Annotated in this window: 47 protein-coding genes and 2 tRNA genes (2 of these 49 running past the window's edge); 38 read left to right on the top strand and 11 right to left on the bottom strand. The window is 74.6% G+C overall.

Translation table 11 applies throughout. From position 1 onward, the window contains the following. From KUM42_RS05535 to mnmA, 9 genes are all read left to right on the top strand, one after another. On the top strand, positions 1-661 hold the 3' portion of the coding sequence (locus tag KUM42_RS05535; protein WP_237495670.1) for an ABC transporter ATP-binding protein. It extends 98 nt beyond the left edge of the window; the window shows 661 of its 759 coding nt (coding positions 99-759); the start codon falls outside the window, past its left edge; it ends in the stop codon at positions 659-661. Further along, entirely contained in the window at positions 624-2,336 is a 1,713-nt protein-coding gene (locus KUM42_RS05530) for a hypothetical protein (protein WP_237495669.1), read from the top strand. Before KUM42_RS05535 ends, KUM42_RS05530 begins: the two co-directional genes overlap by 38 nt. 212 nt (positions 2,337-2,548) lie before the next feature. After that, positions 2,549-4,099 (top strand): glycosyltransferase family 39 protein, encoded by a 1,551-nt coding sequence (locus tag KUM42_RS05525; protein WP_237495668.1) that lies wholly within the window; start codon positions 2,549-2,551, stop codon positions 4,097-4,099. A gap of 39 nt (positions 4,100-4,138) precedes the next feature. Beyond that, a complete protein-coding gene (locus tag KUM42_RS05520; RefSeq protein ID WP_237495667.1) occupies positions 4,139-4,924 on the top strand; it encodes an enoyl-CoA hydratase/isomerase family protein in 786 nt (261 codons plus the stop codon). 23 nt (positions 4,925-4,947) lie between these two features. Continuing rightward, positions 4,948-6,066, top strand: coding sequence for a PLP-dependent cysteine synthase family protein (locus tag KUM42_RS05515; RefSeq protein ID WP_237495666.1), 1,119 nt, complete (start codon positions 4,948-4,950; stop codon positions 6,064-6,066). Positions 6,067-6,135: 69 nt separating this feature from the next. Continuing rightward, complete coding sequence (locus tag KUM42_RS05510; protein WP_237495664.1) at positions 6,136-6,891, top strand: electron transfer flavoprotein subunit beta/FixA family protein; 756 nt, start codon at positions 6,136-6,138, stop codon at positions 6,889-6,891. A 1-nt stretch (position 6,892) separates the two neighbouring features. Beyond that, positions 6,893-7,855: an electron transfer flavoprotein subunit alpha/FixB family protein gene (locus KUM42_RS05505; protein ID WP_237495662.1), complete on the top strand. Its 963-nt coding sequence runs from the start codon at positions 6,893-6,895 to the stop codon at positions 7,853-7,855. Positions 7,856-7,914: 59 nt separating this feature from the next. Further along, entirely contained in the window at positions 7,915-9,099 is a 1,185-nt protein-coding gene (locus KUM42_RS05500; protein WP_237495660.1) for a cysteine desulfurase family protein, read from the top strand. After that, on the top strand, positions 9,096-10,169 hold the full coding sequence (mnmA, locus tag KUM42_RS05495; protein WP_237495657.1) for a tRNA 2-thiouridine(34) synthase MnmA: 1,074 nt from the start codon (positions 9,096-9,098) through the stop codon (positions 10,167-10,169). The genes KUM42_RS05500 and mnmA overlap by 4 nt, the downstream gene beginning before the upstream one ends. 6 nt (positions 10,170-10,175) lie before the next feature. Here mnmA and KUM42_RS05490 read toward each other — a convergent pair whose 3' ends face one another. Continuing rightward, positions 10,176-10,655, bottom strand: a complete 480-nt coding sequence (locus KUM42_RS05490; protein WP_237495655.1) for an ANTAR domain-containing response regulator — start codon at positions 10,653-10,655, stop codon at positions 10,176-10,178. 454 nt (positions 10,656-11,109) lie between these two features. On the opposite strand from KUM42_RS05490, the gene glmS reads away from it, so the two are divergent. The 3 genes from glmS (at position 11,110) to KUM42_RS05475 (ending at position 16,694) form a co-directional block, all read left to right on the top strand. Next, positions 11,110-12,909, top strand: coding sequence for a glutamine--fructose-6-phosphate transaminase (isomerizing) (gene glmS, locus KUM42_RS05485; RefSeq protein ID WP_237495653.1), 1,800 nt, complete (start codon positions 11,110-11,112; stop codon positions 12,907-12,909). A gap of 319 nt (positions 12,910-13,228) precedes the next feature. Further along, entirely contained in the window at positions 13,229-15,664 is a 2,436-nt protein-coding gene (locus KUM42_RS05480) for a bifunctional metallophosphatase/5'-nucleotidase (protein ID WP_237495652.1), read from the top strand. Beyond that, positions 15,648-16,694 (top strand): methionine synthase, encoded by a 1,047-nt coding sequence (locus KUM42_RS05475; protein WP_237495651.1) that lies wholly within the window; start codon positions 15,648-15,650, stop codon positions 16,692-16,694. The genes KUM42_RS05480 and KUM42_RS05475 overlap by 17 nt, the downstream gene beginning before the upstream one ends. Before the next feature lie 3 nt (positions 16,695-16,697). Here KUM42_RS05475 and KUM42_RS05470 read toward each other — a convergent pair whose 3' ends face one another. After that, positions 16,698-17,078 carry a hypothetical protein gene (locus KUM42_RS05470; RefSeq protein WP_237495649.1) on the bottom strand — a complete coding sequence of 127 codons (381 nt, stop codon included), beginning with the start codon at positions 17,076-17,078 and terminating at the stop codon, positions 16,698-16,700. 146 nt (positions 17,079-17,224) lie between these two features. On the opposite strand from KUM42_RS05470, the gene KUM42_RS05465 reads away from it, so the two are divergent. Beyond that, positions 17,225-18,436, top strand: a complete 1,212-nt coding sequence (locus tag KUM42_RS05465) for an HNH endonuclease signature motif containing protein (protein ID WP_237495647.1) — start codon at positions 17,225-17,227, stop codon at positions 18,434-18,436. 3 nt (positions 18,437-18,439) lie between these two features. Here KUM42_RS05465 and KUM42_RS05460 read toward each other — a convergent pair whose 3' ends face one another. After that, the gene (locus tag KUM42_RS05460) at positions 18,440-18,661 is read right to left on the bottom strand and encodes a hypothetical protein (RefSeq protein WP_237495645.1); all 222 of its coding nucleotides are present in this window, start codon (positions 18,659-18,661) and stop codon (positions 18,440-18,442) included. Next, positions 18,661-18,795 (bottom strand): hypothetical protein, encoded by a 135-nt coding sequence (locus tag KUM42_RS20110; RefSeq protein WP_255557552.1) that lies wholly within the window; start codon positions 18,793-18,795, stop codon positions 18,661-18,663. The genes KUM42_RS05460 and KUM42_RS20110 overlap by 1 nt, the downstream gene beginning before the upstream one ends. Before the next feature lie 127 nt (positions 18,796-18,922). Between KUM42_RS20110 and ligA the strand changes: the two genes are divergently transcribed. Beyond that, positions 18,923-21,343, top strand: coding sequence for an NAD-dependent DNA ligase LigA (gene ligA, locus KUM42_RS05455; RefSeq protein ID WP_237495643.1), 2,421 nt, complete (start codon positions 18,923-18,925; stop codon positions 21,341-21,343). A gap of 75 nt (positions 21,344-21,418) precedes the next feature. Here ligA and KUM42_RS05450 read toward each other — a convergent pair whose 3' ends face one another. Next, positions 21,419-22,081, bottom strand: coding sequence for an ACT domain-containing protein (locus tag KUM42_RS05450; protein ID WP_237495640.1), 663 nt, complete (start codon positions 22,079-22,081; stop codon positions 21,419-21,421). 194 nt (positions 22,082-22,275) lie between these two features. Here KUM42_RS05450 and gatC point away from each other — a divergent pair, with 194 nt between their 5' ends. Genes gatC through KUM42_RS05425 form a run of 5 tightly spaced genes read left to right on the top strand, consistent with a single transcriptional unit; the run spans position 22,276 to position 26,376 of the window. Further along, the gene (gatC, locus tag KUM42_RS05445) at positions 22,276-22,575 is read left to right on the top strand and encodes an Asp-tRNA(Asn)/Glu-tRNA(Gln) amidotransferase subunit GatC (protein WP_237495638.1); all 300 of its coding nucleotides are present in this window, start codon (positions 22,276-22,278) and stop codon (positions 22,573-22,575) included. Then, a complete protein-coding gene (gene gatA / locus KUM42_RS05440) occupies positions 22,572-24,089 on the top strand; it encodes an Asp-tRNA(Asn)/Glu-tRNA(Gln) amidotransferase subunit GatA (RefSeq protein WP_237495636.1) in 1,518 nt (505 codons plus the stop codon). The genes gatC and gatA overlap by 4 nt, the downstream gene beginning before the upstream one ends. Further along, positions 24,086-24,277, top strand: coding sequence for a hypothetical protein (locus KUM42_RS05435; RefSeq protein ID WP_237495633.1), 192 nt, complete (start codon positions 24,086-24,088; stop codon positions 24,275-24,277). The genes gatA and KUM42_RS05435 overlap by 4 nt, the downstream gene beginning before the upstream one ends. Next, positions 24,274-25,779 (top strand): Asp-tRNA(Asn)/Glu-tRNA(Gln) amidotransferase subunit GatB, encoded by a 1,506-nt coding sequence (gene gatB / locus KUM42_RS05430; protein WP_237495631.1) that lies wholly within the window; start codon positions 24,274-24,276, stop codon positions 25,777-25,779. The genes KUM42_RS05435 and gatB overlap by 4 nt, the downstream gene beginning before the upstream one ends. Before the next feature lie 9 nt (positions 25,780-25,788). Next, entirely contained in the window at positions 25,789-26,376 is a 588-nt protein-coding gene (locus tag KUM42_RS05425) for a GNAT family N-acetyltransferase (RefSeq protein ID WP_237495629.1), read from the top strand. A 30-nt stretch (positions 26,377-26,406) separates the two neighbouring features. On the opposite strand, the gene KUM42_RS05420 is transcribed toward KUM42_RS05425, so the two are convergent. Further along, the gene (locus KUM42_RS05420; RefSeq protein ID WP_237495628.1) at positions 26,407-27,540 is read right to left on the bottom strand and encodes a sorbosone dehydrogenase family protein; all 1,134 of its coding nucleotides are present in this window, start codon (positions 27,538-27,540) and stop codon (positions 26,407-26,409) included. A gap of 82 nt (positions 27,541-27,622) precedes the next feature. On the opposite strand from KUM42_RS05420, the gene KUM42_RS05415 reads away from it, so the two are divergent. Continuing rightward, positions 27,623-28,573 (top strand): 2-hydroxyacid dehydrogenase, encoded by a 951-nt coding sequence (locus tag KUM42_RS05415; protein ID WP_237495625.1) that lies wholly within the window; start codon positions 27,623-27,625, stop codon positions 28,571-28,573. Between the two features lie 115 nt (positions 28,574-28,688). Here the strand turns inward: KUM42_RS05415 and KUM42_RS05410 are convergent, their stop codons facing one another. Further along, positions 28,689-29,069 carry a PH domain-containing protein gene (locus KUM42_RS05410; protein ID WP_237495623.1) on the bottom strand — a complete coding sequence of 127 codons (381 nt, stop codon included), beginning with the start codon at positions 29,067-29,069 and terminating at the stop codon, positions 28,689-28,691. Positions 29,070-29,148: 79 nt separating this feature from the next. Between KUM42_RS05410 and ilvD the strand changes: the two genes are divergently transcribed. From ilvD to ilvC, 6 genes are all read left to right on the top strand, one after another. Beyond that, positions 29,149-30,870, top strand: a complete 1,722-nt coding sequence (gene ilvD, locus KUM42_RS05405) for a dihydroxy-acid dehydratase (protein WP_237495621.1) — start codon at positions 29,149-29,151, stop codon at positions 30,868-30,870. Positions 30,871-30,947: 77 nt separating this feature from the next. Beyond that, a complete protein-coding gene (locus tag KUM42_RS05400) occupies positions 30,948-32,867 on the top strand; it encodes a bifunctional diguanylate cyclase/phosphodiesterase (protein WP_237495619.1) in 1,920 nt (639 codons plus the stop codon). Beyond that, positions 32,864-34,471 carry a bifunctional diguanylate cyclase/phosphodiesterase gene (locus KUM42_RS05395; RefSeq protein ID WP_237495618.1) on the top strand — a complete coding sequence of 536 codons (1,608 nt, stop codon included), beginning with the start codon at positions 32,864-32,866 and terminating at the stop codon, positions 34,469-34,471. The genes KUM42_RS05400 and KUM42_RS05395 overlap by 4 nt, the downstream gene beginning before the upstream one ends. Positions 34,472-34,706: 235 nt before the next feature. Continuing rightward, the gene (locus tag KUM42_RS05390) at positions 34,707-36,656 is read left to right on the top strand and encodes an acetolactate synthase large subunit (RefSeq protein WP_237495616.1); all 1,950 of its coding nucleotides are present in this window, start codon (positions 34,707-34,709) and stop codon (positions 36,654-36,656) included. Then, on the top strand, positions 36,656-37,186 hold the full coding sequence (gene ilvN / locus KUM42_RS05385; RefSeq protein WP_237495614.1) for an acetolactate synthase small subunit: 531 nt from the start codon (positions 36,656-36,658) through the stop codon (positions 37,184-37,186). The genes KUM42_RS05390 and ilvN overlap by 1 nt, the downstream gene beginning before the upstream one ends. Before the next feature lie 67 nt (positions 37,187-37,253). After that, complete coding sequence (gene ilvC, locus KUM42_RS05380) at positions 37,254-38,279, top strand: ketol-acid reductoisomerase (RefSeq protein WP_237495611.1); 1,026 nt, start codon at positions 37,254-37,256, stop codon at positions 38,277-38,279. Positions 38,280-38,383: 104 nt separating this feature from the next. On the opposite strand, the gene KUM42_RS05375 is transcribed toward ilvC, so the two are convergent. Continuing rightward, positions 38,384-39,424, bottom strand: a complete 1,041-nt coding sequence (locus KUM42_RS05375; protein ID WP_237495610.1) for a hypothetical protein — start codon at positions 39,422-39,424, stop codon at positions 38,384-38,386. Positions 39,425-39,604: 180 nt separating this feature from the next. Between KUM42_RS05375 and serA the strand changes: the two genes are divergently transcribed. The 4 genes from serA (at position 39,605) to cimA (ending at position 48,070) form a co-directional block, all read left to right on the top strand. Then, positions 39,605-41,218 (top strand): phosphoglycerate dehydrogenase, encoded by a 1,614-nt coding sequence (gene serA / locus KUM42_RS05370; RefSeq protein WP_237495607.1) that lies wholly within the window; start codon positions 39,605-39,607, stop codon positions 41,216-41,218. A gap of 386 nt (positions 41,219-41,604) precedes the next feature. Continuing rightward, on the top strand, positions 41,605-45,015 hold the full coding sequence (locus tag KUM42_RS05365) for a S8 family serine peptidase (protein WP_237495605.1): 3,411 nt from the start codon (positions 41,605-41,607) through the stop codon (positions 45,013-45,015). A 175-nt stretch (positions 45,016-45,190) separates the two neighbouring features. Then, positions 45,191-46,210: a 3-isopropylmalate dehydrogenase gene (locus KUM42_RS05360; protein ID WP_237495603.1), complete on the top strand. Its 1,020-nt coding sequence runs from the start codon at positions 45,191-45,193 to the stop codon at positions 46,208-46,210. Positions 46,211-46,459: 249 nt separating this feature from the next. Then, positions 46,460-48,070, top strand: a complete 1,611-nt coding sequence (cimA, locus tag KUM42_RS05355; protein ID WP_237495600.1) for a citramalate synthase — start codon at positions 46,460-46,462, stop codon at positions 48,068-48,070. Here the strand turns inward: cimA and KUM42_RS05350 are convergent. Then, a complete protein-coding gene (locus KUM42_RS05350) occupies positions 48,045-48,458 on the bottom strand; it encodes a VOC family protein (protein ID WP_237495599.1) in 414 nt (137 codons plus the stop codon). The genes cimA and KUM42_RS05350 overlap by 26 nt on opposite strands. 85 nt (positions 48,459-48,543) lie before the next feature. Here KUM42_RS05350 and KUM42_RS05345 point away from each other — a divergent pair, with 85 nt between their 5' ends. The 7 genes from KUM42_RS05345 (at position 48,544) to KUM42_RS05310 (ending at position 55,054) form a co-directional block, all read left to right on the top strand. Next, positions 48,544-49,353 carry a fumarylacetoacetate hydrolase family protein gene (locus tag KUM42_RS05345; RefSeq protein WP_237495597.1) on the top strand — a complete coding sequence of 270 codons (810 nt, stop codon included), beginning with the start codon at positions 48,544-48,546 and terminating at the stop codon, positions 49,351-49,353. Further along, complete coding sequence (gltX, locus tag KUM42_RS05340; protein WP_237495595.1) at positions 49,350-50,825, top strand: glutamate--tRNA ligase; 1,476 nt, start codon at positions 49,350-49,352, stop codon at positions 50,823-50,825. Before KUM42_RS05345 ends, gltX begins: the two co-directional genes overlap by 4 nt. Positions 50,826-50,977: 152 nt before the next feature. Beyond that, a complete protein-coding gene (locus KUM42_RS20245; protein WP_304610748.1) occupies positions 50,978-52,327 on the top strand; it encodes a CPBP family intramembrane glutamic endopeptidase in 1,350 nt (449 codons plus the stop codon). Between the two features lie 83 nt (positions 52,328-52,410). Then, a tRNA-Gln gene (locus tag KUM42_RS05325) sits at positions 52,411-52,482 on the top strand. Between the two features lie 88 nt (positions 52,483-52,570). Beyond that, positions 52,571-52,643: transfer RNA gene (locus KUM42_RS05320), tRNA-Glu, on the top strand. 328 nt (positions 52,644-52,971) lie between these two features. Continuing rightward, positions 52,972-54,672, top strand: coding sequence for a sodium:solute symporter family protein (locus KUM42_RS05315; protein ID WP_237495592.1), 1,701 nt, complete (start codon positions 52,972-52,974; stop codon positions 54,670-54,672). Positions 54,673-54,703: 31 nt separating this feature from the next. Next, positions 54,704-55,054, top strand: a complete 351-nt coding sequence (locus tag KUM42_RS05310) for a hypothetical protein (protein ID WP_237495590.1) — start codon at positions 54,704-54,706, stop codon at positions 55,052-55,054. A gap of 103 nt (positions 55,055-55,157) precedes the next feature. Here the strand turns inward: KUM42_RS05310 and KUM42_RS05305 are convergent, their stop codons facing one another. Together KUM42_RS05305 and KUM42_RS05300 are read right to left on the bottom strand one after the other, a co-directional pair. Beyond that, positions 55,158-56,270 carry a sulfite oxidase gene (locus tag KUM42_RS05305; RefSeq protein WP_237495588.1) on the bottom strand — a complete coding sequence of 371 codons (1,113 nt, stop codon included), beginning with the start codon at positions 56,268-56,270 and terminating at the stop codon, positions 55,158-55,160. A 103-nt stretch (positions 56,271-56,373) separates the two neighbouring features. Then, the gene (locus tag KUM42_RS05300) at positions 56,374-57,075 is read right to left on the bottom strand and encodes an IclR family transcriptional regulator (protein ID WP_237495586.1); all 702 of its coding nucleotides are present in this window, start codon (positions 57,073-57,075) and stop codon (positions 56,374-56,376) included. A gap of 29 nt (positions 57,076-57,104) precedes the next feature. Here KUM42_RS05300 and leuC point away from each other — a divergent pair, with 29 nt between their 5' ends. Continuing rightward, on the top strand, positions 57,105-57,671 hold the beginning of the coding sequence (gene leuC, locus KUM42_RS05295; RefSeq protein WP_370629339.1) for a 3-isopropylmalate dehydratase large subunit. 891 nt of this gene lie beyond the right edge of the window; the window shows 567 of its 1,458 coding nt (coding positions 1-567); its start codon is at positions 57,105-57,107; its stop codon lies off the right edge, out of view.

Here is a 57,671-nt window from a genome sequence, read left to right as displayed (position 1 = left end):
GAAGACGACGCTGCTCCAGCTGGCCGGTGCGCAGCTGCACCCCAGCGCCGGGGAGGTGACGATCCTGGGGGAGACCCTGGGCGCGGTCGACGTCTTCGAGCTGCGGCCGCGGATCGGGCTGACCAGCGCCGCGCTCGCCCAGCGGATCGACCCCGCCGAGCGGGTCGGTGACGTCGTCGTCAGCGCCGGGTACGCGGTCGTGGGCCGGTGGCGGGAGCGCTACGACGTGCACGACCTCACCCGGGCCGCGCTGCTGATGCAGCAGTGGGGCGTGGCGCGGATGGCGCACCGGCCCTTCGGCACGCTGTCGGAGGGGGAGCGCAAGCGGGCCCAGATCGCCCGGGCGCTGATGACCGACCCGGAGCTGTTGCTGCTCGACGAGCCGGGCGCCGGCCTGGACCTGGGCGGCCGGGAGGACCTCGTCGCCCGGCTGTCGGACCTGGCCCGGGACACCCTCGCCCCGGCCCAGGTGCTGGTCACCCACCACGTGGAGGAGATCCCGCCGGGCTACACCCACGGGCTGCTGCTCAAGGGCGGTGAGGTGGTGTCGGCCGGTCCGATCGAGGAGGTGCTGACCGCGCCCCTGCTGTCGGACGCCTTCGGCATCCGGCTGGAGGTCCAGCGTGAGCGTGGCCGCTACAGCGCCCGGCGCGCTGCCTGACCCGGTCGGGCCCGCACCGGCACCCGGACGCCGGCCCGGCTGGGCCGCCGTCCTGCTCCTCCTCGGCCTGGCCGTGCAGCTGGCGCCGCTGCTGCTGCTCGGCCACGTGCTCACCCAGGACGGCCCGGCGCACGTCGACAGCGCGTGGGTCCTCCTGCACCACGGCGACCCCGGCGTCGTGGGCGACGCGCTGCGGGAGAACTATCTCCTCGACCTGAGCCCGGTGCCCAACCTGCTCACCACCGGCATGCTGGCCGCGCTGCTGCCGCTGCTGGGCCCGGACTGGGCCGAGAAGGTCGTGGTCGCCGGCTTCGTGCTGGCCCTGGCCGGTGGGCTGCGGTACGCGCTGCGCGGGGTGGACCGGCGGGCCGGCTGGCTCGCCGTCGCCGCGCTGCCGTTCGCCGGCAGCCACCTGGTCGTCTACGGCTTCTACAACTTCCTCTGGGGCGTGGCCCTGGCGCTGGTGGCGATGGGGGTGGCGTTGCGGGCGCGCGGCGGGTGGACGCCGGTGCGCACCGCCGCGCTGGCGCTGCTGCTGCTGGTCACCTGGTCGGCGCACCTGCTGCCGGAGGTCGCCGCGGTCGGGGTGGTCGGTGCGCTGGCCGTCGGCCGCTCGCTGGCCGCCCGCGCGGGCGCGGGCTGGGGTCCGGCGCTGCGCCGGCACGCCGTGGGCCCGGCGCTGGCGATCGCCCCGACCGTGCTGCTCACCGGCTGGTACGCCCTGACCGGCGGCGGGGAGCACGGCCAGGTGGTCGGCGGCCCGTCGCTGGTGCGGCTGGGCTGGCTGGTGTCGATGTACCGCCCGCTCGTGGCCGGCAGCTGGTGGGAGCTGCCCTCGGCGCTGCTCGTCGCCGGCACGCTGATCGCGCTCCTCGTCGTCGCCCTCCGCCGGGGCGGTGCAGCTCCCGCCGACGGCGCCGACGGCGCCGACGGGCTCGCCCGGGCCGACCGCACCGTGCTGGGGCTGGCCACGGTGCTGGCCGCGCTGGCGGTGCTCGTCGTCCCGTCCCGGCTCGGCCAGGAGTACGGCTTCCTGCCCGACCGGCTGGCCTGGTTCCCACCGCTGGTGCTGCTGCTGTTCTGCGCCACCCGGCTGCCCCGCCGGACGACGACGCACCGGCTGGTGGCCGGGGTGCTGGTGCTGGCCGCCACCGCCGCCGCGCTCGTCCGGCTGCCCACCCAGCTGCGTGACGAGCGCACCGCCGACGAGCTGCTCGCGGTGGCCGCCGACATCCCGGCCGGCTCGACCTTCCTGGTGCTGCACTTCGACCCGTACTCACCCGCGCTCGCGCCGCTGCCGCGCGCCCCCGACCCGCTGCGGCACGTCTCCAGCCGGCTGGCGATCGAGGCCGGTGCGGTCGACGTCGGCCACTACGAGGCGGCCTTCCCCTACTTCCAGGTGCGCTTCACCGCCGAGCCCGGCATCCGCGCCGCGATCGACCCCGAGCGCGAGGGCGTCGAGCGCGTGCCGCCGACGGTCGACCTCCCGGCCGCCGGGCGGGACCTGGACTACGTCGTCGTGGCTGGCCTGGACGACGCCCCCGACTGGGTACGATCGGACGGCCGGACGTCGCAGGTCCTCGACGACCTCCGGTCCGGTTACGAGGAAGTGGCCGTCTCCGGGCCGTCGGGGTACGCATCGGTGTGGCGCTTGCGTGGCACAACGGTCGGGTAGCGCTGCACCGCAGCCAGCCCGGGGCCCGGACCGAGGTCGATGGCCCGGACCGCCGCCGTCCGGGCAGCCGGACCCGAGGTCCGCCCCGCTCCACCGCCTGCTCCGACCCGGGGCCGGCACGTCTGCCTGGAGGAACCCTGTCCGAGTCGCCGAGCACCCATCCGGACGCCGTGACCGGCTCCTCCCGGGCGTTCGGTGCACCGGACCGCCAGGTGACCGACGCGGACCGGGCTCCGGACGCCGGGACGACCGGTGGCCCGGCCTGGAACGGCCGGGGGGTGGTCGTGGCCGCTGCGCTGGCGGTGCTGGTCGGTGTGGTGCTGCGGTTCGTCTCCCCGCCGGCGCTGTGGCTGGACGAGGCGCAGAGCGTGGCCATCGCCCGCTCCGACTGGCACGGCCTCTACACCGGGCTGCGGCAGGACGGCGCCCCGCCGCTGTACTACGCGCTGCTGCACGGGTGGATCGGCGTCTTCGGTGACGGCGCCGGCGCGGTGCGCGCGCTGTCAGGGGTCTTCGGGGTCCTGGCGCTGCCGCTGGCCTGGGTGCTGGGCCGCCGGCTCGGCGGCCCCCGCGTCGGGCTGGCCCTCACCCTGCTGCTCGCCAGCTCGCCGTTTGCCATCCGCTACTCCAGCGAGACGCGGATGTACTCGCTGCTCGTGCTGCTGGTCCTGGTCGGGGCCGCGGCGGTCTCGTGGGCGGTCCGCCGGCCCGGCCCCCTGCCGGTGGTCGCGGTCGGGCTGTCCACCGCTGCACTGCTGCTGACCCACTACTGGTCGGTGTACCTGCTCGTCGCCGTCGGGCTGCTCGCCCTGGCGGGCCTGCGCCTCGACCGGGCCGCCGCGGTCCGGGTGCTGGCCGGGCTGGTCGTCGGCGGCGTGCTCTTCCTGCCCTGGGTCCCCACGCTGCGCTTCCAGCTGGCGCACACCGGCACGCCCTGGGCCGCCGTCGGCGGGCTGGGCTCCATCTCCACCGCGCTGGACGCCTGGCGCGGGGGGTCGGCCGTGCTGCCCCAGCTGCTGGGCCTGACCCTCGTCGTCCTCGCGGTGCTCGCGGTGGTCACCCGGCCCTTCGCCGGGGGCGCCCGGCTGGCCCTGTCGCACAGCCGCGGCCGGTGGGTCCTGGTCGCACTCTCCCTGGGCACCCTCGTGGTCGCAGGCATCGCCAGCCTGCTCACTTCCAGCGCGGTGTCGGGCCGGTACACCAGCGTCGCGCTGCCGGCGTTCCTCGCGCTGGTCGCCGTCGGCCTCACCAGCCTGCCCAGCCGCCGCACGGGTGCGGTGCTGCTGGCCTGCTGCGTGCTCGTCGGGCTCGGGCTGGCGACCTCCTCGGCCCGGCTGTGGCGCACCCAGGCCGACCAGGTCGCCCAGCAGCTGCAGGCCGCCGCGCCGGGCGACACCGTCGTCTTCTGCCCCGACCAGCTGGGGCCCTCGGTCAGCCGGCTCGCCCCCGCCGGGCTGGACCTGGTCGTCTACCCCGACCTGCGGCCGGCCGACCGCGTCGACTGGACCGACTACTCCCCGCGCAACGAGTCCGCCGACCCCGTCTCGGTGGCCGCACAGGTCTCCGCGCGCGCCGGCGACGGTGCGGTCTGGCTGGTCACCAGCGAGGGGTACCGGGTGCCCTCCGACGCGGCCTGCACGCAGGTCGGCGACTCCCTCGCCCAGCTGCGCGGCGACCCCGAGCTGCTGCTGCAGCCCCGCCGCGGCGCGGGCGAGGTCATGCGCCTGCAGCGCTTCGGCGCCCCGGTGTCCGCGGCCCCCTGACCGGCCCGGCCGGCGGCGAGGGGACCTAGGGTGCCCGGCATGGGAGCACCCGAGTTCGTCACCCTGTCGGTCACCGACGGCGTCGGCACGATCCGGCTGGACCGGCCGAAGGTCAACGCCATCGACGAGCAGCTGCACCTCGAGCTGCGTGCCGCCGCGGAGGAGGCCGGTGAGCGGTCCGACGTGCGGGCCGTCGTCCTCTACGGCGGGGAGCGGGTGTTCGCCGCCGGCGCCGACATCGCGGCGATGTCCCGCCTGGACGCCGGGGGGGTCGCCGCGTGGGGCCGGGAGCTCACCACCTCCTTCACCACCGTCGCCCGGCTGCCCAAGCCGGTGATCGCCGCGATCACCGGCTACGCCCTGGGCGGCGGCTACGAGCTGGCGCTGTGCGCGGACTTCCGGGTGCTGGGTGCCGGGGCCCGGGTGGGTCAGCCCGAGATCCTGCTGGGGGTCGTCCCCGGCGCCGGCGGCACCCAGCGGCTGGCCCGGCTGGTCGGCCCGGCGCGGGCCAAGGACCTGGTGTTCACCGGCCGGCAGGTCGGCGCGGACGAGGCGCTGGAGATGGGCCTGGTCGACGCCGTCGTCCCGGACGCCGACGTGTACCCGGCCGCCGTGGCCATGGCGCGCAAGTTCGCCGCCGGCCCGCCGCTGGCGCTGGCCGCCGCCAAGCGGGCGATCGACGAGGGGCTCGACGGCGACCTGGACACCGGGCTGGCGCTGGAGGGCGAGCTGTTCGCCGGGCTGTTCGGCACCGAGGACCAGCGCACCGGCATGGCCTCCTTCCTCACCGAGGGCCCCGGCCGGGCCACCTTCACCGGCCGCTGAGCCCGCTGGGGGACCATGCCGGGGTGACTGCCGCCCCGCCGAACGCCTCCGACGTCGACCGCTCCGACCCCGGCGGCCGGGCCTGGGTCGAGCGGGCCGTGTCGCTGGTCGAGGCCGACGCGCACCGCTCGGCCGACACCCACCTGCTGGTGCACCCGCTGCCCCCCGAGTGGGGGATCGACCTGTACCTCAAGGACGAGTCCACCCACCCGACCGGCAGCCTCAAGCACCGGCTGGCCCGCTCGCTGTTCCTCTACGCGCTGTGCTCGGGCCAGCTGCACGCCGGCAGCACCGTGGTGGAGGCCTCCAGCGGCTCGACCGCGGTCAGCGAGGCGTACTTCGCCCGGATGCTGGGGCTGCCCTTCGTCGCGGTCATGCCGGCGACCACCAGCCCGGAGAAGATCGCGCTGATCGAGTTCCACGGCGGCCGCTGCCACCTGGTGCGCGACGCCGGCACCGTCTACGACGAGGCCCGCCGGATCGCCGCCGACACCGGCGGGCACTACCTCGACCAGTTCACCAACGCCGAGCGGGCCACCGACTGGCGGGGCAACAACAACATCGCCGAGTCGGTCTTCGAGCAGATGGGCCGGGAGCGCCACCCGGTGCCCGAGTGGGTCGTCGTCGGCGCGGGCACCGGCGGCACCAGTGCCACGATCGGCCGGTACGTGCGCTACCGGCGGCTGCCCACCCGGCTGGCCGTCGTCGACCCGGAGGCCTCGGCCTTCTTCCCCGGCTGGCGCGACGCCGACCCGGCCACCACCGGCTCCGGGTCGCGGATCGAGGGCATCGGCCGGCCGCGGGTCGAGCCGTCGTTCGTCCCCACGATCGTCGACCGGATGATCTGCGTGCCCGACGCCGCCTCGCTCGCGGCGATGCGTCAGCTGGAGCGGGTCACCGGGCGGCGGGCCGGCGCCTCGACCGGCACCAACCTGTGGGGCGCGTTCCGCCTGGTCGCCGAGATGCTCGCGGCCGGCCGCACCGGCAGCGTGGTCACGCTCCTCTGCGACGGCGGGGAGCGCTACGCCCGCACCTACTACGACGACGCCTGGGTGGCCGGCCAGGGGCTGGACCTGGCGCCGCACACCGCCGTCCTCGAGCACTTCGCCCGCACCGGGGAGTGGACCGCCGACGAGGTGTGACCCACGTCGCTCCGGGTGCGTAGCCTCGGGTCGGAGCGCCCGTCCGACGAGCGCCCGAGGAGGACGACGATGCGGCTGGTCGTGCTGGTCAAGGGGGTCCCCGAGCCCACCGGTGACCTCCGGCTGGACCTGGCCGACCACACCCTCGTCCGCGCCGACTCCGGGGTCGACCCGCTCGGCCTCCACGCACTGGAGGCGGCGCTGCGGCTGCGCGAGGCCGGCGGGGGCACGGTCACCGCGCTGACCGCCGGCCCCGCCCCCGCCGCGTCGGTGCTGCGGCACGCGCTGGCCATGGGCACCGACCGGGCCGTGCACGTCAGCGACCCGGCGCTGCACGGGGCCTGCGCCCCGCAGACCAGCGCCGTCCTCGCCGCCGCGCTGCGCCGGGTGGGCTTCGACCTGGTGCTCTGCGGAGCGGCCTCGGCCGACGGGCAGCTCGGGGTGATGGCCGCGCTGCTGGGCGAGCGGCTGGGCGTGCCGCACCTGTCCGGGCTGCGCACGCTCGCCGTGGCCGGGACGACGGTGACGGGGGAGCGGCAGACGGAGGAGGGCCGGTGGGACCTGGCGGCCGACCTGCCGGCGGTCGTCTCCACCTGGGTGCTGCCCGACCGGCCCCGCCGCCGCACGGTCGCCGGGATCCGCTCCGCCGCGGCCACACCGATCACCACGTGGACGCTGGCCGACCTGGGCGTCGACCCGTCGACCGTCGGCCTGGCCGCCGCGACCAGCCGGGTCCTCTCCGCCGGCCGGCCGGTCCGCACGACGGGGCGCACCGGCGACCCGGCGGAGCTGGTGCGCTTCCTGGCCGACCGGGCGCTGGTCTGAGGTGGCCGAGGTCCTGGTCCTGGCCGAGCTCACCGGGGACGGCGAGCCGACCCGCGGCACGCTGGAGGCGCTGACCGCCGCACGGGTGCTCGGCGAGCCGGTCGCGGTCCTCCTGGGTGCGGCACACCCCGCCGCCGACCGGCTGGCCCGGTACGGCGCGGCGCGGGTGCTCGTCGCGGGGTCCGCCGACCCCGCCGTCGACCTGGCCGCCCACCTGGTCGGCCCGGCCGTCGACGTGCTGGCCCGGCTGGTCGCCGACCGTGCCCCGGCCGCGGTCGTCGTCCCGGGCTCGGCCGCGGGCCGGGAGGTGGCCGGCCGGCTGGCCGTGCGCACCGGCAGCGGCTTCCTCACCGACGTGGTCGGGTTCGCCCCCGACGGCACCGCCACCCAGCTGGCCCCCGGCGGGACGACGGTCGTGCAGGCCCGGGTCACCTGCGGCACCCCGGTGCACGCCTGGCGGGCGGCCTCGCTGACCCCGGTGCCCGCACCCGTCGCCACCGTGGTCGAGCAGGTGCTGGTCGAGCCGTCACCGGCGCGGGAGGCCCGGGTGCTGGCGCGGGTCGTCGAGCGCAGCGCCGGGCGGCCGGCCCTGGCGGACGCCGCCGTGGTGGTCGCGGTGGGCCGCGGGGTCACCGGCGCGGCGGAGTTCGCGCTCGTCGAGCAGCTGGCCGACGCGCTCGGTGCGGCCATCGGTGCCTCGCGGGCCGCCGTGGACGCCGGGTTCTGCCCGCCCTCGTGCCTGGTGGGGCAGTCCGGCACCCGGGTGGCGCCGCGGCTCTACGTCGCCGTCGGCATCTCCGGGGCCGCGCAGCACTGGTCGGGGGTGCGGTCGGCGCAGACCGTCGTGGCGGTGAACTCCGATCCCGACGCCCCGGTGTTCGCCCTCGCCGACTTCGGCGTCGTCGGCGACCTGGCCACCGTCGTCCCGGAGCTCACGGCGCAGGTCACCGCCCGGCGGGGGTGAGGCGGGGCACCCTTCCCAGGGGTGGCCGGAACGGCGTGCGCGCCTACGCTGGTCGGGCCATGACCTACCTCGACCACGCGGCCACCACGCCGATGCTGCCCGTCGCACTGGCGGCGATGACCGAGCAGCTGGCCCGGGTGGGCAACGCCTCCTCGCTGCACGCCAGCGGCCGCCAGGCCCGGCGGGTCGCCGAGCAGTCCCGCGAGCAGCTGGCCGCCGCCCTGGGCGCCCGGCCGTCGGAGGTGCTGTTCACCGCCGGCGGCACCGAGGGCGACAACCTGGCCGTCAAGGGCCTGTACTGGGCCCGCCGCGGCGCCGACGACCGGCGCCGCCGGATCGTGGCCAGCCCCGCCGAGCACCACGCCGTCCTGGACAGCGTCGAGTGGCTGGAGGCGCACGCCGGCGCCGAGGTCACCTGGCTGCCGGTCGACCCCACCGGCCGGGTCACGCCGGCGGCCCTCGCCGACGCCCTCGGCGACGGCGCGGACGTCGCCGTGGCCAGCGTGATGTGGGCCAACAACGAGATCGGCGCGGTCAGCGACGTCGCCGCGCTCGCCGCGGTCGCCCACGCCGTCAGCGTCCCGCTGCACACCGACGCCGTGCAGGCCGTCGGCCAGCTGGAGGTGGACTTCGCCGCCAGCGGCGTCGACGCGCTCACCCTCACCGGGCACAAGCTCGGCGGCCCGATGGGCGCCGGCGCGCTGCTGCTGCGCCGGGACGTCGAGTGCACGCCGCTGCTGCACGGCGGCGGTCAGGAGCGCGACGTCCGCTCCGGCACGCTGGACGTCGCCGCGATCGTCGGCCTGGCCGCGGCCGCCCGGGCGGCGGTCGGCGACCGGGTCGAGCGGACGGCGCGGATCGCGGAGCTGCGCGACCGGCTGGTCGCCGGCGTCCTGGCCGAGGTGCCCGACGCCCAGCTCAACGGCCCGGCCCTGGACGACGTCGTGGCCGGTGGGCCCGGCCGGCTGCCGGGCAACGCGCACCTGTCCTTCCCCGGTGCGGAGGGCGACGCGCTGCTGATGCTGCTCGACGCCCGCGGCATCGAGTGCTCCACCGGCTCGGCGTGCAGCGCCGGGGTCGCCCGGCCCAGCCACGTGCTGCTGGCCACCGGCGCCGACCCGGCCCGGGCGCGCAGCTCCCTGCGGATGAGCCTGGGCCACACCTCCACCGACGCCGACGTCGACGCGGTGCTCGCCGTGATCGCCCCCGTGGTCGAGCGCGCCCGCCGGGCGGGTGCCCGGTGAGGGTCGTCGCCGCGATGAGCGGGGGCGTGGACTCCGCGGTCGCCGCCGCGCTGGCCGTCGAGGCCGGGCACGACGTCACCGGGGTGCACCTGGCGCTGTCCCCGGACCGTCAGCAGCTGCGCAGCGGGTCGCGGGGGTGCTGCAGCGTCGAGGACTCCCACGACGCCCGCCGGGTCGCCGACGAGCTGGGCATCCCGTTCTACGTCTGGGACCTCGCCGACCGGTTCCGCGAGGACGTGGTGGACGACTTCGTGGCCGAGTACGCCGCCGGCCGCACGCCCAACCCGTGCCTGCGCTGCAACGAGAAGATCAAGTTCTCCGCGGTGCTGGACCGGGCCCGGGCGCTGGGCTTCGACGCGGTCGTCACCGGCCACCACGCCCGCCTCGTCGACGGCGAGCTGCGCCGCTCGGTCGACGCGGCCAAGGACCAGTCCTACGTGCTCGGCGTGCTCACGGCCGGGCAGCTGGCGCACGCGGTCTTCCCGCTGGGGGAGATGACCAAGGACCGGGTGCGGGAGATCGCCGCCGAGCGCGGCTACGCGGTGGCCTCCAAGCCCGACTCGCACGACATCTGCTTCATCTCCGACGGCGACACCCGCGGCTTCCTCACCCGGCGGCTGGGCGAGCAGCCCGGGCCGGTGGTCGACGCCGCGACCGGGGCGACCGTGGGCACGCACGCCGGGGCCTACGGCTTCACGATCGGCCAGCGCCGCGGGCTGGGCGTCACCGCCGGCGACCAGCGGCCGCGGTTCGTCCTGGGCATCGAGCCGGTCAGCCGCACGGTGACGATCGGCACCGCCGAGCAGGCGGAGGTCTCCGAGGTGCTCACCGCGGCGCCCACCTGGACCGGCACGGTGCCCGGGCTGCCCTTCCGCGGGCAGGTGCAGGTGCGGGCGCACGGTGCGGCGGTGCCCTGCGAGGTGTCCGCGGCCGAGGGTGGCGGCCTGCGGGTCGTGCTGGGGGAGCGGCAGCGCGGGGTGGCCCCGGGTCAGTCCGCGGTGTTCTACGCACCGGACGCGCTGCGGGGCGACCGGGTGCTCGGCCAGGCGGCGGTCAGCGCCACCGCCTGAGGTGGTTCACGGCGGGTCCACCGCGGTGGCCAGGGCCCGGACCGCGGCGTCCCCGCCGGTGCCGTCCGGCGGCCGGTCGGTCGGCACGCCGGTCGGGCGACGCGCCGCGACCGGCAGGCCCGGGGCGCCGTCGAGCAGGTCGGCGGCGACGTCGCGGACCTTGCGGTGGGTGCGCTGCGACAGCTCGGTGAGCAGCGTGAACGACTCGGCCTCGGTGACCCCGTGCCCGTGCATGAGGACGCCCTTCGCCCGTTCGATCACCGCGCGGGAGGCCAGGCCCTCGCGCAGCTGCGCCACCTCGCGCCGCAGCTCGGCGATCTCGGCGTCGCGGGGGTGCGCCTCCTCCTCGCGGCGCGCCGGGCCCAGCTCGTGGTGCACCTCGGTGAGCACGCGCTGGAGCGAGGACACGATGTCCGTGGCGACGGTGAGCAGGGAGTCGACGAGCCGGAGCCGCTCGGCGAGGTCGGTGCGGTCGGGGTCACCCATGGCGGCACTGTGCCGCACTGTCACGCAGAGTCGTGGGCTCCGGATCCGGCTCCTCGGCCGAGCCGCGTTCCCTCACGACGCGTGAGCGGTCCGCTACTTCTCGGCTGGGTCGGCGGGGACCTGTTGCACGTGTCACGGCGGTGCTACGTTGCCGTCGGTCGAGGAACGCCGCCACTGGTGGGCAGGTTCCCCGGTGGACGCTCGAGCAGCCGAGCAGCAGCGCAGACCCGCGCACGCCCCACCGGAGGTCACCCGCTGTGACGGTCGCCCGAGCGGTTCCCCGTCCTGCTCCCGCACGCTGCGTCGCCGTCGCCGGCTGACGCCCCTCCCGCCGTCCGTGGCGCGAGGAGTCGTGCGGTGCCCCCGCACGGCGCCCGAGCGCCGTGCAGCCACGCCCCGGCGCGGTGCGTCCCCGTGACGTGCCGCGCTGCCGGGCCGACCGCCGGAGGTAGAAGTGTGTGGGATCGTCGCGTGCCGCGGCCGGGAACGAGCCGCTGAGTTCCTGGCCGGGGCGCTGTCCCGGCTGGAGTACCGCGGGTACGACTCGGCCGGCATCGCCGTCACCGGGACCGGCCCCGAGGGCCTGACCGTCGTCCGGGCCGTGGGCCGGGTCGCCTCGCTGCACGAACGGCTCGCCGCCGCACCACCGCCCGCCGGGTCGTGCCTGGGCATCGGGCACACGCGCTGGGCGACCCACGGCGGTGTCTCGGAGTCCAACGCCCACCCGCACCGGGACTGCGCCGGCGCGATCGCGGTGGTCCACAACGGGATCATCGACAACGCCGACGAGCTGGTGGCCGAGCTGCGGGGGCGCGGCCACCTCTTCACCTCCGACGTCGACAGCGAGGTGGTCGCCCACCTGGTGGAGGAGCTCTACGCCGGCTCCGGCTCGCTGGCGGCCGCCACCCTCGCCGCGGCCCGCCGGCTGCGGGGCACGTGGGCGCTGGCGGTCACCGCCGCCACCTCCCGGGACGTCGTCCTCGCCTCGCACCGCTCGCCGCTCGTGGTCGGCTCCGGCCCCGAGGGGCACGTGGCCGCCAGCGACGTCACCGCGCTGCTCGGCACGGTCGGTGCGGTGAGCGTCCTGCAGGACGGCGACGTCGTCGTCCTGGGCGACGAGGTCACCTGGCTCGACGCCACCGGAGCGGAGGTCCCCCCGCGGGAGAGCGTCCGGCTGTCCTGGGCGGCCGACGACGTCGAGCGCGGCGCCTACGACGACTTCATGGAGAAGGAGATCGCCGAGCAGCCCGCGGTGGTGGGCCGGCTGCTGGAGCGGCTGCTGCCCCAGGTCGCCGACGGCCGGCTGTGGTCGGGGACCGGGCTCGCCGCCCCGCAGCGGCTGCGGTTCCTGGCCTGCGGCAGCTCCCGGCACGCCGCCGAGGCGGTGGCCCGCGCCTTCGGCGTGCTCGGCGGGGTGCCGGCCGACGTCGTCGTCGCCTCCGAGCACGACGAGCTGGTCGTCCCCGGGCCCACCGACGGCGTGCTCACGGTCGCGATCTCCCAGTCCGGGGAGACATCCGACGTGCTGCACGCCCTGGAGGACGTCCGCGGGCCGGTGCTGGCGATCACCAACCGGCCGCAGTCCTCCCTCGCCCGCCGCAGCGACGCGGTGCTGGAGACCAGCGCCGGTCCCGAGATCGGGGTGGCGGCGACCAAGACGTTCACCACCCAGGTGGTCGCCGGGGCCGCGCTGGCCATCTCCCACGCCGCGGCGACCGGGTCGCTGGACCGCCGGTCCGTGGCCCAGCACGGGTTGCGGCTGGGGTCGCTGCCCGGCCGGCTGGCGGCCGCGCACACGACGTCCTTCCCCGTCGCGGTCGCCCTGGCCGAGGAGCTGGCCGACGCCCGGTCGTTCTTCTTCGTCTCCCGCGGCGCCGGGCTGCCCTACGCCGCGGAGGGGGCGCTGAAGCTCAAGGAGATCACCTACCGCAACGCCGAGTCGCTGCCCGCCGGGGAGTTCAAGCACGGCCCCATCGCGCTGATCGAGCAGGGCACCCCGGTGCTGCTGCTGGAGAGCGGGGACCCGGCCCGGCTGGCCAGCGCGGCCGCCGAGCTCGCCGCGCGCGGTGCCCGGGTGATCCGGGTGGGCTCAGGGCACACCGACACGTTCCCGGTGCTGTCCGGGCCGGCACCGGCCTGGGGACCGCTGGAGAGCGTCGTCGCCCTCCAGCACCTGGCCCGCTGCGTCGCCGTCGTGCTGGGCCGGGACGCCGACAAGCCGCGCAACCTCGCCAAGTCGGTGACCGTGCTGTGAGGCGCCGTGGCCGGGGGCGGGGCCGATGCCCGCGGGAGGAGCTCCCGGCCACGGGGCGGACGGCAGGGACGCCTCGCCCGGACCGGGTGCGGACACGGCAGGCCAGCTGCCGGGGAGCGTCGCGGGGTCCGTGGCGGGCAGGTTAACGACTGCGGTCCATTCACAGCTGCCCCTTGGCTCACTCGTAGCGGACCGTTAGCGTGCTGTGACGGATCGGTCCCGACCGGTCCATGCGTGCCTGGCTCCTCGGCCTGGCTCGTCAGCTCTGCGCAGCGGACCGTCCCGGCGGCCCGCTGACGCCTGTCCTGGAGGAACCTCCGTGCGCAGAACGCGCCTGTCCCTCGCAGTCCTGGTGATGGCGTCCTCCGCCGTCCTGGCGCTGCCCGCCACGGCGTCGGCCGAGGTCGACACCGCGGCCGTCGCCGCGGACGTCCCGGTCCAGCTGATGACGTTCAACGACTTCCACGGGCGGATCAACCAGCCCTCCGGCAACGACGGGAAGGCGACGCTGCCGGGTGCGGACGGCGCCTACGGCACCGCCGACGACGAGTCCGTCGCGGTCGGTGGTGCGGCGAGCCTGGCCGCCACCGTGGGCCGGACCCGCGAGCAGTTCCTCGCCGACGGCGGCAGTGCCGACGGCTCCCTGCTCGTTGGGCTCGGCGACCTGGTCGGCGCCTCGCCGTTCGAGTCCGCGGCCGTCCGCGACGAGTCGACCCTGGAGGTCATGAACGCACTCGGCGTGAGCGTCTCCGTCGTCGGCAACCACGAGTTCGACCGCGGCACCGACGAGCTGCGCCGCATCTCCGGGGCCACCGACGCCACGGCGACCGACGACGTCGCCGCCTGCGAGGGCGTCGAGGTGGGGGTCACCGGCTGCTTCACCGACAGCACCGGCCAGCCCTTCGCCGGCACCGACTTCCCCTACCTGGCGGCCAACGTCGTCGACAAGGGCACCCGCGAGCCGATGCTGCCGCCGTACGCGGTCGTCGAGGCCGGCGGCGGCAAGTCGATCGGCTTCATCGGCGTCGTCACCGACACCACCCCGACGATCGTCTCCCCGACGGGCATCTCCGACGTCGAGTTCCTCGACGAGGCGGAGTCGATCAACCGCTACGTGCCCGAGCTGCAGGCGCAGGGCGTCGAGGCGATCGTGGCGCTGGTCCACGAGGGCGGGGACAACACCGGCACGAACGGCGCGGACCCCAACGGCTGCGACCAGCTCACCGGCTCGATCGTGGACGTCAACGCCGCGACCGACCCCGCCGTCGACCTGATCGTCAGCGCCCACAGCCACCAGGGCTACAACTGCATGCTCACCGACCCGGCGGGCCAGCCGCGGCTGGTCACCCAGGCCGAGTACTACGGCCGCATGCTCACCGACATCCGGCTCGTGCTCGACGGCGAGACCGGTGACGTGGACCGGCTCTGCGCCGACTACCGGGCCGAGAGCAGCTACAACGTCCGGGACGACGAGGACGCCGAGATCGCCGGCATCGTCGACTACTGGACCGACCTGGCCGCCGAGAAGGGCGACCGCAGGGTCGGTGACGCCACCGAGACCATCGCGCGGCCCGGCGGTCTCGTCGACACCGACAACGACCCGGCGACCCCGCCGGTCTTCCGGGACGACCGCACGGCCGAGTCCGGCCTGGGCAACCTGGTCGCCCAGGCGCAGTTGGAGTCGGTGCAGGCCGATCCCGCCTTCGGCGACCCGGTGATCGCGTTCATGAACCCCGGCGGGCTGCGGGCCGACATCGAGGCCGGCGAGGTCACCTACGCCGACCTGTTCAACGTCCAGCCGTTCAGCAACACGGTCAACACGACCACGCTGACCGGTGCCGACGTGCGGGGCGTGCTGGAGCAGCAGTTCCAGCAGGTCTCCCCGGGCACGACGACGGGGAACGGCCCGCGCAACAGCACGCTGCGGCTGGGCACGTCCGAGGGGCTCAGCTACCGCTACGACCTGAGCAAGCCCTACGGGCAGCGGATCGACCCCACGTCGATCACCGTCCTGGGCGAGCCCCTCGACCTGACCGCCGAGTACCGCGTGGCGGCCAACTCCTTCCTCATCGCCGGCGGTGACGGCTTCACCTCCTTCACCAACGGCGACGAGCGCGGCATCGGGCCGGTCGCCGGTCCGGTGGACGTCGACAGCGCCGTCACCTACTTCGAGACCAACTCCCCGGTGTCGGCGCCGGCCGCTGACCACGGTCAGGCCGCCACCTTCGCCACGCCGGAGCCGGCGGCGGGCCTGGACGCGGGCACCGGACCGGTGCCCCCGGTCGGTTCCGTCCCCGGGACCAGCGGCGCGCTCGGTGTCGAGGGCGCCGGCTTCGAGTGCCCGGCGACCGGTGAGCCCGGCAAGCCGGGTGAGCCCGGCAAGCCGGGTGAGCCCGGCAAGCCCGGTCAGCCGGGTCAGCCGGGTCAGCCCGGTCAGCCCGGGCAGCCCGGTCAGCCGGGCCACCCTGGTCAGCCCGGTGAGCCCGGCAAGCCGGGTCAGCCCGGCCCGGTGGGTCCTGCCGGTCCGGCCGCCCCGGTCGGTGGGCCGAAGGGCGTCGTCCCGGTGACGTCTGCTCCCGCCACGCACGGGTCCGTCGTCGCCGGCGGTGGCAGCGGGTCGGGCACGGGCGGTGCCGAGCTGGCCTACACCGGGGCCCCGGTCGGGTCGATGCTCGGCGTCGGTGGCGCCCTGCTGGCGGGCGGGGTCGCCCTGACGGCGGCGGGCTACCGTCGTCGGCGTGGCCTCGCCGACTGATCACCCGCACGACAGCAGCGAGCCCGACAGCACCGACGACCTGAGGCCGGTCCCCACACCGTGGGGGCCGGCCTCCGGCGTCGGGTCCCTGCCCGGCACCGACCCGGTCGAGGCGGTGCGCCTGGTCGTCGGCGAGCTGCCGGACCTCCCGCACCTGCCCGAGCTGCCCGGACGCGGCGCCGGCGCGGACCTGCTCGGCCGGACCGCGGCGCTGCTGGTCGACATCGCCGTCGACCTCACCCCGGCCGGCTGGCGGCTCGTCCCGCGCGCGGGCAACGACCTGCGCCGGGCCCAGGAGATGCTCGACCGCGACATGGACGCGCTCTTCGACGTCGCCGAGCGCTACGTCGGCCCGTTCAAGGTCCAGGTCGCCGGGCCGTGGACGCTGGCCGCCGGGCTCGAGCGCACCCGCGGTGACCGCGCCGTGGTCGACCCGGGCGCTCGCCGCGACCTGGCCCAGTCGCTGGCCGAGGGCATCGCCGCGCACGTGGCCGCCGTCTCCGCCCGGGTGCCCGGCGCCCGCGTCGTCGTCCAGCTCGACGAGCCGTCGGTCCCCGCCGTCCTGCAGGGCGGGCTCCCGACGATCAGCGGGTTCGGCAAGCTCTCCGCCGTCGAGTCGAACGTGGTCGAGGAGCAGCTCGCCGCCCTCGTCGCCCGGGTGCCGGTGCCCGTCGTCGTGCACTGCTGCGCCAACCGGGCGCCGCTGGACCTCTTCCGCGCCGCCGGCGCCGACGGTCTCTCCTTCGACCTCGGCATGGTGCAGGACCTCGACGCCGTCGGGACCGCCGTCGAGGCCGGCACCCACCTGCTCGTGGGCGTCGTCCCCGGCACCGACACCACGCTGCCGAACCCGAAGGCGACGGCCAGCCGCCTGCAGGCCTGGTGGCGCGAGCTCGGCTTCCCGGCCGAGCAGCTGTCCACCGCCGTCACGCTCACGCCGGCCTGCGGCATGGCCGGGGCCAGCCCCGCCTACGCCCGGACGGCGATGCGCCACGTCCGTGAGGCGGCGAGGTACCTGGTCCCGGAGTGAGGGTCAGCCGAGGCGACCGACCTTGCTGACCGCCGTCCCGTGGTGCAAGCAGACCCACCAGGCGGCACCGTCGTGCAGTTGCGCCTCGAGCGGGTGCGTCGTCGGGTGGTGCGGGCACGCTGGCCAGTTGGTCGGGGCGCTGCCCCACAGCTCCTCGACCGCCCCCTCCTGCACCTGGTCGGCGACGTCGACCACCTGCTCGGCCTGCGGCCGGCCCAGGCTCGTGGCCACGCCGCGGCCGCTGCCGTCCGGGCTCCAGAGCATCGCCCCGGGTCGGTGCGCGTCACCGGACCAGTCGCTGTCCTCGATCCGTGGGACGGGGGTGCTTGTGGCCTGCAGGTCGGCCAGCACCGGTCGCAGGGCGCGCTCGAGCTCGGGGTGCACGCACTCACTGTCCCGGGGCTGTCCACGGCATTGCCCGCGACGTCGTCGAGACCCGTGGACGATGCCCTGACCTGGACTTTCGCCTTGTAGGGCCACCGTCTGACGGGTAGACTTCGAACACGTGTTCGATCGGCGGAGGAGGTGTCGTGAGCGAGTTGCAGTCGGCTCTCGACGCCCTGGCGGTCGAGGACCTGCACGGGTTGTCCGAGGGGCAGGTGCTGGACCGGACGGCGTTCCTGGTCCAGGTGGTCAACCGCGCGAGTGCGGAGCTGACGCGCACCGTGCGGCACGGGGAGCTGACGCAGGCAGCCGAGCACGACGGGCTGAAGTCGATGCGGTCGTGGCTGGTCGGGCACGCGAGGCTGGCGCCGGCGGAGGCGTCGCGGGTCGTGCGGTCGGGCCGCGCGCTCGAGCACTTCCCGGCGCTGGCGGCCGGCTTCGCTGACGGTGACGTGACCGCTGCCCAGCTCAACGTGGTCGCGGAGGTGGTCGGGCCGGTCGAGCTCGCGAAGGCGGCCGAGCAGGGCATCGACCTGGCGCCGTTCGACGAGGCCTGGACGGCGGTCGCCAGCGCGGCGCCGTACCACTCCCTGGTCGCGGCCGTGCAGGCGTTCGAGGACGCGCTGGACCCCGACGGCATCGAGCCGGACCCCACCGAGGGGCGACGGTTGACGATCGCCAGGCACGCCGACGGGACCGTCACGGGCCGGTTCGACCTCGACGTCGTGGGCGGGGAGAAGGTGCAGGCGGCGATCGAGTCGATCGTGCAGGCCGACCGCCCGAAGGGCGACGACCGCACACGCGCGCAGCAGAACGCCGATGCGCTCGTGCAGCTGTGCGACAACCAGCTCGCCGCCGGAGGTCTACCGACGTTGCGGACGGTGAAGCCACACGTCGTGGTGACCGTCGACATCGAGGACCTGGTCGACCCCTCGACCGGCCCGGACGCCGCCCGTACCGGGTTCGGGGCGACCCTGTCGGCCGCCCGCGCCCGGTGGGTCGCCTGCGACTCGACGGTGACCCGGATCGTGCTGGGCCCCGACGGGCTGCCGCTGGACGTCGGCCGCACCCACCGGGTGGTCCCGCCGCACCTCCGCCGGGCGGTGGAGAACCGCGACGGGCACTGCGTGTTCGCCGGTTGTGGGGCGCCGACGCACTGGTGCGACGTCCACCACCTCGTCGAGTGGATCAACGACGGGGAGACGTCACTGGACAACTCCGCGCTGCTCTGCGAACGCCACCACACGAAGGTCCACCACGGCTTCCGCGTCCAGCGTGACGCTGGAGCACCGCCGGGTCATCGTTGGCGCACCTGGAGACCCGACGGCACCGAGATCCTGATCGGTCCGCTGCTCTAGGGACTACGAGTCCTCGCCGTCCCAACCGACGTCCAGGACGCGGGCCAGCGGAGCGACGTCCGGGTGCAGTCGTGCGCGCAGGCACTCGGCATGCGCGAAGAACTGCTGCTCGCGCTGGTCCGGCAGTGGCTCCTGCCACCGCGCGACGACGACGAACGCGCACGGGTCCACCGGACCGCCGTCGGCATCGGCGCCGCAGAACGCGCACACCACCGGGACGGGCATCAGTGCCGCCGGATGACGCGCACGAACAGGACGCCGACGATCACGGCCATGAAAGGGGCGACGAGCCAGATCGGCGCGTTGCCCCCGCCACTGCCCGCGGGGAACGGGGCCGCCACGAGCGCCAGTACGGACATCGGGTTGATGATGCGGCACCGTGGTCAGCAGTGAGACCGGTCGCGGGCCAGGGGTGGACGTCCACCGGTCGGGTGACCGCCGCGCGCAGCCGGTTTCCCGTCGGACCCGCCGGATACCGTGCCCACCGTGACCAGCGCGGACCAGGTGGAGCAGGAAGCCGTCGGCGGACCCGACCAGCCCGCGGTCGAGGCCGCCGTCGACCGGGAGGACCTCACCGAGGTCCCCGACGATGCGCGCACCCGGCACCGCGACCTCTCCGAGGAGCTCGACCGGTACGCCTTCGCCTACTACGTGCAGGACGCTCCGCTGGTCAGCGACGGTCAGTACGACGAGCGGATGGGCGAGCTCAAGGCGCTGGAGGCCGCCCACCCGGCGCTGCTGACCCCCGACTCGCCCAGCCAGAAGGTCAACGGCGGCTTCGGCGCGACCTTCGCCCCGGTCACCCACCCGGAGCGCATGCAGAGCCTGGACAACGTCTTCAGCTCCGACGAGCTCTCGGCCTGGGCCGGCCGCGCGGAGCGCGACGGCGCGACGGGCGCGGGCTGGCTGTGCGAGCTGAAGGTCGACGGTCTGGCCATCGACCTGGTCTACGAGAACGGCCGGCTCACCGGGGCGGCCACCCGCGGCGACGGCGTCACCGGCGAGGACGTCACCGCCAACGTGCGCACGCTGGCCGTCGTCCCGCAGCAGCTCACCGGCGACGACGTCCCCGAGTTCCTCGAGGTGCGGGGCGAGGTGTTCTTCCCCGTCGCCGCCTTCGCCGAGGTCAACGCCGGGCTGGTCGAGGCCGGCAAGGCGCCCTTCGCCAACCCGCGCAACGCCGCCGCCGGCTCGCTGCGGCAGAAGGACGCCCGCGAGACCGCCAAGCGCCCGCTGAGCATGGTCGTGCACGGCCTCGGTGCCCGCCGCGGCTTCGAGCCGGCCACCCAGTCCGCGGCCTACGAGCAGCTCGCGGCGTGGGGGCTGCCCACCAGCAGCCGCTACGAGGTGGTCGAGGACCTCCCGGCCGTCTGGGCCTACATCGAGCGCTACCGCGAGGCGCGGCACTCCGTCGAGCACGAGATCGACGGCGTCGTGGTCAAGGTCGACCAGGTCTCCCTGCAGCGCCGGCTGGGCTCCACCAGCCGAGCCCCGCGCTGGGCGATCGCCTTCAAGTACCCGCCGGAGGAGGCCACCACCAAGCTCCTCGACATCAAGGTCAACGTCGGCCGCACCGGCCGGGTGACGCCGTTCGCCTACATGGAGCCGGTGAAGGTCGCCGGGTCCACCGTCGGCCTGGCCACGCTGCACAACGCCAGCGAGGTCACGCGCAAGGGCGTGCTCATCGGCGACACCGTCGTCATCCGCAAGGCCGGCGACGTGATCCCCGAGGTGCTCGGGCCGGTGGTCGCGGCCCGCGACGGCTCCGAGCACGCCTTCGTCTTCCCCACGCACTGCCCCGAGTGCGGCACCGAGCTGCGCCCGGAGAAGGAGGGCGACGCCGACATCCGCTGCCCCAACGCCCGGTCGTGCCCGGCGCAGCTGCGGGAACGCGTCTTCCACGTCGCCGGCCGCGGCGCCTTCGACATCGAGGTGCTCGGCTACGAGGCGGCGATCGCCCTGCTCGCCGAGCACCTGCTCGCCGACGAGGGCGACGTCTTCTTCCTCGACGAGGAGGCGCTGCGCCGCACCGCCTTCTTCACCCGCAAGGACGGTGAGCTCTCCGCCAACGGCAAGCGGCTGCTGACCAACCTGCAGACCCGCAAGGACGTGCCGCTGTGGCGGGTCCTGGTCGCGCTGTCGATCCGGCACGTCGGCCCGACCGCCGCGCAGGCGCTGGCCCGCGAGTTCCGCTCCATCGACCGGCTGATGGCCGCGAGCGAGGAGGAGCTGGCCGCCGCCGAGGGCGTGGGGCCGACGATCGCCACCGCCGTGCGCGACTGGTTCGCAGTCGACTGGCACCGCGACGTGGTCGAGAAGTGGCGGCAGGCCGGCGTCCGGATGGCCGACGCGGACGTCGACGAGGCACCCGGCCCGCTCACCGGCGTCACCGTCGTGGTCACCGGCTCGCTGCGCGACCACAGCCGTGACGAGGCCATCGCCGCCATCCAGGAGCGCGGCGGCAAGGTCACCAGCGGGGTGTCGAAGAAGACCGGCTTCGTCGTCGTGGGCGCCGACCCGGGCAGCAAGTACGACAAGGCAGTAGCGGCCAAGGCGCCGATCCTGGACGACGACGGTTTCGCCGTGCTGCTCGACCAGGGCCCGGACGCCGCCCGCGAGGTGGCCACCATCGGCGACGGCACCGAGCCCGCAGAACCGGCGGAGGGGGCGCAGTCCGAGGCGGGTGCGGAGCCGGCGGCGAAGCCGAAGCGGGCTCCGCGGCGCAAGAAGGCGGCACCGGAGGCGGCTGTCGACGAGGCACCTGCCGACGGGGCACCCGTCGACGAGGCCGCAGCTGACGGGACAGCCGCCGTGGCAGTCGCCGAGGGGACCTCCGCCGCCGAGCCGGTCGCCGACGGGACAGCGGCCGCCGAGCCGGTCACGGACACCGAGCAGCCCGGGGCCTGAGGCCCCTCATCGGCCGACGGGTCCCGCCGCAGGGGCCGCCCACGTACCGGGCGGCCCCTGCGGCGGGGTCCTCCGTCAGACCGGTGGGAGCCGGGCGACGGTGGCGGCCAGGCCCGTGAGGTGGGCCAGCCGCAGCAGCTCCGAGCGGCGGAACGCCGGGCCGCCCGACCGGCCGATCAGCACCGCGGTGCCGTCGGGGTCCAGCGGGGCGGCCATCATCTCCACGGCCATCTCCTGCCAGCGCAGCGGCACCCACTCGGCGTCGCTGGGCAGCAGCAGCGGGGTGGACAGCGGCAGCCACGGCAGCGGCACGCCCTCCAGCACGGGTGCCGCGTCGGAGGCGGCCAGCACCGTCAGGTCCGCCGACGTCCCGGCGAGCACGACCGCCCAGCCGCTGCGGAACACCCGGGGCAGCTCGGCGGCCAGCACCTTCGCCGTCCCGACCCCGGCCGGGGCGAGCGCCTCCAGCAGGTCGAGCTCGCGGTGGGTGTCCATGGGGCCGGCGAAGGGGCGCAGCGACTCGACCTGGACGCCGGGCACGGCGGTCGCGGCGGTGATCAGGCTGTCGGCCACGCGGTCGGCGGGCAGCTCGACGACGATGTCGTCGACGGCCACGCCGCTGCCGCGTTCCAGGACGTCGACGGAGACGATGTCGATGCCGGCATCGCCGAGTGCGGTGGCGATGGCACCGAGGGTGCCGGGGCGGTCGGGCACGACCAGCCGCAAGAGGTAGGACACGGGTCCCTCCGGGTGCGCCTGCTGAGCGGGGCCGATCGGCGTCGATCGCGGACCGCGCAAGCCTCCCGCATCAGGGGCCGCTGTGGCGAACCCGGCGCACGGCCGGGGGAGCGACCTGCCCCACGTACAGTTGACCTGATGTCTGCGGCGCAGGTCGCGGCAGCACGACGTCGATGAAGTGAGGTCCTCCAGCTTTGAGCAGCATCTCCCGGGACGACGTGGCGCACCTCGCCCGTCTGGCCCGCCTGGCGGTCACCGACGAGGAGCTGGACCGGTTCGCCGGGCAGCTCGACCAGGTGCTGGCCGCCGTGGCGCGGGTCGGTGAGGCCGCGGTGACCGACGTGCCGCCGATGTCGCACGCCGTCCCGCTGACCAACGTGCTGCGCCCCGACGTGGTCACCCCGAGCCTGCCGCGCGACGTCGTGCTGGCCGGGGCGCCCGCCGCCGAGGACGACCGCTTCCGCGTGCCGCGCATCCTGGGGGACGCCGAGTGAGCACCGACCTGACCACCACCGACGTCGCCGGGCTGTCCCGGCTGCTGTCCGCCGGTGAGGTGAGCGCCGTCGAGGTGACCCGCGCGCACCTGGACCGCATCGCCGCCGAGGACGGCGCGCTGGGCGCCTACCTGCATGTCGACGCCGAAGCCGCGCTCGCCGGCGCCACCGCGATCGACTCCGCCCGCGCCGCCGGCGACGAGCTCGGTCCGCTGGCCGGTGTGCCGGTGGCCCTCAAGGACCTGGTGGTCACCGAGGGCGTGCCGACCACCAGCGGCTCGAAGATCCTCGAGGGCTGGCGCCCGCCCTACAGCGCCACCCTCGCCACCCGGCTGGCCGACGCCGGCACGGTGCTGCTGGGCAAGACCAACATGGACGAGTTCGCGATGGGCTCCTCCACGGAGAACTCCGCCTACCAGGTCACCCGCAACCCCTGGGACCTCGACCGCATCCCCGGCGGCTCCTCCGGCGGGTCCAGCGCCGCGGTCGCCGGGCACCTCGCGCCCTGGTCGATCGGCACCGACACCGGCGGTTCGATCCGCCAGCCGGCCGCCGTCACCGGGCTGGTCGGGCACAAGCCCACCTACGGCTCGGTGTCCCGATACGGCCTCATCGCCTTCTCCTCCAGCCTCGACCAGGCCGGCCCGATGGCGCGCACGGTGCTCGACGCCGCGCTGATGCACGAGGTGATCGGCGGGTACGACCCGCGCGACTCCACCAGCATCGACCGGCCCGCGACCGGGTTCGCCGACGCCGCCCGCGCCGGTGCGTCCGGCGACCTCAGCGGCGTCCGGGTCGGCGTCGTCCGCGAGCTGGGCGGGGACGGGCACACCGACGGCTACGAGCCCGGTGTCCTGGCCCGCACCCGCGAGGCCGTCGAGCTGCTCGCGGGCCTGGGTGCAGAGGTCGTCGAGGTCTCCTGCCCCTCCTTCGACCTGGCGCTGCCCGCCTACTACCTCATCGCGCCCAGCGAGGCGTCGTCGAACCTGTCCCGCTACGAGGGCGTGCGGTTCGGCCTGCGGGTCGGCGACGACGGCAGCCACGACCTCGACGAGGTCATGGCGCTCACCCGCGAGCAGGGCTTCGGGCCCGAGGTCAAGCGGCGGATCATCCTGGGCACGTACGCGCTGTCCAGCGGCCTCTACGACGCCTACTACGCCCAGGCGCAGAAGGTCCGCACGCTGATCACCCGCGACTTCACCGCCGCCTTCGCCGGTGTCGACGTGCTGGTCAGCCCGACCACCCCGACGGTCGCCTTCCCGATCGGCTCCCGCGTCGAGGACCCGATCGCCATGTACGCCGCCGACCTCTGCACCCTGCCGGCCAGCCTCGCCGGGCTGCCGGCCATCTCGGTGCCCAGCGGGCTGTCCGAGGGCCTGCCGGTCGGCTTCCAGGTCATGGCCCCCGCGCTCGCCGACGACCGCTGCTACCGGGTCGCCGCCGCGCTCGAGGCCGCGCAGGACGCCGCCCGCGGGCACCGGCTGCTCGACGAGCTGCCCGGGGTGCGCGCGTGAACGGCGCACTCAAGGCCGCCTGGGCCCTGACGCTCTTCGTGGTCCTGGCGGGCATCATCGGCTGGGCCGTCAGCGGCCGCCCCGTGTTCGCCGTCTTCATCGTCCTGGGCGTGCTGACCGGCGGGGCGGCACTGCTCGCCTTCCGTTCCACGCCCTCCGGCCCGTCCTCTGCTGGGGAGCGCAAGTGAGCACCACCGATCGCCTCGTCGACTACGACGAGCTGCTGACCCGCTACGAGCCGGTCATCGGCCTGGAGACCCACGTCGAGCTGGGCACCGCCTCGAAGATGTTCTGCGGCTGCTCGACCACCTTCGGCGCCGAGCCGAACACCCAGACCTGCCCGGTCTGCCTGGGCATGCCCGGGTCGCTGCCGGTGGCCAACGCCGCCGCCGTCGAGTCGACCATCCAGATCGGCCTGGCGCTGGGCTGCAGCATCGCCAACTGGTCCCGGTTCGCGCGGAAGAACTACTTCTACCCCGACATCCCGAAGGGGTACCAGACCAGCCAGTTCGACGAGCCGCTGTGCGTCGACGGCTTCCTGGACGTCGACGTCGAGGGCCGCACGTACCGCGTGGAGATCGAGCGGGTGCACCTGGAGGAGGACACCGGCAAGAACCTGCACGTCGGTGGGGCCACCGGGCGCATCCACGGCGCCGACCACTCGCTGGTCGACTTCAACCGGGCCGGCATCCCGCTGGTGGAGATCGTCACCCGCCCGGTCCCCGGCGCCGGTGCGCTGGCCCCCGAGGTCGCCCGCGCCTACGTCACCGAGCTGCGCGAGATCGTCCAGGCCCTCGGCGCCTCCGACGTCCGGATGGAGCAGGGCAGCCTGCGCTGCGACGTCAACATCTCGCTCAACCCGACCGGCGCGGCCGAGCTGGGCACCCGCACCGAGACCAAGAACGTGAACTCGCTGCGTTCGGTCGAGCGGGCCGTGCGCTTCGAGATGCGCCGCCAGGCCGCCGTGCTGGACGAGGGCGGCCGGGTGGTCCAGGAGACCCGGCACTTCCACGAGGACACCGGCACCACGTCCTCGGGGCGGAGCAAGGAGGAGGCGACCGACTACCGGTACTTCCCCGAGCCCGACCTCGTGCCGCTGGCCCCCGACGCCGACTGGATCGAGACGCTGCGCGCCGGCCTGCCCGAGCTGCCGGCCGCCCGCCGCGCCCGGCTGCAGGAGGAGTGGGGCATCTCGGGCACCGAGATGACCTGGCTGGCCAACGCCGGTGCCCTCGGCCTGGTCGAGCAGACCGTCGCCGCCGGTGCCGCCCCGGGTGACGCCCGCAAGTGGTGGCTGGGCGACCTCGCCCGCCGCGCCAACGACACCGGCGTCGAGCTGACCGAGCTGGCCGTCACCCCGGTCCAGGTCGCGCAGCTGTGCGGGCTGGTCACCGCGGGCACGATCAACGACAAGCTGGCCCGTCAGGTGCTCGACGGCGTGCTGGCCGGCCAGGGCGACCCGGCCCAGGTCGTCGAGGCCCAGGGCCTGGCGGTCATGGGGGAGTCCGACGAGCTGGTGGCCGCGGTCGAGGCCGCCATCGCCGGCGCCCCCGACGTCATCGCCAAGGTGCAGTCGGGCAAGGTCGCCGCGCTCGGCGCGCTCGTCGGGGCGGTCATGAAGACCACCCGCGGCAAGGCCGATGCGCCCACCGTGAAGCGGATGCTGGAGGAGCGGGTGCTGGGCTCCTAGCCTGGGGCGGTGGTCCTGCCCACCGTCGAGCTGCGCCCGCTCACCCGGGCGGACCTCCCCCTGCTCGGCCGCTGGCTGGCCGAGCCGCTCGTCGCGCGCTGGTGGCACCACGACAGCTCAGCGGCGGCGGTGGAGCGCGACTTCGGCCCCAGCCTGGACGGCGCGGACGTCACCGCGCTGTACCTGGGCTGGGCGCCGGGGTGGTCGCCCGACGGCGCGGCGGCGCCCTTCGGGCTGGTGCAGGTCTACCCGATCGAGGCCTACCCGGAGTACGTCGCCGAGTTCGCCGGCGTCTGCCCCGTGCCACCGGGCGCGCTGAGCATCGACTACCTGGTCGGTGAGCCGGCCGCCCGCGGGCGCGGCCTCGGCGCGGGCCTGATCGCGGCCGCGGTCGCGCGCGGGTTCGCCGACCACCCCGCCGCCCGCGACGTCCTCGTCCCGGTGGCGCTCGGCAACACCGCCTCCTGGCAGGCGCTGCGCCGGGCCGGGGCGACCTGGTACGCGGAGGGTGAGATGGAGCCCGACCACCCGGACGACCCGCGCGACCACGTCGTCCACCGCTTCACCCGGCCACCGGACGGCCCGGTCCGCCGCTGAGGCGGGGTCCCGGACGGGCGACCCCCGCCGTCACAGCGGCGAACTGGCTCCACCGGCCGGCGGCAGGATCCGGATCACCCGGTCGTCGTCCTCGGCGGGGGTGCCCACCCCGTCCTCGTTGGACGTGGTGATCCACAACGCCCCGTCGGAGCCGAGGACGACGGTGCGCAGCCGGCCGTAGACGTCCTGCAGGAACGGCTCGGGCTCGCCGACCGGGGTGCGGGTGCCGTCGAGCTCGACCACGTGCACCCGCTTCCCGTCCAGGGCGCCCAGGAACACGTAGGGCCCGGAGACCGCGCAACCGGCCAGGCCGGCGTCGGGCGCGGCGATCGAGGTGATCGGCTCCTCGCGCTGGCGGCGCTCGCCGGGGGAGACGGCGTCCAGCTGGTCGGGGGCGTCGGTGGCGAACACCGGGCCGACGCCGTCGGTGCACAGCGCCGTCACGTCGCGGTGCCCGCTGCTGAGCACGGGGCTGGGGCCCACCGGCTGGCCGAACACGTCGACGGCGAGCACCTTGCCGGCCAGGGACGTCTGGTCCGCGGCCAGGGCCGGGTCGCCGACGTCGCCCGTGCCCACGAACAGCGTCCCGTCGGCGCCGAACAGCAGCCCGCCGCCGTTGTGCTCGGCGCCGTGCGGGATGCCGGTCAGCACCGGGTTGGGCGTGCCGCCGAGCGGGAAGCGGACCACCCGGTTGTCCGTCGCCGTCGACACGTAGGCGTAGAACAGGCCGTCCTCGGTGAACGTCGGCGAGATCGCCAGCCCGAGCAGCCCGCCGTCGCCGCCGGTGTCGATGCCCGGCAGCGTCATCAGCTCGGTGGCGGGGGAGCGGTCCGGGAAGACCTTCATCAGCCGCCCGGTGTCGCGCTCGCCCACGACCGCCGTCCCGTCGGGGAGCACCACCAGGCCGGTGGGCACCGCGAGGTCGGTGGCCACGACGTTCGGGTCGCCGTCCTGGTCGTCCTGCCCGCCGGGGGAGCCGGGCGTGCCCGGGGCCGGGGCGCTGTTGCCCTCCGGCGGGGGCGCCACCTCCGGGGGCTGCCCCTGCGGCAGCTCGCGGAACGGCCCGGCGGGCTCGTAGCCGCCGCCGCAGCCGGCGAGCAGCACACAGCCCACCGCCACCGCGGCCAGCCGCCGGGCCCCGGGTGCCGTGCTCCGCCGTCCCACCGGCCCACAGTACGACGGCCGGCGCCGGCCGTCGGGTGCCCCGGCGGGTGGTGCCGGCCGGCCGCACCTAGGGTCAGCAGCCGTGCCCGACGCCCCCGCGCCCGTCCTCGACCTCGGCCCCGACGAGACGCTGCACGTCCTCGTGACCACCACCGCGCTCGCCGAGGCGGTGGCGGCGGTGTCGCCGCGGGTGCGCGCGCACCGGTTCGACCGCCGCGACGGCCTGCCCACCGGTGAGGCCGCGCAGTCGCAGGTGCTCGTCCCGCGGGGTGCCCTGGACACCGAGCTGCTCGAGGCGCTGCCCCGGCTGCAGCTGGTCCAGCTGCGCAGCGCCGGGGCGGAGGCCTGGGCCGGGAAGCTGCCCGCCGGGGTCGTCCTGTGCAACGCCCGCGGCGCGCACACCCCCGCCACCGCCGAGTGGGCGGTCGCCGCGACGCTGGCCGCCCAGCGCGGCCTCTCGCACTACGTCCGCGAGGCCGCCGCCGGACGCTGGTCCCCGGGCTCGGCACACAGCCTGGTCGGGGCGCGGGTGCTCGTCGTTGGCGCCGGTGACATCGGCCGCCGGATCGGCGCGATGATGGCCGGCTTCGACGTCGAGCTGACCTGGGTCGCCCGCACCGCCCGCGACGGCGTGCACGGCTTCGAGGAGCTGCCCGCGCTCCTGCCGCACGCCGACGTCGTGGTGCTGATCGTGCCGGTCACCCCGCAGACCACCGGCATGGTCGACGCGGCGTTCCTCGCCGCCATGGCGGACGACGCCCTGCTGGTCAACGCCGCCCGCGGCGTGGTCGTGGACACCGACGCGCTGGTGGCCGAGCTGACCGCCGGGCGGCTGCGGGCGGCACTGGACGTCACCGACCCCGAGCCGCTGCCCGCGGGCCACCCGCTGTGGTCGGCGCCGGGCCTGCTGCTCACCCCGCACGTCGGCGGCGCCGTGCCCGACACCGACGACCGCACCACCGCCGCCATCACCGCCCAGCTCGAGCGGGTCCTGGCCGGTCAGCCCCTGCAGAACGTCGTCACCGACTACTGAGGCCCCGTCCCGAGGCTCGTCCCGAGCCCGCGAGGGACGAGGAGGACGGGGTCCTCCGACTCGCTCCCCACGACACGCTCCGCGCGTCGCGGGCCCCTGCGAGGGGGCCGACGGGTCAGCGCGCAGTCGGCGTGCCGGGGTCGGGGATGCGGCCACCGGAGAGGGCGGCGAGCTGGGGGAGGTCGCGGGCGCGGAGCACCGGCAGGCGCACCTGGCTGCCGGTGGTCGTCACCAGCCACAGCTCCCTGCCCTCGCCCACCCGGATGCCGGACAGCTCCGGCCAGCCGACGGTGCGCGCGGAGACCACCGACCGGGCGGTCACCCCGGCGTCGGAGACGTCGACGCCCACCCGCAGCACCCAGGCCGCCGCGGCGAGTGGGAGCAGCAGGAGCAGCAGCGCCCACAGCGTCACCCCGGCCAGCGGGAGCACCAGGACGAAACCGACAGCGACCGGCAGCAGCGCTGTCCGGCCCATGCGCAGACGAGCGACAGCCACGGCTGAGATCTTCCCAGACCGTGGGACGGCGCGACCAGGCCCGTCGGGGCCCACCTGCCGCGGCCTACCATCGCCGGTCGTGACGACCGTCGAGGACCGCTCCGCCAGCTCCGGCCGACCCGCCGGGGACGTCGACATCAAGCCCCGCAGCCGCGACGTCACCGACGGGGACGCCAAGGCCCCGGCCCGGGCGATGCTCCGCGCCGTCGGGATGGGTGACGACGACTGGGTGAAGCCGCAGATCGGGGTGGCCTCCTCCTGGAACGAGATCACCCCCTGCAACCTCTCCCTGGACCGGCTGGCCAAGTCTGCCAAGGAGGGCGTGCACGCCGCCGGCGGCTACCCGCTGGAGTTCGGCACGATCTCGGTCTCCGACGGCATCTCCATGGGCCACGAGGGCATGCGCGCCTCACTCGTCTCCCGCGAGGTGATCGCCGACTCCGTCGAGACGGTCATGTTCGCCGAGCGGCTGGACGGCTCGGTGCTGCTGGCCGGCTGTGACAAGTCGCTGCCCGGCATGCTGATGGCCGCCGCCCGCCTGGACCTGGCCAGCGTCTTCGTCTACTCCGGCTCGACCCTCCCCGGGCGCCTGGGCGACAAGGACCTCACCCTCATCGACGTCTTCGAGGGCGTCGGGGCCTGCGCCGCCGGGAAGATCACCCGTGACGAGCTGACCGCGATCGAGAAGGCCGCCTGCCCGGGCATGGGCTCCTGCGGTGGCATGTACACCGCCAACACCATGGCCAGCATCGCCGAGGCCCTCGGCATGGCGCTGCCCGGCAGCGCCGCCCCGCCGGCCCCCGACCGCCGCCGCGACGACATCGCGGTGCGGTCCGGCGAGGCCGTGGTGAACCTGCTCCGCCTCGGCATCACCGCGCGCCAGATCATGACCAAGGACGCGTTCGAGAACGCCATCACGGTGCTCATGGCCCTGGGCGGGTCGACCAACGCCGTCCTGCACCTGATGGCGATCGCGCACGAGGCCGACGTCGACCTGTCCCTGGACGACTTCAACCGGATCGGCGACCGCACGCCGCACCTGGCCGACGTGAAGCCCTTCGGCCGGTTCGTGATGACCGACGTCGACCGCATCGGCGGCGTCCCGGTGGTCATGCGCGCCCTGCTGGACGCCGGCCTGCTGCACGGTGACGCGCTCACCGTCACCGGCCGCACGCTGGCGGAGAACCTCGCGGAGCTGTCCCCGCCGGACCCCGACGGCGCGATCATCCACGCGATGGCCGACCCGATCCACAAGACGGGTGGCCTGACGATCCTCAAGGGCTCGCTGGCCCCGGAGGGCGCGGTCGTGAAGTCCGCCGGCTTCGACGCCGACGTCTTCGAGGGCACCGCCCGGGTCTTCGACGGTGAGCAGGGCGCCATGGACGCCGTCACCGAGGGCACGCTGAAGGCCAACGACGTCGTGGTCATCCGCTACGAGGGCCCCAAGGGCGGCCCGGGGATGCGCGAGATGCTCGCCGTCACCGGGGCGATCAAGGGCGCGGGCCTGGGCAAGGACGTCCTGCTGCTGACCGACGGCCGCTTCTCCGGCGGCACGACGGGGCTGTGCGTCGGCCACATCGCCCCCGAGGCGGTCGACGGCGGCCCGATCGCCTTCGTGCGGGACGGCGACCGGATCCGGCTGGACCTCGCCGCCCGCACCATGGACCTGCTGGTGGACGACGCCGAGCTGGCCGGCCGCCGCGAGGGCTGGGCACCGCCGGAGCCCCGCTACACCCGCGGTGTGCTGGCCAAGTACGCGAAGCTGGTCGGCTCGGCGGCCCAGGGCGCCATCACCAGCTGAGCGGCGCACCCGCCCGAACGGGTGAGCCCTCCCCCCGGACCCTCGAGTGCGGGGGGAGGACCGCCGACAGTGCTGGGGTGGAGCACACGCGTCGTCGGTCAGCGTCCGGGCGGCGGCGTGCCCACCCGGCCGACGACGCGCACCTGCGACTGCGCGAGCAGCTCGTGCCGCAGCTGGCGCTGGTGGCCGCGGTCCTGGCGCTCCTGGGCTCCGCCCTGCTCGACGTCGACCTCCCGCCGGTCGCCGGCGCCGCACTGGCCGGCTGCCTGCTGCTCACCACGCTGCAGCGGTCCGCCGCCGTCCGCGACGGGGCCCGGGCCGCCGCCGCGCTGCGGCGCAGCGAGACCGTGCACCGTGCGCTGGCCGCCGCCGGCAGCGACGTCGTCCTCGAGCTCGACGGCGACCTGCGCGTCACCTGGGTGACCCCCGCCCGGCCGGGTCTGCTCGGCCGCCCGCTGACCGACTGCGTGCCGGCCGAGGACGCCGCCGCGCTCCGCACCTGGCTCGTCGACCCGCTGCCCGTCGAGCGGCGGCACACCGTCCGGCTGCTCGAGGACGCCGGACACCCGAGGGAGCTGGAGACCACGGTCAGCGACCTGCGCGCCGACCCCGCGGTGCGCGCCCTGGTGCTGCAGGGCCGCGACGTCACCGCCCGCGCCGAGCACGAGCGGGCGCTGACCGCCCTCGCCTTCACCGACCCCCTGACCGGGCTGCCCAACCGGGCCGCCCACGAGCGCGCCCTGGACCGGGTCCTCACCGACGGCGCCGCCGACCGCAGCGTCCTGCTGGTGGAGGTGCACGGGCTCCGCGCGGTGCACGAGGACGCCGGCCGGTACGCCGTGGAGGCCGCGCTGGTCGAGGTCGCCCGCCGGCTGCGTGCCACGGTCCGCGGCGAGGACGACGTCGCCCGGGTCGACGCCGAGCTGTTCGGCGTGCTCGCCTCCGGCACCCCGGCCGAGGTCGACCGGCTCGCCGCCCGCTGCCTGGCCGTCCTGGAGGCGCCGATCGTCACCGGCGCCGGCATCGTCGACCTCGGTGCCGTCGTCGGCCTCGCGCCGGTGTCCGCCGGACTGTCGACCGCGCAGGTGCACGACCGTGCCGAGCTGGCCCTGGCCGACGCCCGCGCGACCGGCAGCGGCGCGGTCTCCCGGCACCGCCCCGAGCTCAGCGCCGTCCGCGACCGCCGGGAGCGGCTGCGCGCCGACCTCGTCGGGGCCCGTGACCGCGGCGAGCTGGAGCTGGCCTGGCTGCCCGTCGTCGACCTGGCCGAGCACCGGGTCGCCGGCGTCGAGGCGCTGATGCGCTGGCGGCACCCCGACCTGGGCGACGTGGAGCCCGAGGAGTTCCTGCCGGTGGCCGCCCGTGCCGGGATGGCCGTCGACCTGCAGCGCTGGGTGCTGCGCGACGCCACGAGCGCGGCGGTCCGGCTGCCGCACGCGGGCCCCGCGCTGCGCCTGGGCGTCAACGTCTCCGCGGCCCACCTGGCCGCGGGCACGCTGGTGGCCGACGTGACGCGGGCGCTGGCCGACAGCGGCCTGCCGGCCGGGCGCCTCGTGGTCGAGCTGGCCGAGTCCGCGCTCACCGGGCCGCGGGTGCACGACGACGTCTCCGCGCTGCGGCGGATGGGCGTGCACGTCGCACTGGACGACCTCGGACGTGGCGCGACCTCGCTGACCGGCCTGGGCGGGCTGCCGGTCGACGTCATCAAGCTCGACCGCAGCCTGCTCTCCCGGATCGACCGGGACCCCTACGTGCGTGCCGTCTGCGCCGCGGTCGTCGCGCTGGGGGAGACCCTGCGCGTCGAGGTCGTGGCCGAGGGCGTGGAGACCAGCGGCCAGCTCGCCGTCCTCGAGTCGCTGGGCTGCGGCTTCGCGCAGGGCTTCCTGCTGTCCCGCCCGCTGGGGCTGGCCGGTCTCGTCGAGCTGCTCGAGTCCGACGGCGGCCGGCTGTGGCCGGGCCTGCCCGGCCCGGTGCCCGGGGCGGGGGTCCGACCGTGAGCCCACCCGTGCCGCCGCGCGCGGTCGCCGCCGGCTGTGCCGTCCTCGTCGCGGGGCTGCTGCTCGGCGGCCCGGTCGCCGGGCGCCCGCCCACCGCCACCGAGGCGGTCGTGGCCGCGGTGCTGGCCCTGTCCGCCCTCGTGGCCGGTCTCCTGCGGAGCCGTCCGGGCGCGTCGTCCGCGGGGGACGACGCGACCGGGGAGGGACAGCGGGACACCGGCGACGGCCAGACCAGCCAGCAGGAGCTGGAGCGGATGGCCTACAGCGACTACCTCACCGGGCTGCCCAACCGCGCCCGGCTGATGGCGGCGCTGGCCGGTGCGCGCGGCCGGGTCGCCACGGGCGAGCCCACGGCCGTGCTGCTGCTGGACCTCGACGGCTTCAAGGCCGTCAACGACATCGCCGGGCACGAGGCCGGGGACCTGCTGCTGGTCGAGGTCGCCGACCGGCTGCGGGCGACCGTGCGCGACGACGACCTGGTGAGCCGGCTGGGCGGCGACGAGTTCGCCGTCGTCGTGCGCTCGGACCTGGTCGAGGCCGCGGCGCTGGGCGAGCGGATCATCGCCGAGCTGGCCGGCGTCCACCGGTCGGTGCCCACCGCCGGGGCCGACCCGGACCTGGTCTTCGACGTCTCGTGCAGCATCGGCGTCGCCGAGCTGTCCGCCACCGACGACGTGTCGGTCAGCCTGCGGCACGCCGACGTCGCGCTGCGCGCGGCGAAGGCCGCCGGCAAGGGCTGCGTGCGCCTGCACGGGGAGTCCGCCGACGACGCGACCGTGCGGCGCAACCGGCTGGTCGACGACCTGCCCGACGCCCTCGCCCACGGTCAGCTTCGGCTGGTCTACCAACCGGTGGTCGGCGCGGCCGAGCGGCGGGTGCTCGGGCTGGAGGCGCTCATCCGGTGGGACCACCCGGTCCTCGGCGAGGTCTCCCCGGCGGAGTTCGTGCCGCTGGCCGAGGACGACGGCCTCATCGTGCCGCTGCAGCGCTGGGTGCTGGAGCAGGCCACCGCCGAGCTGGCCGGGTTGCTGGCCCAGGGCCGGGACCTGCAGCTGGGCGTGAACATCAGCGTCCGCCACCTGCAGTCGGGCAGCCTGGTGCGCGACGTGACCGCGGCACTGGCGCGGGCCGGTCTGCCGGCCCGGCGGCTCATGCTGGAGGTCACCGAGTCGCTGTTCATCGGTGAGCTCGACCGGGCCAACGGCGACCTGCAGACCCTGCACGACATGGGCTGCGTCATCTCCCTGGACGACTTCGGCCGCGGCTACTCGACCTTCGCCTACCTGACCCGGCTGCCGGTCGACGTGCTGAAGATGGACCGCGAGTTCCTGGCCGGCATCACCGACGACCCCCGCAGCGCCGCGCTCGTGGAGACGGTCATCGAGCTGGGCCGGCGGCTGGACATCGACGTGGTCGCCGAGGGCGTGGAGACCCCCGGCCAGCTGGCCGCGCTGCGCGCCCTGGGCTGCCGCTTCCTGCAGGGCTTCCTGCTGGGCCGCCCGACCCGGCCGGAGGACCTGCCCGCGGTCATCGACGCCTTCGACGAGCGGCTGCTGGACGCCGAGGCCCCGGGCCTCCCGGTCGCCGTCCCAGTGGGTGAGTGACACCGTCTCATCCAGTGGGACGGCCCGGTTGACGGGGCCGCGTGGCGGGGCGCACAGTGTCCAGGTGCCCCGCACTCGTCTGCTCGTAGCGATCCACTAGCGCGCCGGTCCCCCCGACCGACGCGCCACCCCTCCGTGCCACGGCACGAGGGGTTTTTTGTTGGCCGGGCACCGCCTGGCCGCAGCGACAGACGTCCGCGCCAGCACCCCACCCGCGCCCAGGGAGATCGTCCAGATGAGCACCACCGCCAGCGCCGGCCCCTCCACCGCCGGCACCACCGTCGCCACCCAGGTCTCGCCGGCCCCCGGCTCCGGCCCCGCCCCCGCCGTGCCCACGACGCCCACGGACGCCGCCGCACAGGCCACCCTCGGGGTCGAGACCACGGCCCGGTCGATGGCCGCCGCCGCCGAACCGGTCTCGGGCATCACCGGTGCGCAGAGCCTGGTCCGCTCGCTGGAGGCGGTCGGCGTCGACGTCGTCTTCGGCATCCCGGGCGGGGCGATCCTGCCGCTGTACGACCCGCTCTTCGACTCCGCGGTGCGCCACGTGCTCGTCCGCCACGAGCAGGGGGCCGGGCACGCCGCCACCGGGTACGCCCAGGCCACCGGCCGGGTCGGCGTCTGCATCGCCACCTCCGGGCCCGGCGCGACCAACCTGGTCACCCCGCTGGCCGACGCCTACATGGACTCCGTCCCGATCGTCGCGATCACCGGGCAGGTCAACAGCAGCCTGATCGGCACCGACGGGTTCCAGGAGGCCGACATCCGCGGCATCACGATGCCGATCACCAAGCACAGCTTCCTGGTGACCTCCGCCGACGAGATCCCGCAGAAGATCGCCGAGGCCTTCCACCTGGCCAGCACCGGCCGGCCCGGGCCCGTGCTGGTCGACGTCCCCAAGGACGTGCTGCAGGCGACCACGGACTTCAGCTGGCCGCCGCGGATCGACCTGCCCGGCTACAAGCCGACCACCCGCCCGCACGGCAAGCAGGTCCGCGAGGCCGCCGCGCTCATCGCCGCCGCCCGCCAGCCGGTGCTCTACGTCGGCGGCGGCGTGCTCAAGGCCCACGCCACCGATGAGCTCGCCGAGCTGGCCGAGCTCACCGGTGCGCCGGTGGTCACCACGCTGATGGCCCGCGGTGCCTTCCCCGACAGCCACCCGCAGAACCTCGGCATGCCCGGCATGCACGGCACGGTCGCGGCCGTCACGGCGCTGCAGAAGTCCGACCTGCTGATCACCCTGGGCGCGCGCTTCGACGACCGGGTGACCGGCCAGCTGTCCAGCTTCGCTCCCGACGCCCTCGTCATCCACGCCGACATCGACCCCGCCGAGATCGGCAAGAACCGCCGGGCCGACGTCCCGATCGTGGGCGACGCCAAGGCCACGATCGCCGAGCTGGTCACCGCGGTGCGCGCCGAGCAGGAGGACGGCCGCACCCCGCAGCTCACCGAGTGGTGGGCGCAGCTGGAGGACTGGCGGACCCGCTACCCGCTGGGCTACGACCGGCCCGAGGACGGGATGCTCTCGCCGCAGTACGTCATCGAGCGGCTCGGCGCGATCGCCGGCCCGGACACGATCTACACCTCCGGCGTCGGGCAGCACCAGATGTGGGCCGCGCAGTTCATCAGGTACGAGAAGCCGGGCACCTGGCTCAACAGCGGTGGCCTGGGCACGATGGGCTACTCGGTGCCGGCCGCCATGGGCGCCAAGATGGGCTGCCCGGACACCACGGTGTGGGCCATCGACGGCGACGGCTGCTTCCAGATGACCAACCAGGAGCTCGCCACCTGCGCGATCGAGGGCATCCCGATCAAGGTCGCCGTGATCAACAACGGCAACCTCGGGATGGTGCGCCAGTGGCAGACCCTCTTCTACGAGGGCCGCTACTCCAACACCCACCTGAGCACCCACGGCGCGAAGGACCCCGCCGCTCGGCAGGTCCGGATCCCGGACTTCGTCACCCTGGCCGAGGCGCTGGGCTGCGTGGGCCTGCGCTGCGAGACCGAGGACGACGTGGACGCGGTGATCGAGCAGGCCATGGCGATCAACGACCGGCCGGTGGTCATCGACTTCATCGTCGGCTCCGACGCCCAGGTGTGGCCGATGGTCGCCGCCGGGGCGAGCAACGACGCGATCATGGCCGCCCGCGGCCTGCGTCCCGACTTCGGACAGGACCAGGTCTGATGCCCCGCCACACGCTCTCGGTGCTCGTCGAGAACAAGTCCGGCGTCCTGGCCCGCGTCTCGGCGCTGTTCAGCCGACGCGGGTTCAACATCGAGTCCCTCGCCGTGGGCCCGACGGAGAACCCCGACCTGTCCCGGATGACGATCGTCGCCGAGGCGGAGTCCGCGCCGCTGGAGCAGATCACCAAGCAGCTGAACAAGCTGATCGAGGTGATCAAGATCGTCGAGCTGGACGGCGGTGCCTCGGTCGAGCGCGAGCTGCTGCTGGTCAAGGTGCGCGCACCGCTGGCCGACCGCACCACCGTGCTGCAGACCGCCGAGCTGTTCCGGGCCCGGGTGGTCGACGTCAACACCGACACCGTCACCATCGAGGCCACCGGCACCCCGGAGAAGCTGCGGGCGCTGCTCGCGGTGCTCACGCCGCTGGGCATCAAGGAGATGGCGCAGTCCGGCACGGTCGCCCTGGGCCGCGGCCCGCGCTCGATGAGCGGCTCGGGCAGCCTGCGCCCGGTCGACCAGCGCACGGCCTGAACCACTTCCCCCTGAACCGGACCGGCCACCGCCGGCCCACCCACCGATCCAAGGAGTGCATCACCGCATGGCCGCCGAGATCTTCTACGACGCCGACGCCGACCTCTCGATCATCCAGGGGCGCACCGTCGCCGTCCTGGGCTACGGCAGCCAGGGCCACGCCCACGCGCTGTCGCTGCGCGACTCCGGCGTCGACGTCCGCGTCGGCCTGCCGGAGGGCTCGAAGAGCCGGGCCAAGGCCGAGGCCGAGGGCCTGCGCGTCGTCACGCCGGCCGAGGCCGCCGCCGAGGCCGACCTGATCATGATCCTGGCGCCGGACCACGTGCAGCGCTCGCTGTACGCCGAGTCCGTCGAGCCCAACCTGCAGGACGGCGACGCGCTCTTCTTCGGCCACGGCTTCAACATCCGCTTCGGCTACATCAAGGCCCCCGCCGGCGTCGACGTGGCCATGGTCGCCCCCAAGGGCCCCGGCCACCTCGTGCGCCGCGAGTTCAGCGACGGCAAGGGCGTGCCCTGTCTGATCGCCGTCGAGCAGGACGCCTCCGGTGGCGCCCAGGCGCTGGCGCTGTCCTACGCCAAGGCAATCGGTGGCACCCGGGCCGGCGTCATCAAGACGACCTTCGCCGAGGAGACCGAGACCGACCTCTTCGGTGAGCAGGCCGTGCTCTGCGGCGGCATGTCCGCCCTGGTCACCGCGGGCTTCGAGACCCTCACCGAGGCCGGCTACCAGCCCGAGATCGCCTACTTCGAGTGCCTGCACGAGCTCAAGCTGATCGTCGACCTCATGTACGAGGGCGGCATCGCCAAGCAGCGCTGGTCGGTCTCCGACACCGCCGAGTACGGCGACTACACCTCCGGCCCGAAGGTCGTCGACGCCCGCGTCAAGGAGTCGATGAAGGACGTCCTCACCGCCATCCAGGACGGCACGTGGGCCGCGGCCTTCATCGCCGATCAGGACGCCGGCGCGCCGGACTTCAAGGCCAAGCGGGCCGCCGCCGAGGCGCACCCGATCGAGGCCACCGGTCGCGAGCTGCGCGGCCTGATGAGCTGGGTCAGCGCCAGCGACGACTACACCGGTACCGCCGCGCGCTGAACGAGGGGCTCCGTCCTCTCCGCCCTCGGCACGCTCGGGGTGGCACGCAGGACGGGGCCGTACGACGGCCCCCGCAGCGAGTCGCTGCGGGGGCCGTCGTGCGTTCAGCGGGGGGTGAGCGCCCGGCGCTGGCGGTGCGCGGCGAACCAGCCGGCGGACGGGCGCAGCAGCAGCAGCACGGGCACCGCCACGGCGACGAGGAAGACCACCAGCAGGAACAGCGTCCCGCCCACGCCGCCGCCCTCGGGCTCGGTCGCCGCGGTGACGCCGCCGAGCAGCAGGAACACCCCGGTGACGGCGACCGAGATCCACCCGCCGACCATCAGCAGGACGCGGCTGCGGCCCCGCAGCGCCAGGAAGCTGCCCCAGACCATCACCACCGCCCAGGCCAGCGCGAGCAGGCCGAGCAGCACCAGCGCCACGCGGAACGAGTCGACCTCGGACGAGCCCAGCGTCCCCTCGAGCGTGGGGTCGGCGTCCTGGACGGCGTCGATGAAGTCGTCGGCGTAGGTGCCGCCGAGCACGAACAGCAGCGCGACCAGCAGGCCGAGGAAGCCCTGGAGCAGCCCCAGGACGGCGGCGGTGATCACCGTGCCGGGTCGGCCCGGGACGGCCGGCGGTCCGTACGGGCCGTAGGGGGAATGCTGGCCGTAGGCGGCGGCCTGACCGTAGGGGGACTGACCGTAGGGGGACTGGCCGTAGGGGGACTGGCCGTAGGACGCCTGTGCGTACGGGGACTGTGCGTAGGGGGACTGGCCAGGAGGCGGCTGCCCGTAGTGCGGTGCCTGCCCGTACTGCTGCCCCTGTCCGTACGGGGGTGCCTGCCCGTACTGCTGCCCCTGCCCGTACTGCGCCTGCCCGTACTGCTGCGTCTGACCGTGCTCCTGCGTCCGGCCGGGCTCAGGGACCTGGCCGTACTGCGTGGGCGGCCCCCACGGTGACGCGCCCTGCTGCGGCTCGTCCCAGGACGCGCCGGCCTGGCCTGTCCCCGCGGCGCCCGCCCCCGCGGCGGTCGCGCCGGTGTGGCCGCCGTCCGCCGGGGCGCCGTCCACCGGGCCGGGCGGGTACACCGGGTGCTGACCGCCCTCCGTGCCGGACGGGTCCGGCTGCTGCCGGCCCTGGGCGTCGTCCCGGTCGTTGCTCATGGTCTCCTCCGCACGGGGCCGGTCGTCCCGGCACTGCGCGGTCAGCTTGACCGTGCTCCCGGGGGCGGGCAAGCACAGCGGACGGCGGTTCGAGCGGTGACCGCGGCCCGCCGTCCACCCAGTGGGACCCGCGGGCACCGGCGCCCCGCACACGGTGCCGCCTCCCTACGCTGTCGACCCGTGACAGCCACGCAGTCGGGGTCCGCGCCCGTCGTCCTCATCGCCGAAGAGCTCGCCCCGAGCGTGCTGGAGGTGCTCGGCGACGACGTCGAGATCCGGCACGTCGACGGTGCCGACCGGGCCGCCCTGCTCCCGGCCCTGGCCGAGGCCTCCGCGGTGCTCATCCGGTCGGCCACCCAGATCGACGCCGAGGCCCTGGCCGCCGCGCCGAACCTCAAGGTCGTCGCCCGCGCCGGCATCGGCCTGGACAACGTCGACGTCCCCGCCGCCACCGAGCGCGGCGTCCTGGTGGTCAACGCGCCCACGTCCAACATCGTCAGCGCCGCCGAGCACGCCATCGCGCTGATGCTCGCCGCCGCCCGGCACATCCCGGCCGCCGACGCCTCCCTCCGCGAGGGGAAGTGGGCGCGGTCCAAGTTCACCGGCGTCGAGGTCACCGAGAAGACCGTCGGCGTCGTCGGCCTCGGGCGCATCGGCGTCCTGGTCGCCCAGCGGCTGGCCGCCTTCGGCGTCACCCTCATCGCCTACGACCCCTACATCCAGCCCGGCCGTGCCGCCCAGCTAGGCGTCCGGCTGGTCACCCTCGACGAGCTGCTGCGCGAGGCGGACTTCATCACCGTCCACCTGCCCAAGACGCCGGAGACCCTGGGCCTCATCGGGGCGGCGGAGCTCGCGGCCACCAAGCGCGGCGTGATCATCGTCAACGCCGCCCGCGGCGGGCTGGTCGACGAGGCGGCCCTGGCCGAGGCGCTGCAGTCCGGGCAGGTCGGGGCCGCGGGCATCGACGTCTACGCCAAGGAGCCGTGCACCGACTCACCCCTGTTCGGGCTGCCCAACGTCGTCGTCACCCCGCACCTGGGCGCCTCGACGACCGAGGCGCAGGACAAGGCCGGCACCGCGGTCGCCCGCAGCGTGCGGCTCGCGCTGCAGGGGGAGTTCGTGCCCGACGCGGTCAACGTGCAGGCCGGCGGCGTCGTCGCCGAGGACGTGCGCCCGGGCCTGCCGCTGGCCGAGAAGCTCGGCCGCGTCTTCACCGCCGTCGCCGGCGGGCTGGCCCAGTCGGTGCACGTCGAGGTGCAGGGCAAGATCGCCGAGTTCGACGTCTCGGTCGTGCAGCTGGCCGTGCTGAGGGGCGTGTTCGCCGACGTCGTCTCCGAGCCGGTCACCTACGTCAACGCGCCGCTGCTGGCCGAGCAGCGCGGCCTGGACGTCACCCTGTCCAGCAGCACCGACAGCCCGCACTACCGCAACCTGATCAGCGTGCGCGGGGCGATGGCCAACCGCACCGAGGTGACCGTCTCGGGCACCCTCTACGGCAAGAACCAGGTGCCCAAGCTCACCGAGGTCAGCGGCTTCGAGATCGACCTGACCGCCGACGGCTACCTGCTCTTCTTCGTCTACGCCGACCGCCCCGGCGTCGTCGGCACGGTCGGTGCGGCGCTGGGGGAGGCCGGGGTCAACATCGCCGGCGCCCAGGTCAGCCGGACGACGCAGGGCGGTGAGGCGCTCATGGCCGTCACCGTCGACAGCCCGGTCAGCGGCGAGCTGCTCGACCAGATCGGCGCGCGCATCGGCGCCCGGCAGGCCCAGGCCGCCGACCTCACCGCGCTCTGACCAGAGGTCGGCACGCCGACCCGCACACCGACCTGTACGCCCCGAGGCCGCGTCGTCCACCCGGACGACGCGGCCTCGTCGCGTCGCCACGCCGGTGGTCACGCAGCCGCCACGTGCCGGACACCGGTGAGATGGTTGAGATCTGGTCCAACGTGTCGAATGCGTCATCCCGTTGCTCCGTTCGGCGAGGCCGCGCCGCGCGCGTGACCGCGGACACCATGCGGAAACACAGAGGCGACACAGTTCCGGCAGATGGCGTCCACAAAGGCGCCGACTGAGCCGTTCGGCGTATTGGCCGTTAGCCATGGCAACGACAACCGTGTGTGCAGGCCACCTCACCCGTCCGGGTGACGTGGCCGGACATCCGCAGTTCGTCGCTGACAGGGGTGCACGTGGGTCCGAGAAGTACTCAATCGAACCGGGCAGGGCGTCGACACGCTCTCGCCCGGACGGGGGTCGTCGCCGTCGCGGCAGCCCTCGCCACCACCGGCGGGCTGGGCAGCGCTCTGGCTGCCCCCTCCGGGCCGGCCGTCGAGCAGGCCCAGGCCACGCTCAGCGCCGACCAGCTCGCCGAGCTCAAGGCACAGCTCGCCGCGCAGTCCGACTCCGGCCGCCCGGCCGGCCTGCCCGAGAGCGGCCCGGCGTCCTTCTTCCTCCAGATCGACACGCCGTCGACCTCGCAGGTCTACGCCGACACCCTCGCCGAGTCCGGTGAGGCGCAGGCCGCCGACGCCGCCCGGGCCGCCCAGTCCGACGTCGAGGCCGCGACCGGCGACGTCGTGGCCGAGCTGCCCGCCGCCGTCTCCGGCGCCGAGGTGCTCTACACCGCCTCCACGGTCGTCTCCGGCGTGGCGGTCTCCGCCGACGCCGCCGACTACGCGGCGCTGCGCACCCTGCCCGGCGTCACCGCAGTGCTGCCGATCACCCCGAAGAAGACCAGCAACACCGGCGCGGCCGCGGTCGTGCGGGCCGTCGACGCCTGGGAGTCCCTGGGCAACACGGGCAAGGACGTGTCCGTCGGCATCATCGACACCGGCATCGACTACACCCACGCCGACTTCGGCGGCAGCGGCGACGTCGCGCAGTTCGACGCCATCCAGGCCGCCGAGAAGGCGCCCGCCCCCGCAGGCGTCTTCCCCAGCGCCAAGGTCGTCGGTGGTCACGACTTCGTCGGCGACGACTACAACGCCGACCCGGCCGACCCGGCCTACCAGCCCGTCGCGCACGAGGACGACAACCCGCTGGACTGCAACGGCCACGGCACGCACGTCGCCGGCACCTCCGCCGGCTTCGGCGTCAACGCCGACGGCAGCACCTACACCGGGACCTACGGTCCCGGCTTCGACGCCGGCGCGCTGAAGATCGGCCCCGGCATGGCGCCCGAGGCCTCGCTCTACGCGCTGAAGGTCTTCGGCTGCGAGGGCTCGACCGACGTCACCATCAAGGCCCTCGAGTGGGCCATGGACCCCAACGGTGACGGGTCCATCGACGACCACCTCGACGTCGTCAACCTCTCGCTGGGCTCCGACTACGGGCTGGCCGACGACGCCGACGCCATGGTCGCCGACGCGGCGATGGCCCACGGCATGCTCGTCGTCCTGGCCGCCGGCAACGCCGGTGACAGCTACGACATCGGTGGCTCGCCGGGCAACGCCCCGCGCGCCATCGGCGTGGCCGCCTCCAACGACGGCTACGGCGTCTTCGACGGCTGGCGGGTCGACTCGCCCGCGGGCGTCGTGGACGGCGTCCGCCCGGGCCTGCGCTCCATCGCCTACAAGGGCACCGGTGACGTCACCGGCCCGCTGGTGCTCCCCCCGGCCGGGCACGAGGACGGCTGCACCCTCCCCGCCGGCTACACGGTCCCCGCCGGCTCGATCCAGCTGTTCCTGGCCGACGGCTTCAGCAACTGCGGCTCGGTCGGCAAGGGCACCAACGCCGTCAAGGCCGGCGCGGCCGGGTTCATGATCGTCGGCGACGACGACCTGCTCGAGACCGGCATCACCGGCGTCGCGCAGATCCCGGGCATCCTGGTCACCAAGACCGACGGCGACGCGGTCATCGCCGCGGTCACCGCCGGCAAGACGGTCACCGTCACCTTCGGTGACAGCCTCAAGGACGCCTCGGTCTTCACCGCCCCGGAGCAGGTCGACCTGCTGGCCTCGTTCTCCTCGCGCGGCACCCGCCAGGCCAACGGCCTCAAGCCGGACGTCTCCGCGCCCGGCGTGACGCTGTTCTCCGCGGCCGTCGGCACCGGCAGCCAGGGTGTCAGCGAGTCGGGCACCTCGATGGCCACGCCGACCACCGCCGGCGTCACCGCGCTCATCCGCGCGGCACACCCGGAGTGGACGACGGAGGAGGTCAAGGCCGACTTGATGAACACCGCCGGCCACGACGTCCACACCGCCGACGGCACGGTCTACGGGCCCAACCGCCAGGGTGCCGGCCGCATCGACGCCAAGGCCGCCCTGGACAACCAGGTGCTCGCCTACGCCAACGCCGGCTCCGGGGTCGTCTCGGCGTCCTTCGGCGTCATCGAGGCCACCGACGACAAGGTCGTGCAGATCCGGCAGATCACCCTGTCGAACAAGAGCTCGAAGCCGGTCGGCTACAAGGTCGCCTACGAGGCGCTGGCCGACCAGCCCGGCGTCACCTACCGGGTCGAGCCGTCGATCGTCAACGTCGCGGCGAACACCAAGACCGCCGTCAACGTCGTCCTGACGGTCGACCGCGCCAAGCTGCGCAAGACCGCCGACCCGACGGTCGACATCGACAGCGAGGCCAACGCCGGCCGCCAGTTCGTCGGCGAGGCCAGCGGCCGCGTGCTCTTCACGCCCAAGTCGGGGAACGCACCGAGCCTGCGGGTCCCGGTCCACTCCAACGCTAAGCCCTCGTCCAACCTCACGGCGCAGAACCGTGAGCCGGGCAAGACCATCGCCCTGGTGGGTCGCGGTGTCAGCAACGGCCCCGCGTTCGGCCTGAACTCCTACACCTCCCTGGCGGCGGTGTTCGAGCGACTGGGCAGCAGCCCGAAGATGGCGAAGTGCACCACCGTGGCGCGCACGGACTGCTACAAGTCCGAGCTCGAACGCTCGGTGGACCTCGCCTCGGTGGGCGTGGCCTCCGACGTGGCAGCCAGCCCCAAGGACCCCTCCCTGTACTTCGGGGTCTCGGCGCACGGCAAGTTCACCTCGGCGCAGACGGCCGTCAACTACGCCGTCTACGTCGACGCCACCGGTGACGGCGCCTGGGACTACCAGGTCACCACCACCCGGATCACCGACTACGACGCGCCGCTGGTCGTCGTCAGCGACCGGGCGGGCGACCTGATGCCCAGCAACGACGACCCCTACATCGGCTACATGAACGTCGCGCCCGGGACGGTGGACACCAACGCCCTGGACTCCGACGTGCAGGTGCTGCCGGTGCCGCTGTCGGCGATGCCGCTGATCACCTCGGCAGCCAGCCGGGTCACCTTCGGCGTCCAGTCCTCCAGCGCCTACGGCACGGTCGACAACGTGGGCACGACGGTCAGCCCCTCGGGGACCTCGGAGCTGGCGGGGCAGGCGATGAGCTTCGACCCGCTGCACCCGGGTCTGTCGTTCACCTCGGGCGGGCAGCCGGCGATCCTCACCTCCGCCCAGAGCAACACCATGATCTCGATCTCGCAGGACCCGGCCGCCTACGCGGCCGACGTCTCCGTGGGCGGGGCCAAGGGCGCGATGGTCGTCGTCCTGCAGAACGACAGCGGGCGGGGTCGCACCCAGTTCGTCCCGGTGGAGCAGCGTCGGGTCCCGTGACCCGGCGCCGGTGACCACCGGCTCCGCCGTCGTCGGCTGACGACGGCACCGCACCACCGCACCACCGGCACCACCGCACCAGCACCACCCGGACGCCCTCCGCAGCACCACGCGGGGGGCGTCCGGCGTGTGCGGGTGCACGCACCCGTGCCCGGGCCCACTAACCTCTGGCCTCATGCGCCTGGCAGTGGTCCCTGGAGACGGCATCGGTCCCGAGGTGGTGGCCGAGGGCCTCAAGGTCCTGGGCGCGGTCGCGCCGGACATCGACGCCACCCACTACGACCTCGGAGCGGCCCGGTGGCAGCGCACCGGTGAGCTGCTCCCCGACTCGGTCCTGGAGGAGCTGCGCGGCCACGACGCGATCCTGCTGGGCGCGGTGGGCGACCCCTCGGTGCCCAGCGGCATCCTCGAGCGCGGCCTGCTGCTCAAGCTCCGGTTCGAGCTGGACCACCACGTGAACCTGCGCCCGGCGCGGCTGTTCGACGGGGTGCGCAGCCCGCTCGCCACGCCCGGTGAGATCGACATGCTGTGCATCCGCGAGGGCACCGAGGGCCCCTACGTCGGCAACGGCGGGGTGCTGCGGCGCGACACCCCGCACGAGGTGGCCACCGAGGTCAGCCTCAACACCGCCTTCGGCGTCGAGCGGGTCGTGCGGTACGCCTTCGAGCGCGCGCTGGCCCGTCCCCGCCGGCACCTGACGCTGATCCACAAGACCAACGTGCTCACCCACGCCGGGTCGCTGTGGTCGCGCACGGTGGAGGAGCTGTCGACGGAGTTCCCCGAGGTGACGGTGGCCTACTCCCACGTCGACGCCGCGGCCATGTACTTCATCACCGACCCGGGCCGGTTCGACGTCATCGTCACCGACAACCTCTTCGGCGACATCGTCACCGACGTGGCCGCCGCGGTGACCGGCGGCATCGGCCTGGCCGCCAGCGGGAACCTCGACGTCTCGGGCACCAACCCGAGCATGTTCGAGCCCGTGCACGGCTCCGCCCCCGACATCGCCGGCACCGGTGTCGCCGACCCGACGGCCACCGTGCTCTCGGTCGGCCTGCTGCTGGAGCACCTGGGCCGCCCGGAGCTGGCCAAGAAGGTCAACGCCGCGGTCGCCTTCGACCTGTCCACGCGTGACCCCGGTGCGCCGCTGCGCACGACCGAGGTCGGCGACCGGCTCGCCGCCCTCGCCGGCTGAAGGAGGACCCCTCCGCCCCCGCCCCCCGCTCCGCCCGGGGCGGGACCCTGCGGAGGGACCGGACGGGGCGTCCCGCACAGTGGACGCCCCGTTCCGGGATCGGCCCACCGCGTGCTTGACTGACCGTGATGCACACCACCGGCTCGATCATCGTCTAGCGCGCAGTCAGCTCCCCGACTGCGCGCCCACCTCCCGTACCCCGGGAGGTTTTTTCATGTCCGGACCAGGACCGACACCACCGGAGACACCGTGGCCGACCAGCCCGCCCCGACCGTCGACGTGACCGACTTCCACGTCTTCGACACCACCCTGCGCGACGGCGCCCAGCGCGAGGGCGTCAGCTACTCCGTGGCCGACAAGCTCGCCGTCGCCCGGTTGCTCGACGAGATCGGCGTGGGCTTCATCGAGGGCGGCTGGCCCGGTGCGCTGCCCAAGGACACCGAGTTCTTCGCCCGCGCCCGCACCGAGCTGCAGCTGCGGAACGCCCAGCTGGTCGCCTTCGGTGCCACTCGCAAGGCCGGGGTGGCGGTGGCCGAGGACCCGCAGGTGCAGGCACTGCTGGACGCGCAGACGCCGGTCGTGTGCCTGGTCGCGAAGTCCGACGTCCGGCACGTGCGCGAGGCGCTGCGCACCACACCGGAGGAGAACCTGGCGATGGTCACCGACACCGTCGCCCACCTCGTGGCACACGGACGGCGGGTGTTCGTCGACTGCGAGCACTTCTTCGACGGGCACGCCGCCGACCCCGACTACGGCGTGGCCGTGCTCGAGGCCGCGTTCGCCGCCGGTGCCGAGGTGGGCGTCATGTGCGACACCAACGGCGGCATGCTGCCCATGGGCCTGGGCCGGGTGGTCGCCGAGGTGCGCGCACGCACCACCGGGAAGCTCGGCATCCACTGCCAGGACGACACCGGCTGCGCGGTGGCCAACACCCTGGCCGCGGTCGAGGCCGGCGTCACGCACGTCCAGGGCACCGCCAACGGCTACGGCGAGCGGGCCGGCAACGCCGACACCTTCGCGCTCATCGGCAACCTGGTCACCAAGATGGGCCTCCCGGTCGTGCCCGCCGACTGCCTGCCCGAGCTCAAGCGGGTCAGCCACGCCATCGCCGAGCTCGCCAACATCGCCCCCGACGACCACCAGCCCTTCGTGGGCGCCTCGGCGTTCGCGCACAAGGCGGGGCTGCACGCCAGCGCCATCAAGGTCGACCCCGAGCTCTACAACCACCTCGACCCCGCGGTCGTCGGCAACGACATGCGCATCCTGGTCACCGAGATGGCCGGCCGGGCCTCGGTCGAGCTCAAGGGCCGCGAGCTCGGCGTCGACGTGACCGGCCAGGGTGAGGCGATCGGCCGCGTCGTCGACCGGGTGAAGGTGCTGGAGTCCGAGGGCTGGTCCTTCGAGGCCGCCGACGCCTCCTTCGAGCTGCTGCTGCGCGCCCAGCTGCCGGACGCGCCCGCGCCGCTGTTCACCCTGGAGAGCTGGCGCGCGTCGGTCGAGCACGCGGCCACCGGCGACGTGGTCAGCGAGGCCACCGTCAAGGTGCACCTGCCCAACCCCGACGGCACCAGCGAGCGGGTGATCAGCACCGCGGAGGGCAACGGCCCGGTCAACGCCCTGGACAACGCGCTCCGGCAGGCGCTGGTGGGCCGCCACCCGCACCTGGCCGGGGTCTCCCTCGCCGACTACAAGGTGCGCATCCTGGGCTGGAAGGGCGGCACCAGCGCCACCACCCGGGTGCTGGTCGACACCACCGACGGTGCGGGGGAGTGGACCACGGTCGGGGTGCACGACAACATCGTCGAGGCGTCCTGGCGGGCCCTGGTCGACGCGCTCACGTACGCGGTGCGCCACCGCTGAGCGGGTCGACCGTGCTGGCCAGCAGGCAGAACTCGTTGCCCTCGGGATCGGCCAGCACGTGCCAGGTCATCTGCTCGGTCAGCGGGCCCTGACCCACGTCGACGGGGGTGGCGCCCAGGGCGAGCAGCCGGTCGAGCTCCTCGGCCTGCGACCGGTCGGTGGCGTTGAGGTCCAGGTGCAGCCGGCGCCGCCCCGGCGTCGGTCCGGGCACCGGGACGAAGGCGACCGTCGGCACCGGGCCCTTCGCACCCTGGCCGGGCGGGCCGATCTCGGTGCAGCCGTCCTCGGCGGTCTCGACCACCTCGAAGCCGAGCACCTCCGCCCACCAGGCGGCCAGCTGCGCCGGTCGCGGGCTGTTCACGGTGACCGCGGTGATCCGGGCGGCCATGGTGCATCGTGGCACCGTCGCGGGGGTGCCGTCCTCTCCGGCGACCAGCCTCGGCCCGGTTCGCGCGCGCGGCTAGCCTCAGGGTGTGCGCATCGTCCGCTTCGCCCACCCAGCCGGCATGTCCTTCGGGGTCCTCGACGGGGACGGCCAGGTCGCCCAGATCGAGGGCCACCCCTTCGGCCAGATCTCCTTCACCGGGCAGCGGTTCGCCGCCGCCGACGTCCGGCTGCTCTCCCCGATCCTCCCCAGCAAGGTCGTGTGCGTGGGGAAGAACTACGCCGACCACGTGCAGGAGATGAACACCGGCGAGGCGCCGAAGGAGCCGCTCGTCTTCCTCAAGCCCTCCACCTCGGTGATCGGCCCCGGTGACGCGATCCGCATCCCGGCCGGCAGCACCAACGTCCACCACGAGGTCGAGCTGGCCGTCGTCATCGGTGCCCGGGGTGCGCGCCAGGTGAGCCCGGAGCAGGCCATGGGCAGCGTGTTCGGCTACACGATCGGCAACGACGTCACCGAGCGGGACATGCAGCGCAGCGACGGGCAGTGGACCCGGGCCAAGGGCTTCGACTCCTTCTGCCCGCTGGGCCCCTGGATCGAGACCGACCTGGCCGGGGTCGGCAAGGACCCCGCCGACCTGGCGGTCACCTGCACCGTGGACGGCGAGCTGCGCCAGTCCGGGCGCACCAGCCAGCTGCTGTTCTCGGTCCCGACGATCATCAGCTACATCTCCCAGGTCATGACCCTGCTGCCCGGCGACGTGGTGCTCACCGGCACCCCGGCCGGCGTCGGCCCGATCCGCCCCGGCCAGCGCGTCGAGTGCTCGATCGAGGGCCTGGGCACGCTGACCAGCTCCGTCGCCGGCGCCGACCCGACCTCCACGGCCGGCACCCGGTGACCGCCCCCGTGCGCACCCGCTTCTGCCCGTCCCCGACCGGCGTCGTCCACGTCGGCGTCATGCGGGCCGCGCTCTACAACTGGGCCTACGCCCGGCACACGGGTGGTCAGTTCGTCGTCCGGATCGAGGACACCGACGCGGCCCGCAACACCGCGGAGTCCGAGCGGCACCTGCTCGACTGCCTGCGCTGGCTCGGGCTGGACTGGGACGAGGGCCCCGAGGTCGGCGGCCCGCACGGGCCCTACCGGCAGTCCGAGCGCAGCGAGGTCTACCGCGACGTCGTGGCGAGGCTGCTGGAGTCCGGGCACGCCTACGAGTCCTTCTCCACCAACGAGGAGGTCGACGCCCGCCGTCGCGCCGCCGGGCAGGACCCCAAGCTCGGCTACGACAACGCCGACCGGACGACGACCGACGCCCAGCGCGCCGCGTTCCTGGCCGAGGGCCGGGAGGCCGTCGTCCGGCTGCGGATGCCCGACACCGACCTGACCTGGGTCGACCACGTGCGCGGCGAGGTCCGCTTCGCCGCCGGCGCGGTGCCGGACTTCGCCCTCGTGCGGGGCAACGGGACGCCGCTGTACACGCTGGTCAACCCGGTCGACGACGCGCTGATGGGGATCACCGACGTGCTGCGCGGGGAGGACCTGCTGTCCTCCACCCCCCGCCAGCTCGCCCTGTACGCCGCTCTCAACGACATCGGGGTCGCCAGCGGGACGCCGCGCTTCGGGCACCTGCCCCTGGTCATGGGGGAGGGCAACAAGAAGCTGTCCAAGCGCGACCCGCAGTCGAACTTCGACGTCTACCGGGACCGCGGCTTCCTCCCCGAGGGCCTGGTCAACTACCTGGCCCTGCTGGGCTGGTCGATCGCCGACGACCGCGACGTGTTCTCACCGGCCGAGATGGCCGCCGCCTTCGACGTGGACAGCGTCAACGCCAACTCCGCCCGCTTCGACCTGAAGAAGGCCGAGGCGATCAACGCCACGCACCTGCGGGCGCTGCCGGTCGAGGACTTCCTCACCCGGGTCACGCCCTTCCTGACCGGGGCCGGGCTGCTCGCCGACCCGCCCACGGCCGAGCAGGACCGGGTGCTGACGGCGATCGCGCCGCTGGCCCAGGAGCGGATGATCGTGCTCTCCGACGCGGTCGGGCTGCTGGGCTTCCTGTTCACCGAGGACGTCGAGATCGACCCCGCGGCCGCCGACAGGCAGCTGGGCGCGGGTGCCGGGGAGGTCCTCGACGCCGCCACGGCCGCGCTGACGGCGCTGCCGGAGTGGACCACCGCAGCGATCGAGACCGCGCTCAAGGACGCCCTCGTCGAGGGGCTGGGGCGCAAGCCGCGGCAGGCCTTCGGGCCGGTGCGGGTGGCGGTCAGCGGCCGCACGGTCTCCCCGCCGCTGTACGAGTCCATGGAGCTGCTGGGCCGGGAGCGCACGCTCGCCCGGTTGGCGGCCGCCCGCACCGCCGCGACCGGATGACCGCCGGCGGCTGGGGCGGGCCGCCGGCCGAGCCCTCCTACTCGGGGCCGCCACCGACCGGCCGGTACGGGGCGCCGCCCTCGGTCCCGGTCGGTCCGCCGCCGTGGCAGCAGCCGTACCCGTATCCGTACCCGGTTCCCGGGCACGGGGCGGTGCCGGTCCGCCCGCCGCGCCCGGTCACCCCGCCCGGCGCACCGCCGCACGCCGTCCGCCGGCCCTACGAGCTGCTGATGCGGGCCCGCGACTGGGCCTGGTGGCGGCCGGTGCTGGGACTGCTGCTCTTCGCCGTCCTCTACGGGGTGGCCAGCATCGTGGTCGTGGTCGTCTCGCTGGTCACCGGGCTGGTGCCCGACCTGGCCCTGCTCGAGCTCACCGACCCCGGCGTCCTGCTGGTCACCAACCTGTCGCTGATCGTGGCCATCCCGATCGTCTGGCTGTGCTGGTACGTGACGCACGGCATGCGGATCGGCTGGTCGTCCTCGGTCCTGGGCCGGCTGCGCTGGCGGCTGGTCGTGCCCTGGACGTGGCGCGCCCTGGCCACCCTCGGGGTGGCCGTCGTGCTCGGACTGCTCGTCGGGATCGCCGCGACCGGCGTGGAGGTCACCGGGTTCGCCGACTCCTTCGGCTGGCTGGTGCTGGTCGTGCTGTTCACCACGCCGCTGCAGGCCGCGGCGGAGGAGTACGTGTTCCGCGGCTACCTCAGCCAGGCCGTCGCCGGCTGGGTCGGCCGTCCCCGCGCAGGGGCGCTCGTCGCCGCCGTGGTGACGGCCGCGCTGTTCTCCGCCGCGCACGTCCCCCCGGACCTCACGACGTTCCTCTACCGCTTCCTGTTCGGGCTGGCCTTCTCCGCCGTCGTCTGGCTGACCGGCGGGCTCGAGGCCTCGATCGTGCTGCACGCGGTCAACAACATCGTGATCTTCCTGATGGCGGGGGCGCTCGGTGAGGGCGCGGCAGCCGCCGACCCCGGTGGGCTCGTCGGGTTGCTGATCACGTCGCTGGGCGTGATCGGCATGGGCGGGTACGTGGCCTGGGTGGCGCTCGCCCGCAGGAGGCTCCGGGTCGAGCTGCTCAGCGACGCGCTGGAGCTGCCGCCTGGCCCCGCTCCGGCGTCGTGGGGGCCTCCCGGTGGCCGGCCGGGCCCTGCGCAGCCGCTGCCGTGGGGGCAGGCGGCCTGGCCGCCCGGACAGTCGGGTTGGGGAGCCCCGCAGCCGGGCCGGGGCGCTCCTCAGCCCGGCTGGGACGCCGTCCCGCCCGCCTGGGGTGCCCCGCCGGCCTGGGGTGGTGGACAGCCCGCCTGGGGTGGTGGACAGCCCGCCTGGGGTGGTGCACAGCCTGCCTGGGGTGCTGCCCCGTCGGCCTGGGGGACCGCTCCGCCCGCCGGGGGTCCGCCGGCGGAGAGCCCGTGGCCGGACCGTGCGCCCGCGCCCGGCTGGGGGCCGCCCGCCGGGCAGGGCCCGCCGCCCGGTCCGGGCCCGGAGGGGTCGTCGGCACCGGGCCGGTGACCCGCCGCAGGGGGGTCGGTGTGACCCCGCTGCGGGCATCGGGTACAGTTCTCTCCCGGCGCCGAAAGGTGCTGAACGGCCTTTGGGGTATGGGGTAATTGGCAGCCCGACGGTTTCTGGTTCCGTTAGTCTAGGTTCGAGTCCTGGTACCCCAGCGAGGAAGCACCACCTCCTCAGCACCACCGCACGACAGCACGACCAGCGCCATCCGATAAGATCCAGCAGCACAGCGTCACCTTCTGGGGCCCCGTCGTCTAGCGGCCCAGGACGCCGCCCTCTCACGGCGGTAGCGAGGGTTCGAATCCCTTCGGGGCTACAACGGGCAGAGCCCCCGACCCACCCAGGTCGGGGGCTCTCGTCGTCTCCGGGCCCGGTCTGCCGCCCTGCGCCGGGAGTGCCACCATGGGCTCCCTGCCGCCATAGTGACCCAGGTCACCGACGTGCAGACCCGGTCAGCCTCTCGTGGTGATCATCACAGACGGTCACCTGTTCGGTGACCAACGAGATGGCCGTCCACGCGGGCGGTGTTAGCGTCCCCGTTGCTGATCACCGCGCCGCACCACCGTGCCCCGCCCTGAACGGCAGGTAGGGACCGGCGCCGGACAGAGGCGACGGTCCGTCACTGTGACCTGGAGGGAACCCTGGTGGTCCTCGCTGCAGACGAGACACTGCGTCTCGATGCGAACGCCGTCGACTACACGCTCGTCGTCGCCTACTTCGCGGTCGTCATGCTCATCGGGTTCGCCGCACGCCGGCGGGTCTCCGACAGCCTCGACTTCTTCCTGTCCGGCCGGTCGCTGCCCGCGTGGGTGACCGGTCTGGCCTTCATCTCGGCCAACCTCGGTGCGGTCGAGATCATCGGCATGTCGGCCAACGGTGCCCAGTTCGGCATGGCCACGTTCCACTACTTCTGGATCGGCGCCGTCCCGGCGATGCTCTTCCTGGGCGTGGTGATGATGCCCTTCTACTACGGCTCGAAGGTCCGCAGCGTCCCGGAGTTCATGCGCCGCCGCTTCGGCACCGGCGCCCACCTGGTCAACGCGCTGAGCTTCGCCATCGCCCAGGTCCTCATCGCCGGCATCAACCTGTACCTGCTGGCCACCATCGTGAACGCGCTGCTGGGCTGGCCGCTGTGGGTCTCGCTGATCCTCGCCGCGCTCATCGTGCTGAGCTACATCACCCTGGGCGGGCTGTCGGCGGCCATCTACAACGAGGTCCTGCAGTTCTTCGTCATCGTCGCGGCCCTGCTGCCGTTGACCCTGATCGGCCTGCACCGCGTCGGCGGCGTCGGCGGTCTGGTCGACAAGGTCCGTGGTTCCGTCGGCGGCGAGGCCGACCTGCGCTCGTGGCCGGGCGAGGGGCTGTCGGGCATCGACAACCCGGTGCTGTCGGTCATCGGCATCGTCTTCGGCCTGGGCTTCGTGCTCTCCTTCGGCTACTGGACGACGAACTTCGTCGAGGTGCAGCGGGCGATGGCGACCAAGTCGCTGTCCGCGGCGCGCAGCGCGCCGATCATCGGCTCGTTCCCGAAGATGTTCATCCCCTTCATCGTGATCATCCCGGGCATGATCGCTGCGGTCCTGGTCAACGACGTCACCACGGCCAAGGCCGCCGGTGACCCGGACTTCGACTACAACAACTCGATCCTGCTGCTGATCCGCGACGTGCTGCCCAACGGCCTGCTCGGCGTGGCGATCGCCGGTCTGCTGGCCTCGTTCATGGCCGGCATGGCGGCGAACATCTCCGCCTTCAACACCGTCTTCAGCTACGACCTGTGGCAGCAGTACGTGAAGAAGGACCGTCCCGACGGCTACTACCTGGCCGTGGGCCGCTGGGCCACCCTGGGCGCCACGATCATCGCGATCTTCACCGCGCTCATCGCCTCGGGCTACAGCAACCTGATGGACTACCTGCAGACGCTGTTCGGCTTCTTCAACGCCCCGCTGTTCGCGACGTTCATCCTCGGCATGTTCTGGAAGCGGATGACGGCCACCGCTGGGTGGACCGGCCTCGTGTCGGGCACGCTCGGTGCGATCGTGATCGCCGTCGCGAGCGAGGACTCGCTGGGCAACCTGTCGCAGGGTTGGCTGCCGCTCAGCGGTCAGGGGGCGAGCTTCGTCGCCGCCGCCACCGCCTTCGTCGTCGACATCGTCGTCAGCGTCGCGGTGAGCATGGTGACCAGGCCCAAGCCGGTCGCCGAGCTCGTCGGTCTCGTCTACTCCGAGACGCCGAAGGAGCAGCGGACCGACCCCGAGGCGCACCGGCTGCCCTGGTACCAGTCGCCCACCAAGCTGGCCACCATCTCCCTGGTGCTGGTCATCGCCCTGAACGTGATCTTCCGCTGACCGTCGCCAGCGTCCCCGAGAGGAGCAGGACATGAGCACCGCATCGCACGCCTCCGACAACGCGGGCAAGCCGGCGTCCGGCACGCCGACGTCGGGCAAGAAGCACACGGCGGGCGCCTACGACGTCCGCACGGTCATCGCCGGGCTGATCGGCTTCTACGGCATCGTGCTGACCGTCGTCGGCATCGTCGACAACAGCCCGAGCGACCGGGCCAAGACCGGCGACGTGAACGCGAACCTGTGGGCGGGGATCGCCATGATCGTCGTCGCCCTGCTGTTCGCGCTGTGGCTCAAGCTCCGCCCGGTCGTCGTCGACCCGGCGGCGCTGGAGAAGCAGGCCGGCGAGGGCACCAGCGACGGCTCGGACCTGCCGAAGCCGTAGACGGAGGACCCGGTCCTCCTCTCCGCCCGCGAGCTCTCGCGGCGAGCCTCTGGACCGGGCCACGGCGGCCCCGCACCCACATCGGGTGCGGGGCCGCCGTCGTTCAGCGGGGCGGCAGGACCGTGACCGGCACGCGCTGGACGAGGGTGTTGGCCATGCCCTGGCGGTTCCACTCCTGCTCGACCGGCTGGGTCTCGCCCGTCGCGTCGGTGGCCCGCACCAGCAGCTCGGTGGCGCCCGGCTCGGCGGCCCACCCGTGCGACCAGGCCCGCCAGGCGAAGGGGTGCGCCCGGTCGGCCGGCGCGAGCTCAGCGTCGGCCCAGCTCGCGCCGCCGTCGGTGCTGACCTCGACCCGGGTCACCGGCGCGCGGCCCGACCACGCCCGCCCGGACAGGGTGACCGTCCCGGCCGGCACGAAGCGCTCGCGGGTCATGAAGTCCGGCCACCCGGGCGGGCTCATCAGCGCCCGCGGGCGGATCCGGGTCACCGGCTCGCCGGGGTCACCGGTCTCCGTGGCGACGCGGTAGGCGACCGCGTTCTGGTAACCGGTGAAGGGCTCGGTGAGCACCTCGATCCGGGTCAGCCACTTCACGTGGGCCATGCCGTACCAGCCCGGGACCACCAGTCGCAGCGGTGCGCCGTGCTGCGGCGGCAGGGGAGCGCCGTTCATCGACCAGGCCAGCAGGACGTCCGGGCGCAGCGCCTCGGCGACCGGGAGCCCGCGGGCGTAGTCCTGCTCCACGCCGCGCTCGACCCCGTGGTCGGCGCCGGTGAACACCACGTCGACCGCGTCGGGCGACACCCCGGCCTCGGCCAGCAGCGGCGCCAGCGGCGTGCCACCCCACTCCGCCGTCCCGACGGCCTCCAGCAACCAGGGCTGGCTGACCGGCCGCGGGGCGAACCGGGCGCGGCCGTTGCCGGCGCACTCCAGCAGCACCCGGGCCGAGGCGGGGGTGCGCGCCTGCAGGTCGGCCAGGGTCAGCCGCAGCGGCCGCTCGACGGCGCCGGTGACCTCCAGGACGTGCTCGGCCGGGTCGACGGCGGGGATGTCGAAGTGCGTGAGCACGTAGTGCAGGCCGGGCGGCGTCACGTCAAAGCGCAGGGCCTCCAGCGGCAGGCCGTGGTTGCGGGTGGCCAGGGCCAGCTCGTCGAGCCCGACCCCCTCGCCGTCCCCGGCGATGCGTGCGCGGCCCTGGTACGTGTCGGTGAGCTCCACCCGCCCTGTCTACCGCCGGACGCCCCCCGAGGGAAGGCGGGCCCCGGGCCTGCCTGCCGGGTCCCGCCTCGAGCGGGGCGCGGGGTGAGGGCCTCCGACCCGTTCAGCGAGCGGCGCGGGAGATCGCGACCGCGGCGTCCAGGACGGCGGCGACCACCTCCGGGCCGGGACGGCGACCGACGCGCTCGACCGGGCCGGAGATCGACACCGCCCCCAGCACGCCACCGGCGCCGTCGCGCACCGGCGCGGAGAGGGAGGCGACGCCGGGCTCCCGCTCGGCGACGCTGTGCGCCCAGCCGCGGCGCCGGACGTCGAGCAGCGTGCGGGCGGTGAAGCTCGCGGCCGGCAGCAGGGGGGTGACCTCGTCGGCGGGGGCGAAGGCGAGCAGGGCGTGGGCCGCGGACCCCGCGGTCAGCGGCAGCCGGGCGCCGACCGGGACCGTGTCGCGCAGCCCGCTGCTGCGCTCGGCGGCGGCGATGCAGACCCGGCTGCCCCCGTCGCGGACGTAGAACTGCGCGCTCTCGCCGGTGGTGTCGCGCAGGGTGGCCAGCGGCCGGGCGGACACCTCGGCGAGGTCGGCGCCGCCGCGGCCGAGCTCGGACAGCGCGGGCCCGGGCGCCCAGGTGCCCGCCGACGTGCGGCGCAGCAACCGGTGCGCCTCCAGGGCGGTGGCCAGCCGGTGGGCGGTGGCCCGCGGCAGCTCGGTCCGGGTGACCAGCTCGGCGAGGCTGGCCGGTTCGTCGGCCACCGCGCGGAGGATGGCCACTGCTTTGTCCAACACGGCAACGGGGTTAGGCTGTCCCACGTAGCAATACTGGCATCTCACTGTATGAGATGACAAGCGAGGACGACCGCAGCAGGTCGCGACGAGGAGGACCGGTGGGCCAGACTCTGGCGCAGAAGGTGTACGAGGAGCACGTCGTCCGGCGGACCGAGGGCGAGCCGGACCTGCTCTACATCGACCTGCACCTCGTGCACGAGGTGACCAGCCCGCAGGCCTTCGACGGGCTGCGTGCCGCCGGGCGCACCGTCCGTCGTCCCGACCTGACGATGGCCACCGAGGACCACAACGTCCCGACGCTGGACATCCTCAGCCCGATCGCGGACCCGGTGAGCCGGGCGCAGGTCGACGCGCTGCGCCGCAACGCCGCCGAGTTCGGCATCCGGCTCGCGCCCATGGGCGACCGCGACCAGGGCATCGTGCACGTCATCGGCCCGCAGCTGGGGCTCACCCAGCCGGGCATGACGATCGTGTGCGGTGACAGCCACACCTCCACGCACGGCGCCTTCGGCGCGCTGGCCTTCGGCATCGGCACCAGCGAGGTCGAGCACGTGCTGGCCACCCAGACGCTGCCGCAGTACCCGGCCAAGCAGATGTCGGTGACCGTCGACGGCGAGCTG

Source organism: Modestobacter sp. L9-4 (genome assembly GCF_019112525.1).
Lineage (GTDB): Bacteria > Actinomycetota > Actinomycetes > Mycobacteriales > Geodermatophilaceae > Modestobacter.
This window is presented reverse-complemented; position numbering and strand designations above follow the sequence as displayed.

Coding starts and splice junctions, on each gene's coding strand:
- KUM42_RS05520 (WP_237495667.1), top strand. CDS start 4,139: ATGGGAGCACCCGAGTTCGTCACCCTGTCGGTCACCGACGGCGTCGGC.
- KUM42_RS05490 (WP_237495655.1), bottom strand. CDS start 10,655: ATGGGTGACCCCGACCGCACCGACCTCGCCGAGCGGCTCCGGCTCGTC.
- KUM42_RS05390 (WP_237495616.1), top strand. CDS start 34,707: ATGAGCACCACCGCCAGCGCCGGCCCCTCCACCGCCGGCACCACCGTC.
- KUM42_RS05460 (WP_237495645.1), bottom strand. CDS start 18,661: ATGCCCGTCCCGGTGGTGTGCGCGTTCTGCGGCGCCGATGCCGACGGC.
- KUM42_RS05500 (WP_237495660.1), top strand. CDS start 7,915: ATGACCTACCTCGACCACGCGGCCACCACGCCGATGCTGCCCGTCGCA.
- KUM42_RS05310 (WP_237495590.1), top strand. CDS start 54,704: ATGAGCACCGCATCGCACGCCTCCGACAACGCGGGCAAGCCGGCGTCC.
- KUM42_RS05375 (WP_237495610.1), bottom strand. CDS start 39,424: ATGAGCAACGACCGGGACGACGCCCAGGGCCGGCAGCAGCCGGACCCG.
- KUM42_RS20110 (WP_255557552.1), bottom strand. CDS start 18,795: ATGTCCGTACTGGCGCTCGTGGCGGCCCCGTTCCCCGCGGGCAGTGGC.
- ilvN (WP_237495614.1), top strand. CDS start 36,656: ATGCCCCGCCACACGCTCTCGGTGCTCGTCGAGAACAAGTCCGGCGTC.
- ilvC (WP_237495611.1), top strand. CDS start 37,254: ATGGCCGCCGAGATCTTCTACGACGCCGACGCCGACCTCTCGATCATC.
- KUM42_RS05350 (WP_237495599.1), bottom strand. CDS start 48,458: ATGGCCGCCCGGATCACCGCGGTCACCGTGAACAGCCCGCGACCGGCG.
- KUM42_RS05360 (WP_237495603.1), top strand. CDS start 45,191: ATGCGCCTGGCAGTGGTCCCTGGAGACGGCATCGGTCCCGAGGTGGTG.
- KUM42_RS05510 (WP_237495664.1), top strand. CDS start 6,136: ATGCGGCTGGTCGTGCTGGTCAAGGGGGTCCCCGAGCCCACCGGTGAC.